The organism is Brevundimonas sp. BAL450, from assembly GCF_015767455.1.
Lineage (GTDB): Bacteria > Pseudomonadota > Alphaproteobacteria > Caulobacterales > Caulobacteraceae > Brevundimonas > Brevundimonas abyssalis.
On record NZ_JADWOW010000048.1, the window covers coordinates 54852 to 110370 of the forward strand.

Sequence of the window (55519 nt, forward strand, 5' to 3'; positions counted from 1 at the left end):
TGCGGCGGCAAGGTTGTCTCGTCGCTGGAGGGCGGCTACGACCTGAACGGACTGGGCCTGTCGGCCGTCGCCCATCTGCGGGCGCTAGGGGAGGGATAGACGCGCGAAACCTTTGATGCCAAAGGCGTCCGTGTCCGGCCATGACGATCCAGAATCTCCCCGCTGAGTCGATTCCCGTCCGCCCCCCGGCGGCGCCCGCCGCCGTGCGCGCACCGGGCGCCATCACGCTTGCTCGCCACGGCCGACCGGCCCTGTCCCGCAAGGTGCTGCTGACGTCCCAGGGCTACCGCGACTGGTGGGCGACCTATGAGGTGGGCGGCCTTTGCAAGAAGCAGACGCCGCCGCCGGGCCTTTTGCAAACCGCCGCCCGCGCCGACGCCATCTTCGTCTCGACGCGGCCCCGCGCCATCGAGACGGCGGGCCATGTGGCGGGCGAGCGCGAACTGTCCATAGACCCGGTTTTCATCGAAGCCCCCCTGCCCCCGCCCGCCTTTCCAGCCTGGGTGAAGCTGTCGCCCCGCTGGTGGGGCGTGGTCTCGCGCATCTGGTGGTGGGCCTTCGACCTGCATGACGAGGGCGAGGAAAGCCGCGACCTGGCCCGCGCCCGGGCGGTGAAGGCCGCCAACATCCTGATCACCCGCGCCGAACAGGGCGAGGAGGTGCTGGTCCTGGCCCACGGCTTCTTCAACGCCATGATCGGCCATCGGCTCAAGTCGCTGGGCTGGCGCTGCACCCTGGATCAGGGGTTCAAATACTGGTCCAGCCGCCGCTTCGAGAAGCGCTGACGACGAGCCTCTGTCGCCGAGGTTTCACATGACGCGGCGTTGATGTTCTGCTTATGTTCGAGCGTGACCGTAAAGGGAGACCGCAGATGGCTCAGAATCTGATGTTCTACACCAACCCCATGTCGCGGGGCCGCATCGTCCGCTGGATGCTGGAGGAGACGGGCGCCGACTACGCCGAGACGGTGCTCGATTACGGCACGACCATGAAGGGCGCCGACTATCTGGCGATCAATCCCATGGGCAAGGTGCCGGCCATTCGCCACGGCGATCAGGTGATCACCGAGTGCGCGGCCATCTGCGCCTATCTGGCCGACGCCTTTCCCGAGGCGGGCCTGGCGCCCGCGCTGGACAGGCGCGGGGCCTATTACCGCTGGATGTTCTTCGCCGCCGGTCCGCTGGAGGCCGCGGTCACCAATCAGGCGCTGCAGGTGCAGGTGCCGGCCGACAAGCAGGGCTTCGTGGGCTACGGCTCCATGGCGGCGGTGCTTGACGCCCTGTCGGGGGCGGTGAAGGCCGGACCCTACATCGCCGGCGACCGGTTCAGCGCGGCGGACGTCTATGTGGGGGCCCAGGTCGGCTGGGGTCTGCAGTTCGGCACCATCGAGAAACGTCCCGAGTTCGCCGACTACGCCCACCGGGTGATGGACCGCGACGCATGGCGCCGCGCCACCGAGAAGGACGACGCCCTGACACCGCCGCCGGCCGCCTGACCATTTTTTGGATTCAGGCCGTTCCGGCATGGGGCGGATATGGTCTAGGGTCGCCCGACTCTCCGGATGCGCGAAAACACCATGGCCGACGACCCCAAGACCATTCCCGCCGATCTCAGCTTCGAGGACGCCCTGGCTCAACTTGAGCAGATCGTCTCCGAGCTCGAGTCGGGCCAGGCCCCGCTGGAGCGGTCCATCGCCATCTATGAGCGGGGAGCCGCGCTCAAGGCTCACTGCGAGGCCAGGCTGAAGGCCGCCCAGCTGCGGGTGGAGAAGATCGTGGTCGGCGCCGACGGCCAGGCCAGGGGCGTCGAGCCCGCCGAGTTCTCGTGATGAGCGGCCCGGCGGCCGATCAGATCACCTTCGACGACTTCATGAAGGTGGACGTTCGCGTCGGCCAGGTCCTCAAGGCCGAGCCCTTTCCCGAAGCGCGCAAGCCCGCCTATCGCCTGACCATCGATTTCGGCCCCGACATCGGGGTGAAGCGCTCCTCGGCCCAGATCACGAAACACTATGCTTTGGACGAGCTGCACGGCCGCAAGGTCGCCGCCGTCGTCAACTTCCCGCCCCGCCAGATCGGACCGATGATGTCCGAGGTGCTGACCCTGGGCTTTCCCGACGCCGACGGCGAGGTGGTGTTGGTGTGCGTGGACCGCGAGGTTCCGGTGGGGGGGCGTCTGTTTTGAACCAATCCGATCCCTACCCCGCCGCCAATTCGCCGGAACAGGCCATGGCCGACCGCGTGGCGGAGGTGGCCGATCTGGTCACAGTGGCGCTGGACGAACTGCTGCCGCGCGCTGACGGCCCCGAGGCGCGCCTCACCGAGGCCATGCGCTACGCGGCCCTGGGGCCCGGCAAGCGGCTGCGGCCGTTCTTCGCCCTGGAGGCGGCCCGGCTGTTCGACATCGAGGAGCGGCCGGTGCTGCGCGCGGCATGCGCGCTGGAGTGCGTGCACGCCTATTCCCTGATCCACGATGACCTGCCGTGCATGGATGACGACGACATGCGCCGGGGCCGGCCTACCCTGCACCGGGCCTATGATGAGGCCACAGCCGTGCTGGCCGGGGACGCGCTGCAGACCGCGGCGTTCGACATCATCCTCGACGAGGACACCCACGACGACCCCGGCGTGCGCTGCGAGCTGGCCATGCGCCTGTCCTTCGCGTCGGGTGCGCGGGGCATGGCGGGCGGCCAGATGATCGATCTGATGGGGGTGCGCGATGACCTGGGCGGGGTGGCGCGCATGCAGCGGCTCAAGACCGGGGCCCTGATCACCTACGCCTTCGAGATTCCCCTGATCATCGCCCATGCCCGCGAGGAGCACCGCAACGCCCTGCTCGCCTTCGCCCACGACCTGGGGCTGGCCTATCAGATCGTGGACGACCTGCTGGACGCCGAGGGGGACGAGGATCTGTTGGGCAAGGCGGCGGGCGGCAAGGACGCGGCCAGGGGCAAGACCAATTTCGTCACCCTGCTGGGCGTCGACGCCGCGCGCGAGCGGGTGTCCCACCTGGCCCAGCAGGCGCGGGACCACCTGGCGCCCTTCGGCCATGACGCCGAGATGCTGAAGGCCAGCGTCGACCACGTCCTGCACCGTCGAAGCTGAGCCGTAATCCCCAGAAATCCGGCCCGCATGGCTTGGGTCCGGCATCGCTTCACCTACATGAAGCGTTGAGACAGAACGATCGCCGACGAAAAGGAGTCACACCATGGCCTTCACCCTCCCCGACCTGCCCTACGCCTATGACGCGCTGGAGCCGGCGGTCGACAAGGAGACGATGACCTTCCACCACGACAAGCACCACAAGACCTATGTGGACAAGCTGAACGAGGCGGTGGACGCGGACTCCAGCCTGCAGGGCAAGTCGCTCGAAGCGCTGTTCGCCGGCATCTCCAAGGCCCCCAAGGCCGTGCGCAACAATGGCGGCGGCCACTGGAACCACAGCCTGTTCTGGGAGCTGATGGCCCCGCAGGGTGAGACCGGGGAGCCCTCGGCCGAACTGAAGGCCCAGATCGACAAGGACCTGGGCGGCATGGACAAGTTCCAGGAAGCCTTCAACGCCGCCGGCGCCGGCCAGTTCGGTTCGGGCTGGGCCTGGCTGATCTGGCAGGACGGCAAGCTGAAGGTCACCTCCACCCCCAACCAGGACAATCCCCTGATGGACGTGGCCGACGAGCGCGGCGCGGTCGTCCTGGGCGCCGACGTCTGGGAGCACGCCTACTACCTGAAGTACCAGAATCGCCGTCCCGATTACCTCAAGGCTTTCTGGACCGTGGTGAACTGGAACAAGGTCAACGACCTGTTCGCGGCCGCCAAGGGCTGATGACCAAAGCGCCCCGCCGGATCGGCGGGGCGTTTTTCATTTCGGGGACACGATCCATGACACCTTCCATCAAGCTGGCTTCGGCCGCGCTGACCCTCGCCGCCCTTCTGGGCGCCGCCGCCTGCAGCCAGCCGGGCGAAGCGCCCGCAGAGAGCGAGGCCGCCGCCGACGCCATTCCCGCCAGCACGGACGTGCATCCCTTCACTCTCGGAGCGCTGCAACTGGCGGCGCTGAGGGACGGGACCATCAGCCTGCCGGTGGACCAGAGCCCCTGGGGCGATCCCGCTGTTGTGGCCGCCGTTCTCGCCGAAGCCGGTGAAGAGGGCGACGCCGTGCACCTGTCGGTCCAGCCGCTGCTGGTGCGCCAGGGCGACCGGGTGGTGCTGATCGACACCGGCGCCGGCGGCCAGATGGGCACCCAGAACGGCCTGCCCGGCGCGCTCTCCGCCGCGGGCGTCGAGGCGGCCGAAGTGACCGACATCCTGATTTCCCACGCCCACGGCGACCACATCGGCGGCCTGCTGAACGCCGAGGGCGCCCTGGCCTTCCCCAACGCCCTGATCCGCATGAGCGCCCCGGAATGGCGCGCCATGCAGGCCGGCGCCGAAGCGCAGGGCCTCGCCGGGTTCGTGGCCGCCATCACCCCGCAGGTCCAGACGTTCGAACCCGGCGCCGCCATCACGCCGTTCCTCACCGCCGTGCCGCTGGACGGCCATACCCCGGGCCATTCCGGCTTCGCGATCACCTCGGGCGACGAGCGCCTGCTCTACATCGGCGACGCCCTGCACAGCGCGGTGATATCGGTGCGGCGTCCGGAGCTCGTGAACGCCTGGGACAACGACAGCGACACCGCCATCGCCACCCGGCGGAGCCTGCTTGAGCGCGGCGCCGGCGAGGGACAACGTTATTACGGCGTGCACTTCCCCTATCCGGGTCTGGGCCGCATCGAGCAACGGGACGGCGGTTTCGTCTGGACGCCCGAGCCCTGACACGACCGCCATCGCGCTGGTGAAACTGGTTTGCACATCTGGAATGGTAACGCTACCGTCTTCCTGAGAGTCCGAAGGACCGAGGGAGGATGCCGTGAAGTGGTGTGGTGCGCTGGCTATTTTGGCCGTCGCCGGCTTGATGCTGGCGCAGACCCCGTGTGCAGCCGCAGGTCAGGATACGGGCCTCGCAAGCGTCCGCGAAGTCACCGTTGATCTGAACGCCCCTGCCCGCCCCCGCGACCGCATGGCGCTGCACTCCGTCGGGGCGGACTATCCCGGCGTGACGGGACGGGACGACGCCCTGGGCCAGCTTTGGATCGTGCGCGACGAGCTCGGCTTCGACTACATCCGCTTCCACGCCATCTTCCACGACGACATGGGCGTCTATCGCGAGGTGGACGGTCGGCCGGTCTATGACTTCAGCCGCATCGACCGGCTGTACGACCAGTTTCTGGAGATGGGCATCCGGCCCTTCATCGAGCTGGGCTTCACGCCGCACGACATGCGGACCTCGGACCAGACCATCTTCTACTGGCAGGGCAACACCTCCCATCCCGATCCCGGGAAATGGGAAGGGCTCATCGACGCCTTCGTGCGCCACCTGATCGACCGTTACGGCGCCGAGGAGGTCAGGACCTGGTATTTCGAGTTCTGGAACGAGCCCAATCTGGACGGCTTCTGGGAGAATGCCGACCAGGCGGCCTATTTCGACCACTACGCCCGCACGGCCCGCACCATAAAGGCCATTGATCCGGCGCTGCGGGTCGGCGGGCCGTCCACGGCGGGGGCGGCCTGGGTTCCGGAATTCCTCGCCCACGCCGAGGCCAACGAGGTGCCGGTCGATTTCATCACCACCCACACCTACGGGGTGGAGGGCGGCTTCCTCGATGAGTTCGGCCAGGACGACAACATGCTGTCCCGGTCGCCGGACTCCGTCATCGGCGACATCCGCAACGTGAGGGCCCAGATCGAGGCGTCGCACCAGCCCGGCCTGCCGCTGTACTTCACGGAATGGAGCGCCAGCTACAATCCGCGCGACCCGGTCCACGACAGCCACATCAGCGCGTCCTTCATCCTGACCAAGACGCGTCAGGCCGAGGGCCTGGCCCAGAACATGAGCTACTGGGCCTTCTCCGACCTGTTCGAGGAGCCAGGACCGCAGACCCTGCCGTTCCAGGGCGGGTTCGGCCTGATGAACCCCCAGGGCGTGCGCAAGCCCGCCTGGTTCGCCTACAAATACCTCAACGCCCTGGGCGAGCAGGAACTTGAGGGCGGCGATGACCAGACCATCATCACCCGCGGCGCGACGGGCGTTCAGGTGCTGGCCTGGGCCTATGAGCCGCCCCGGGACCAGGACGTCAGCAACCGGCCCTATTTCCGCCAGGTGCGGCCTTCCCCGCCCGCCGCGCCGCTGGTGTTGAGGTTCGAGGGTCTGGCGCCCGGCGACCATGCCGCATCGGTCCGCCGGGTCGGCTTCCGCCACAACGACGCCTACACCGCCTGGCTGGAGATGGGCTCGCCCGAGATCCTGGACGAAAGCCGGCTGTCCGAACTGCACGCCGAAACCCGTGATGAGCCCGAACAGATGACGGTGCGCGCCGACGCGAGCGGCCGCGCCGTCCTGACCCTGCCCATGGCCGTGCATGACGTGATCCTGGTGGAACTGGAGACCGCACGATGACCCGCCGCACCCTGGCCACACTGGCCGTCGCCCTGACCGCGTTCGCCGGAGCGGCGTTCGCGCAGCCCCGAACGGTCTCCGGAACGGTCGATCTGAACAGCCCCGGCGCGGTGATCCAACCGGAGGTGTACGGCCACTTCATGGAGCAACTGGGCAGCGGCATCACCGGCGGGATCTGGGTGGGACCGGACTCCGACATTCCGAACACGCGCGGCTTCCGCAATGATGTGGTCGCGGCCCTGCGGGCGCTGGAGGTTCCGGTCGTGCGCTGGCCGGGCGGCTGCTACGCCGACATCTATGACTGGCGTAGCGGGATCGGACCGCGCGGCGAGCGACCCGTCACCCTGAACCGCTGGTGGGGCGGCACGGAGGAGGACAACGCCTTCGGAACCCACGAATTCTTCGACTTCGCCGAACTGATCGGGGCGAAGACCTATCTCAGCATCAATGTGGGCACGGGCACGCCGCAGCAGGCGGCGGACTGGATCGAATACGTCACCTCGGACAGCCAGTCCTCGCTGGCCCGCGAACGGCGCGCCAACGGACGGGAGCAGCCCTGGCGTCTGGATTACATCGGCGTCGGCAACGAGCCCTGGGGCTGCGGAGGCCGCATGCGCGCCGCCTACTACACGGATCTTCTGAGGCACTATGCGGGCTTCATCGCCCCCTTCGGACAGGAGTCCGTCATCATCGCGGCGGGCCCCAGCGGGGACGACTATGACTGGACCCGCACCCTGATGCGGGACGGCAGGACCAATTTCGACCAGCTGTCGGTGCACAACTACACCCTGCCCACGGGAGACTGGTCGGCCAAGGGCGCCGCGATCGGCTTTCCGGTCGAGGAATGGGTCTCCACCTTCGACAACGCCTACCGCATCGAGACCATCATCGCGGGGCATTCGGCGGTCATGGACGAGTACGATGCGGAAGGCGCGCTCGGCATCGCGGTGGACGAATGGGGCGCCTGGTACGACCCCACCCCCGGCTCGCCCGATGGACACCTGCAGCAGCAGAACAGCGTGCGCGACGCCCTGGTGGCCGCCGCCCATTTCAACATCTTCCATCGTCACGCCGGGCGGGTGCGCATGAGCAATATCGCCCAGATGGTGAATGTGCTGCAGGCGCTGATCCTGACCGACGGTCCGGACATGGTGCTGACGCCCACCTATCACGCCTTCATGCTCTACAAGCCGTTCCAGAACGCCGGCGTGCTGCCGCTGACGCTGGACGACGGCGACGCGGGCGACAGGCCCATGGTGGACGCGACGGCGGCGCGCGGCGCGGACGGACGCGTGCACCTGGCGCTGATCAATCTGGACCCCGCCGCCGGGGCGGCCATAGGGCTGGAGATGGAGGGCGCCGCCCGCATCGTGCAGGCCCTCATCCTGACCGCCGGGACCATGGACGCCCACAACACCGTCGCGGATCCCGACCGGGTCGCGCCTCGCCCGTTCGAGGGCGCGCGCCTTTCGAACGGGCGGCTGGCGCTCGATCTGCCCGCCCATTCGCTGGTGGTGATCACTCTGGAGTCCTCTGCGCCTTGACGTTTGAGCCCGGTGCGGTCATAAGCCCCGCCTTCACGCCCCGCCCGCAAGGCCGGGGTGTGTTCCATGACGGACGATGCGTGGACCGCCGTTGAGATCGCATTCCCATTCGGGGGGATGCCGGGCCGCATCAGCATAGAGAGTGACATATGTCCAAGCGCCACAGCGCCAAGTACAAGATCGACCGCGCCATGGGTGAAAACCTGTGGGGTCGCGCCAAGTCTCCGGTCAACAAGCGCTCCTACGGTCCCGGCCAGCACGGCCAGCGCCGCAAGAACAAGGTTTCTGACTTCGGCATCCAGCTGAAGGCCAAGCAGAAGCTGAAGGGCTACTACGGCAACATCACCGAGAAGCAGTTCGCCAAGACCTATGACGAGGCCGCCCGCCGCAAGGGCAACACCTCGGAAAACCTGATCGGCCTGCTGGAGTCGCGTCTGGACGCCATCGTCTACCGCGCCAAGTTCGTGCCCACCGTCTGGGCCGCCCGTCAGTTCGTCAGCCACGGCCACGTGACCGTCAACGGCAAGAAGGTCGACATCGCCTCCTACCGCGTGAAGGCCGGCGATGTGGTCGAGGTCAAGGAAAAGTCCCGCTCCATGGCGCTGGTGCTGGAAGCCCAGCAGTCGTCCGAGCGCGACGTGCCGGACTATCTGGAGCTGGGCGACCGCGGCTTCTCGGCCCGCTACGTGCGGATCCCCGAGCTGGCCGACGTGCCCTACGCCGTGAAGATGGAGCCGAACCTGGTGGTCGAGTTCTACTCGTCCTAAGGCTTTATCGGCCGCTTTCGAGCGCCCGGTTGTGAACAACAAGGCCCCGGAGCAATCCGGGGCCTTTCGCATTTGGCCCAATCAGGCGATTATGGGCCATGTCTACGGGGGAGAGCGTCTTGCTCCGCACCATCGCAGCCACCCTGACCCTCTGCGTCCTCATGGGCGGTTGCGCGATGCTGGACCGGATCCTGCCCGATCGCGCCGACGCGGCCGCGCACCGTGAGATCGTGGTGAACACCGAAGACATGCCCGGCGTGCTGGAGCCGATCCACGCCGCGGCGATCATCGCGGACCATGCCGTTTTCCGCGTCACTTCGGGCGGCTGCACCGAACGGGACGACATTCAGCCGATCATCACCCTGGTCGACGACGAGGCGGTGGTGACCTTGCGGCGGATGCACAATGACTATTGCCAGGCCTATGCGGAAGACGGCCTCGAGCTGATCTGGACCTTCGAGGAGCTGGGGCTGCAGCCCGGTCAGCGGGTGCGGGTCAACAACCCCTATCTGGACACGCTCTAGGCGGTCAGGGCCCGGGGCAGCTTGAAGGTGACGGTCTCGCGGGCTCCGTCATCCTCGCGAAGGGTCACATCGAAGTTGGCGGAAAGCGCCGAGATCAGGCCCTGGATCAATTCCTCGGGCGCCGAGGCTCCGGCCGTCACGCCCACGGTTTCGACACCCTCGAGCCAGGCCCAGTCGATGCGCGAGGCGTCGTCCACCAGCCTGGCGTCACGGGCGCCGGCGCGCAACGCCACCTCCACCAGCCGCACCGAGTTGGAGGAATTGGCCGACCCCACCACCAGAACCAGATCCGACCCCTCGGCCAGACGCTTGACCGCCTCCTGCCGGTTGGTGGTGGCGTAGCAGATGTCTTCCTTGTGCGGATCCGGCAGGCCGGAAAAGCGCTCCTTCAGGGTGCGCACGATCTCGGCCGTGTCATCCAGCGACAGGGTGGTCTGGGTCACATAGGCGAGGGGCGCGTCACCCGGCGGAGAGAAGACCCGCGCATCCTCGACGGTCTCCACCAGGGTGATGGCGCCCGGGGGCAGCTGTCCCATGGTGCCGACCACCTCGGGGTGGCCCTCATGACCGATCAGGATGATGTGGCGGCCGGCCGCGTAATGCCGCTCGGCTTCCACATGCACCTTGGAGACCAGCGGACAGGTGGCGTCCAGGAAGAACATCTGTCGGGAGCGCGCCGCCTCGGGCACCGCCTTGGGCACGCCGTGGGCTGAAAAGACCACGGGCCGGTCGTCCGGACACTCATCCAGATCCTTGACGAACACGGCGCCCAGGTCGCGCAGGCGCTCAACCACATGGCGGTTGTGAACGATCTCGTGCCGCACATAGACGGGGGCGCCGTATTTCTCGAGGGCCCGCTCCACGATCTGGATGGCGCGGTCAACGCCCGCGCAGAAACCCCGCGGCGTGGCCAGGCGCACGGTCAGGGAGCGGCGATGGGGAAGGGTCACGGCGGCGGCGGTCATGCAGCCTAACTAGGCGCTCACGGCGTCGGACGCCAGCGGGGGGTGCGCGCGTTGCGGCGCCTCGCTTTAGCCGCTATCAGCGATGAGCCTTAGCCTCAGTTCGCGCCACGACCGGCGCGGGGCTTCACCTGCTCGCCGGGATTTCTTCATGCGCCGTATCGCCCTGCCCCTCCTCGCCACGACCGCCCTGGCCGTCACCCCCGTCGTCGGCGAAGCCCAGACCCGTCCGGGACAGACCCGTCCGGGCGAGACCAGCGGTCAGGAAGAAACCCGCCCGCAGAATGACGCCTGGAACATGCCTCGGCTGCGCCTGAACGAGCAGGTCAACGCGGGGCCCTGCCCCTTCGTGAAAATCCTCTATGACGCCGCGCGCTATGTGGAGATGCCGTTCGACCAGCCCAGCACCGCCAATGTGGGCTACACCGGCGAGATCCAGGGCGTGACGGCGAACTGCTCGTATCGCGGCGACGACCCCATCACCGTCAATATGAACATCCTGTTCGAACTGGGACGAGGTCCGCAGGCGACCAACGACAGCCGGACCTATCGGTACTGGATCGCGGTGACGGACCGAAACACCGCAGTGCTGGCCAAGGAATATTTCGACCTGCCGGTGAATTTCCGGGGGCAGTCGGAGACCAGCGTCGAGGAAGAGATTCGCGGCATCGTGATTCCCCGCGCTGAAGAGACCACCAGCGGGTCGAACTTCGAGATCCTCGTCGGTTTTGAAGTGACGCCTGAAATGGCCGAATTCAACCGCACGGGCAGCCGCTTCCGCATCAACGCCGGCACGGCCCAAACGCAACAATGACCGACCTCAAGTCTGTTCTGGGCGAAGCGGTCGGGGCCGCCTTCGCCGCCGAAGGCGTGGACGCGGCGCTGGCGCGCGTGACGGCCTCGGACCGGCCCGACCTGGCCGACTTCCAGTCCAACGGCGCCCTGGCCGCCGCCAAGGCGCTCAAAGCCAACCCGCGTGAGCTGGCGAGCCGCGTGGCCGAACGGCTGGCCGCCGACCCCCGGCTAGAGTCCGTCGAGGTGGCCGGGCCGGGCTTCATCAATCTGAAGGTGGCGGGCGCCACCCTGGCCGAGCGGGCCGAGGCGGTGGCGGGCGACAGCGATCGGGCCGGAGCCAGCGGCGTGGAGGCGGCCCGCAAGGTCATCATCGACTACGCCGGGCCCAACGTGGCCAAGCCCATGCACGTGGGGCACCTGCGCTCGTCCATCATCGGCGAGAGCCTGAAGCGGCTGTTCCGCTTCCGGGGCGACACCGTGTGGGGCGACGCCCATTTCGGCGACTGGGGCTTCCAGATGGGCCTGCTCATCGTGGCCTGCGCCGACGAAGGCCAGAAACTTCCGGGGGCCGACGCCTTCATGGCCGACGGCGACGGCCCCTTCCCCGCCGAAAGCCCGGTGTCGCTGGCGGATTTGGAGCGCCTGTATCCGCTGGCCGCCGCCAAGGCCAAGGAGGACGAGGCGTTCCGCGACCGCGCCCGGAAAGCGACCGCCGAACTGCAGTCCGGCCGTGCCGGATACCGCGCTCTGTGGGCCCACTTTGTCACCGTCAGCCGCTCGGCGCTGGAGCGCGAGTTCTCGGCCCTGGGCGTGGATTTCGACCTGTGGAAGGGCGAGTCCGACGCCGACGCCTTCGTGCCCGGCATGGTGGCGGACCTCGAAAAGCAGGGCCTGCTGATCGCGGATCAGGGCGCGCGCATCGTTCGGGTGGCGAAGGAGGGCGACAAGCGCGACCTGCCGCCGCTGCTGGTCGTGTCGTCCGAAGGCTCGGCCATGTACGGCACCACCGACCTGGCGACCATCGTGGGACGGCGCGAGGACCCCGGCTTCGACCTGATCCTCTATGTGGTGGACCAGCGTCAGGCCGACCATTTCGAGCAGGTGTTCCGGGCGGCCTATCTGGCCGGATACGCCGACGAGGGCGCGCTGGAGCATCTGGGCTTCGGCACCATGAACGGGCCGGACGGCAAGCCGTTCAAGACCCGGGCGGGCGGGGTGCTGAAGCTGCACGACCTGATCACCATGGCCACCGACAAGGCGCGCGAGCGCCTGAAGGAGGCCGAACTGGGCGCTGATCTGCCCGAGGCCGAGTTCGAGGACATCGCCCGCAAGGTGGCCGTCGCGGCGTTGAAATTCGCCGACCTGTCCAACAACCGCACCACCAGCTACGTCTTCGACCTCGACCGCTTCATGAGCTTCGAGGGCAAGACAGGGCCGTACCTGCTGTATCAGGCGGTGCGCATCAAATCCCTGCTGCGCAAGGCCGCCGACCAAGGCGCCAGCGCAGGGGCCATCGCGGTAGCCGAGCCGGCCGAGCGGGATCTGGTCCTGACGCTGGACGCCTTCGACCAGGCCGCCGCCGACGCCTACGACAAGCGCAGCCCGCACCTGATCGCCGAGCACGCCTATCGTCTGGCGCAGTCGTTCTCGAAATTCTACGCCGCCTGCCCCGTGCTGGCCGCGCCGGACGAGACGACCCGCGCCTCGCGCCTGGCCCTGGCGGCGGCCGCCCTGCGACAGCTGGAGATCGCGCTGGACCTGCTGGGCATTGCGACGCCGGAGCGGATGTAGGCACAATCCCCGCGACGTCATCAGAGGATCGATCATGTCGCTGACGCCCTTCATCGCCGGCCTGCCCAAGGCCGAACTGCACCTGCACATCGAGGGAAGTCTGGAGCCGGAGCAGATGTTCGAATTCGCCCGGCGCAACCGGGTGGCGCTGCCGTTCGCCTCGGTGGAGGAGATCAAGGCGGCCTACGATTTCTCGAACCTGCAGGACTTCCTCGACATCTACTACGCCGGGGCCGACGTCCTGCGGACCGAGGATGACTTCCGCGAGATGGCGCTGGCCTATTTCCGGCGCGCGGCGGCCGACAGCGTGCGGCACGCGGAGATCTTCTTCGACCCCCAGACCCACACCGACCGCGGCATCCCCTTCCAGGTCGTCGCCGACGGGCTGCTGGCGGGCATGGATGAGGCGGAGCGGGAGCTGGGCGTCACCTCGAAGCTGATCCTGTGCTTCTTGCGCCATCTGGACGAGAACGCGGCCTTCGCCACCCTGAAAGCGGCCGAGCCCTGGCTGGACCGGATCGAGGGCGTGGGGCTCGATTCGTCCGAGGTGGGCCATCCACCGTCCAAGTTCGAGCGGGTGTTCACCGCCGCCGGGGCGCTGGGCCTCAAGCGCGTCGCCCACGCGGGCGAGGAAGGCCCGCCGGAATACGTCTGGGAAGCGCTGGACCTGCTCAAGATCGATCGCATGGACCACGGCAACCGGTCGCTGGAGGACCCGACCCTGATCCGTCGCTTGGCGGCCGAAGGCATGACCCTGACGGTCTGCCCCCTGTCGAACCACAAGCTGTGCGTCATCGACGACCTGACCAAGCACCCCGTGCCCGAGATGCTGAAACAGGGTCTGCACGTGACCCTGAACTCGGACGATCCGGCCTATTTCGGCGGCTATGTGAACAGGAACTATGAGGCCATGGCCGAGCATGCGGGCGTCACCCGCGAGCAGTTGGTGCAGATCGCGAAGAACAGCTTCGAGGGCTCGTTCCTGCCCGATGAGGACAAGGCCCGCCACATCGCCGAGGTGGACGCCTACGCGGCGAAGGCGGCCTGATGCTGCTGCCCTTCTTCACCGCCCTGCGCGAGGCGCGGGTGCCCGTGTCCCTGAAGGAATGGCTGCATCTGATGCAGGCCATGGACGCGGGCGTGGCCGACGGGAAGGTGGAGGACTTCTACCACCTGTCGCGGGCGGTGCTGGTGAAGGACGAGAAGCACTACGACCGCTTCGACCAGGTGTTCGGCAAGGTGTTCAAGGGCGTGGAGACCGTCGGCGCGGGCGAAGCGATCACCGCCGATGTCCCGGCGGACTGGCTCAAGCTGCTGAACGAGAAATACCTGACCGACGAGGAGAAGGCGCAGATCGAGGCTCTCGGCGGCTTCGACAAGCTGATGGAGACGCTGAAGCAGCGGCTTGAGGAGCAGACCGAAAGGCATGAGGGCGGCAACCGCTGGATCGGCACGGGCGGGACCAGCCCCTTCGGCCACGGCGGCTACAATCCCGAAGGCGTGCGCATCGGCGGCGAGGGCCGCCAGGGGCGGGCGGTGAAGGTCTGGGAGAAACGCGAGTACAAAAACCTGGACGACACGGTCGAGCTGGGCACCCGCAACATCAAGGTCGCCCTGCGCCGCCTGCGCCGCTTCGCCCGCGAGGGCGCGCCGGACGAGCTGGACATGGACGCCACCATCGATGGCACGGCGCGCCAGGGGTGGCTGGACATCCACATGCGGCCCGAGCGGCGCAACACCATCAAGGTGCTGCTGTTCCTGGACGTGGGCGGCTCGATGGATGCGCACGTGAAGCTGTGCGAGGAGCTGTTCTCGGCCGCGAAGACCGAGTTCCGGAACCTGGAGTTCTTCTACTTCCACAACTGCCTTTACGAAGGTGTCTGGAAGGACAACCGGCGGCGGCAGTCGGAACAGACGGCCACCTGGGACCTGCTGAACAAGTATCCGGGCGACTGGCGCGCGGTGTTCGTGGGCGACGCCACCATGAGCCCCTATGAGGTCACCGTCCCCGGCGGGTCGGTGGAGCACTGGAATGAGGAAGCCGGCGCGGTCTGGCTGAAGCGGGCGCGAGAGCAGTGGGAGAAGTCGGTCTGGCTGAACCCCGTGCCCGAGCGGTTCTGGGGCTATACGCCGTCGGTCGGCCTGATCCGCGAGGTCATGGAGGAGCGCATGTTCCCGCTGACCCTGGATGGGCTGGAGCGGGCCATGCGGACCTTGGCGCGCTGACGTCAGGGGCTGTCAGTCGCCCGACGGCGGATTTCGGGACAGTCTGCCGGAAATCCCGGAGGCGGCCATGTGGATATCGGGGGCTTTGATGATCGCGGCGGCGCTGGCGGGCCAGGAGCCGCCCGGCCGGCCGGAGGTCGGCGCGCGATACGGCCATCTGCGTGCGGCGGTGGAGGCGGAAAGGGAGCGGCGGTCCGCGGCCGCAGACGAGATTGATGACCGGGGTTTTGACCTGGATGCGGAGCGCCCCCGGCTTTCCCTCGCCCAGCGTTTCGAGATCGCCTGCGCCGAAGACGCCCGGGGTCCGGATGAATCCGAGGCCGCATGCCGGGAGCGGGTCACCGAAGCCGTCATTCAGGAATCGCTGGCCCGGGGCGGCGCCATGAACCGCACCACCGACTGGACGGAAGCGGAGGAACGCGAGTGGGTTCAGGCGCCCGCCACGAACCCGGCCGACCGCCTGCGAAACTGCCGGCAGTCCTCCCAGCGCAGCCAGGACGGGGACACCGCCTCCTGGTCCATCCGCTGCGGCGAGCAGGACGGCCCTGCGCCGAGGCTCTGAACCGCCTTCTCAATGGCGACTGAAATTGAAAAGGCCCGCCTTTCGGCGGGCCCATCCACGTTCCTGGAGAACACTCAGTCCTTCAGGCTGTCCTTCATGCCGCCGACGGCGTTCTGAACCTTGCCCTCGGCATGCTTGGCCTTGCCCTCGGCTTCCAGCTTCTGGTCGCCGGTCATTTTGCCGACGCCCTCTTTCATCTTGCCTTCAGCCTGCTTGGCGGAGCCTTCAACACGATCATGATCAGCCATGGTGTATCCCTTCGGTTGACGCCAGCCGTTTGCGGCGGCGCTTCAATAAGGAAACAGGCGGGCCATCCGATTGTTCCGTCACGCTTTTGGGATCAGCGCCGACGCAACCATATGGCGACGGCCCAGGCGTGGGCGTCGTGGCGGAGCTCGGCCAGCGCCCGGTGCGGGTCCAGCCAATGCAATTCGTGATCATCCTCGACCTTCGCGTCGGGATCCTCCCGCTCAACCTCGGCGGTCCAGAAGCCGGCCAGATTGTTCACGGCCCGGCCATCCGATTTCAGGAAATACTGACCCGCCTCGCCCAGACGATCACCCGCCCGCACGGTCAGGCCGGTCTCCTCCACGAACTCGCGGACCAGGGCGTCTTCTTCGGTTTCATCCCCGTCGATGGCGCCGCCGGGCAGGTCGTAATAGCTCCCCTCCCCGCGATCGACGCGCACGCAGGCGATCAAGCCGTCGCGAAGGACGAGGCCGAAGGCCGTCGGACGGTCTTCATAGTTATGGCCGGGTTCCGGCTGGCCGAATTGCAGGTTCATCGCGCGCCTTACAGGTCAAAGACCATACGCGCCCGCACGCCGGTGTGTTCCGGATCGATCTCGAGCTGAGACTTCAGGCCATGGGCCATGGCCGAGATGATCTTGCCGCCGAGGCCCGTGCCTTTGGGCTTGCCGTCGCCCATGCCGGGGCCGTCGTCCTCCACCGTCAGCACGGCGCGCGTCTCATCCTGGCGTTCCAGCAGGACGCGGATGTCGCCGCCATTTCCGGGCAGGTAGGCGTATTTGACCGCGTTGGTGACCAGTTCCGTCACCACCACGCCAAGCGACACGGCCTGGTCCGTGTCCACCCGCAGGGGCTCGGCTTTCAGGGTGATGCATGGCGCGCCCTCTTCCGGGCACAGGGACTGGACCAGTTCGTCCACCAGCCCTTCCAGGTATTCATCCAGCGCCACGCTGGCCATGTCGGCCGAGGTGTAGAGCCGCCGGTGGACCTGGGCCACCGCCTCGATGCGCACCTGGGCGTCCTGCAGGGCCAGACGCCCCGCGTCGTTCTTCATCTGGCGCAGTTGCAGGGAGATGAAGCTGGAGACCAGTTGCAGGCTGTTGCCGACGCGGTGATTGACCTCACGAAGCATGGCCTCGGCCCGGTCGCGGGCCAGACGAACCTCTTCCTGGGCCTCCTCGTTGGCCCGGCTGAGGCGGCGGCGCTCGAGAGCGTCCTCAAGGGCGGCGCGCAGCAGCGCGGTGAAGTCCTCGGACACGTCCTTGATGACGTAATCGGCCGCGCCGGTGCGCAGGGCCGCCACGGCGATGCGTCCGTCCTGGGCCCCGGTCACATAGACAACAGGCGGCGCAGCGGGCACCGCCAGGATGTCCGGGAGAACGTCCAGCCCGTCGCGCGTGGGCATGTAGTGATCCAGGGCGATGACGTCGAAGGCGCCTTCGCGCAGTTGCTCCAGCCCCGCGTCCCCGTCGAGCGCGCAGGTGACGACATAGCCGTGTCGGGTCAATTCCTTCTCGACCAGCCGGGACAGCCCCCGGTCGTCGTCGATATAGAGCAGCCGAACTCCGTTCCCGGCCGCGCTCATCAGATGTCCGGCGCCTGCATCACCGACAGGAACAGGCCCAGTTGGCGGATCGCTCCGGCAAAGGCTTCATAGTCCACCGGCTTGGTGATGTAGACATTGCAGCCCAGGTCGTAGCAACGCTGGATCTCGACCTTGTCGTCGGTGGTGGTCAGAACCACCACAGGCGCGCGCTTCAGGCGTTCGTCCGCCTTGATCTTCGCCAGAATGTCCGTGCCCTGCATATCGGGCAGGTTGAGGTCCAGCAGCACCAGCATGGGGCCATTGGCCTTCACCTCTTCGCTGAACAGATAATCGAGGGCTGAAGACCCGTCGTCGAAATGCTTGATCTCGTTAGAGATGTTGGCGCGGCGGATGTTCTTTTCGATCAACTTGGCGTGGCCATGGTCGTCCTCGACCATGACGATGGTTACGGCTGTACTCATACTGTGTCTCCCGCCCCTGCGATCAGACGTTTCGGAAATTTCAAACGGAATGTCGAGCCTTTTCCAAGCTCTGACTCAATGTCGATGGTTCCGCCCAGGCGCCGCGCGCTGTTGCGCACAAAGGCCAGCCCCAGCCCTTCGCCCGTCCGGTCCTGACGGCCGGATCGACGGAACAGTTCGAAGATGCGTTCGTGGTCCCGGTCAGAGATGCCCCGCCCGTTGTCCACGATCTCGTATTCGACCCATCCGCCCAGCAGGTCCCGCCCGCGGATCTCAATGCGGCCCGGGCGTCCGGTGTCCAGATACTTGACCGCGTTGTCGATCAGGTTGCCGAAGATCTGCTCCATGGACAGGCGGTCGCTCTCCACCACTGGCAGGTCGTGGACGACGATTTCGGCGTCCGCCTCCTCGGTCTGGTGGCGCACGCTGTCGGCGATCTGCCGGGCCATGGCGGTCATGTCCAAGGGCTCGGAGACAAGCCCGCGGCGTCCTTCCCGGGACAGTTTGAGGATGGCGTTGATCAGGCGGTCCATTTTGGCGGTGGAGGCGCGGATGAAGCCGATGGCCTCGGGCACATCCTCGGTCACGGCCTGAACCGCGTCCTGCTCGATGGGATCGGGATCATCCGAGCGTGTGCGCTCCATGTGGGCGGACAGGGCCTTGCCCGCCTGCTCCAGCTCGGAGGTGTAGCCCATGACGTTGACGAGCGGCGCGCGCAGGTCGTGGCTGACGATATAGGCGAAGCGCTGGATCTCCTCGTTGGCGCGGGTCAGATCAGCGGTGCGGTCGGCCACCGTGGCCTCCAGCCCCCTGTTGAGCGCATCCAGGCTGTCGCGGGCGGACTGGACCTCGGCCACATAGCGGCGGATCAACATCAGGCTGATGATGGCCAGGGCGATGATGAGGACGGCCGACACGCCGTTCACGCCGATCGCCGCCCAGGTGGCGTTGCGGGCGGCGCGGACGCGTTGGGCGACACGCGCTTCCTCGATCGCATCAAGAGCGGCCACCTGCTCCCGCATCTCGTCCATGAGGGCCTTGCCCTCGCCGCCACGCAGAATCTGAACCGCCTCGCCGATCCGGCCCTGCCTGGCCAGGACGATGGTCTGCTGCATGACCTCGAGCCTCTGGCGCTTGAGCTCCCGCAGGGTGTCGATGCGAAGGGTCTCGTCGGGCGTCTCGGCCAGCCGGGACAGGCGATCTCCGGCCGCGGGGAGCTGGTGCTGCGCCGCGTCGTGAATGGCCAGATAGTCGGCGCGCCCCGTCAGCAGAAAGCCGCGTTGCCCCGTTTCGGCGTCCACCATCAGCAGCATGAATTCCCGGGCGGCCAGTTGCATCTGCTGGCTGCGCTCCGACGCCTCGGTATGGTCGGAGATGCGCTGCACCATCACGAAGGTGGCGATGTTGATGACCAGCAGCAGCAGGATCGCCAGGCTCAGCAGGCCCACGATGGTCCGGCTGATGGTCGGGGTCCTCAGGAACAGCCGAAGGCCCTGAATTGTCGAACGGAAATCTGGCGCCATGGGACGCATGGTTTAGCGGCCCCGCGCTCCCTGTCCACCCCGCCTCGGAACCAGAGGGTGACGCGCGTCCTTTCCTTGGTTAACGTGGCAAAGCTTTGGGGGAGCGTGTGCAATGGTCTGGTGGTGGTGGATTCTTCCCGGCGCGGCTGCCTTGGCCGGCGCGCTGTTGTTGCTTTCGGGGCTGGGGGCCCTGTTTCGGGGCCGGTTCCTGGGGGCGTTCAGCGGCGTGCTTTTCGGCGGCGGGATCCTCGCCGCCGGGGTCGCCGCCATCCTTCTGGGCCTCAATGTCCAGAGCTACGCACGCCTGACCCACGAACGACCGGTCGCCACCATTACACTCAGCCAGATCGAGACGCAGTTCTTCGAAGCGACCCTGACCCAGCCTGAAACGGATGCGACCCCGGCCTCGACGGCGGTCTATCCGGTTCACGGCGACGAATGGCGCATCGAGGCCCATGTCCTGCGCTGGAAGCCCTGGGCCAACATTCTGGGCCTGGACGCGCAATACCGGCTGGACCGTCTGTCTGGCCGCTATCAGGACACCCAGCAGGAACTGACGGCCGTGCGCAGCGTGCACGACCTGCGCGGCGGCGACGTGGCGTCCGAGCGGCGCTGGACCCTGGATGTCTGGGACGTGTCGCGGCGTTACCGGGACTATGTGGACGCCGTGGACACGCTGTATGGCTCAGCCGCCTACATGCCCATGGCCGACGGGGCCCAGTACGAGGTCTGGATCACCCAGTCGGGCCTGATCGCCCGCCCCGTCAATGAACAGGCGCGCGAGGCATCGGCCGGCGGCTGGGTTCAGACGGACTGACGCTCAAGCCTCCGGCGCGCGCGACGCGCCACGCGTCCCACGATCAGGGCGAGGACGACGAGGAACACCGGGACCAGCACCGGCGCCAGCAGGGCCAGCAGGGCTGTGAAGAAAGCCAGCACGTCCTCGAACAACGACAGCACCGGATTGCCCAGACCGCCCGTGGTGGCGGTCGACGCCAACCTCAGGCCGCCCTGCGCCGCGTTGAAGGCCAGGGCCGTCGGCGCCCCGACGATGATTCCCGCCACCGCCGCCAGCAGCGGATCCACGCCGACGAACAGCGACCCGGCGGCCAGCGCCGCCGCGAGGGGCCGCACAATGAGTCCGACGCCGCTGAGCGCGTTGTCCACGACCGGAACCTTGTCGGCCGTGAACTCCGCCACCGCCGCCACCCCCAGCGCCGCCACGGCGGCGTCGGAATGCAACCACTGCATCTGCTCGTTCAGCTGGATTCCGAACCAACCGAACCGCGCCGCAAGCGCCAGCATCAGCAACGGCAGGAAAGTGCGCAGGCCCGTCGACGCGGCGAGGCCCAGCCCCAGCAAGGCGGGCACGATCCAGACGGCGAAAGGCTCCCCCCATCCCTGGACGGCCGTCGTCATGCCGCCCAGCGCGTCTATCACCTGTTCGATCATGCCCCATCCTCCCTGCGCTCAGCAGAGCGCCGGGAGCGGGTCGGGGTCAAGGCTCAGAGATCGCTGACCACGTCCGCCGCGTCCGGATGGCGGCGGAACCAGGCGACGGCGTAGGCGCAGCGCGGGATCAGCTTGAGGTCATGGGTGCGGGCGTGATCGGCCAGGCGCGTCATGAAGTCTCCCGCCGCCCCGGAGCCGCGCAATTCCGGCTCGGCCTCCACGTGCAAAATGACCCGCCGGTCACCCTGTCTGGCGTAGTCGGCCCAGACGCGGCGCAGTTCGCCCTCGGCGTCCGTGAACCCCTGCTCGAAGCGGTTCTCGGCGGGCACATCTCGAAAATCAGTCATGGGCGGCTCCTCGGTCAGGCTATAGTGGATCAATCGTGGCGGGGCGATGACGTTCCCCACCACATCTGACGATCATGTGTGGAGGGGCCGGTCATGGGCATGAAGGTGAAGCTGGGCGTCGTTGTGGGCGTCGCCGTTCTGGGGCTGTCGGCCTGCGGACGCGAGGATCCTGCCGTATCCGAACCCGCGGGCGGCGAGCCCGCCGATGCGCCCGAAACAGCCGAAGCCGCGCCCCAGGCGCAGCCGGTTCTGCGGGACGGACTCTGGGTTGTGGCCAGCGAGACCGACGGCATGCGGTCGGCCATGCGCATGTGCGTGGACGCCGAGGTGCAGGCGCGCATGGGCGTGCTGGGCAGCCAGATGTCGGGCGGCGCCTGCGAGGAATCCACGGTGACGCCGCGGCCCGGCGGGGGCTGGACCGTCCGATCGGTCTGCGACATGGGATCGGGCGGGCGCGTGGTCAGCGAGGGCGTCACCACCGGCGACCTGAACAGCGCCTATCGCACCGAGATGACCTCCACCACCACGGGCGCGGCCGTGCCGCACATGAACCGCACCGTGGCCCAGGTGGTCGAGGGTGAGCACCAGGGCGCCTGTCCAGAGGGCATGGCGCCGGGAGACCTTGAGGCCCCCGGCGGCATTCGCTTCAACATGCTGGAGATGGCCGAGATGGCCGGCCGCGCCGGGGCTCCGTAGCCTTAAGGCGTGCGGCCCTGGACCACGCCGATCAGGCCCAGGACGCTCTTCACCGTGAACCAGATGAACAGCACCAGCATCGCGATGCCCGCAGCGATCAGGAACGGTATCCCGATCAGGATCACCGACAGCACCGCCGACACGAACATCACGATGCCCAGCAGGATGAACCAGACGATGACCGACCAGAACAGGCGGATCTGATCGTCAAAATGGGCGCGGACCCAGCCCGTGGCGTTGCCGCGCATGGCGTAGGCCACCACGACCCCGACCACCGCCAGCAGATTGGCGCTGGGAATGGCCAGCAGATACAGCAGCCACACGACGCCTGCGGCGGCGCGGCCTTCCTCGGGATCGGATGAGCCGTAGCGGGGCTCGGGGGCGGCGTCGGCCATCAGATGTCTCCTAGAAAAACCATGTCCGGGGATTGGATATGGGCTGGGCGTTCTTCAGGCGCCAGATGCCCGCCGCGCCGCGCGCGATGGTCCACACCGCCAGCAGGAACAGGACGAAGATGCCCAGGTTCACCACGATCAGGATCAGCCCCACCAGCGCGGCGATGGCGGCGGTCCACAGGGTGCGCTGCTGATAGACATAGTGGCTGAGCAGGAACGGTGAGGCGTTCACCGTGCGCCCCGTCACCGCCAGCAGGCCCAGGACGGCGGAAAAGCCCAGGGTCGGCACCGCGAAAAGGATCAGGGCGTAGATGGTCAGGGCCCAGGTGAGCCGGTCCTTCGGCTCCTCGTCCAGCGCCCGGCGACGCTCGGCGCGCGAGACGAACACCGGCGCGGGCTCAGGTTCAGGCTCGGGTGTCGGCGGTTCGGGTTCGCGCACGGCGTCCTCCATCCGGGGCTCCGGCTCCGGCTCCGGCGCGGGATGGGCGACGGGCTCGGGAGCGGGCTCGGGCTCCACCGGGCGCCCGGCCACGGATTGGGGCGAGCAGAAGCCGACCTGATCGTCGAAATCGTCCTCAGGGGTCCTGGGCTCGCCCGGTTCGGCCATGTCGCTCCTCGATGCGCCTTTGCGCGCTTGTCCAGACAATGGCGGCGTCGGCCGCCCATGACAACCGGCTTGAGCCGGTTCGGCCGGGCCTAACGCCGCCAGACCACTTCGCATCCCGGGGCGATGGTCCCGGCCAGGGCGCCGGGCTTTTCAACCCGCACCCGCGCGGCCAGAACCCGGGGATTGTCCAGGCAGGCCAGCGCCAGCCGGTCCGCGAAGGTCTCGACCAGACCCACATGGCCCGACGCGACGATCGCGCGCGCGGCCTCGGCCACGGTTTCGTAGTTCACCGTATCCGACAGACCGTCCACGTCGCCGGCGCCCAGTTCGAGCGACACATCGATCATCAGGGTCTGCAGGCGGCCCTGCTCGTGGTCGTGGACGCCGATGCCGGCCTGAACCTCGAGCCCGCGCACGAACACGGTCAGGGCCTCGCGCCGCGGTTCGGGCGCCTGGAAGGGCAAAGGGCTGGGGGCCAGGGACAAGTCGGCTACTCCACGATGTCGGGGGTCAGCCAGGCCAGGTGCTGGCCGCCGTCCACGGCGATCATCTGGCCCGTGACCAGGGACGCGTCAACGAGATAGAGCACCGCCCGCGCCACCTCGGCCGGGTCGCCGGCGCGCTGAAGCAAGGTGTTCTCCGCCTCCGCCGCGAATTCCCCGGGCGTCTGGTGGATGGACGGCAGGGTCGGGCCGGGACCGACGCCGTTGACGCGAATGCGCGGGGCCAGGGCCTGGGCCAGGGTGCGGGTCGCCCACCACAGGCCGGCGCGCGACAGGCTGTAGGAGAAGAAGCGCGGGTCCGGCTTTCGCACCCGCTGGTCCAGCAGGTTGACGATGCACGCCCCGTCCGGCGCCTGGGCGGCGAATTCCTCCGCCAGCACGATGGGCGCGCGCAGATTGGTCTCGATGTGCCGGTCCCAGCTGTCGCGGCTCAGCCCGCCCACCCGGTCGTCCTCGAACACCGAGGCGTTGTTGACCAGCACGGTCAGGGGCCCGAGCGCGGCGGCGGCGTCGGGGATCAGGCGGCGCGCGGCGGCCTCGTCGGTCAGATCGGCCTGAAGCGCGACCGCGCGACGGCCCAGCGATTCGATCTCGCGCACCGTGTCGGCGGCGTCCGCCTCGGAGTTGTTGTGGTGGACCGCGACGTCGAACCCGGCCCGCGCCAGCTCAAGCGCGATGGCCCGGCCGATGCGGCGTGCAGCGCCGGTGACCAGCGCCGCGCCGCGTGGGGCGCCCGTGTCAGTCAATCCGGCCGAACTCGAACCAGTTGAAGGCGGCGAGGACGATGGCGAGACCCAGAATGGCGGCGACGACGACCATGGAAAAGCTCCTGAAAACTTGCGCACCGCATATAGGGCGGCGGGCGATGGTTCAAGCGCCGCCGATGGCCTGTGAGGCGACCATGACCACCTGGCGCCGTCACATCAAGCCTTCACCCGGCCGCCCAGCGCCTCACATTCAGACTGATGTCGAAGGTCGTTCCAGCGCCGCCAGCCGGCGCCGACGGTTTTCATGGACGGATATCGCGTGGGCGATGAAGGTGGAGATCCTACTCGCCGGCGGCGGGCGGAATTCCCAGACGCCGGGCGGCGACCAGGCCGATCAGCGCCGCCGCCGAAGCGATCAGGGCGGCGGTCGCCCAAGGATGCTCCTGAACTTCCTCCCTGGTGCGTTGCGCCAAGCCGGCGCCGGTCTCACGAGCCTGCTCGGCCAGATGGTGCGCCGCCCGGCTGAGGGCGGCCGAGGCGTTTTGCAGGGCTTCCTGCGCTTCTTCACCGGTCTTGTCGGTCGCGTCTCTGAGATTGTCGGCAACCTCAGCGACCAGGTCCTGGATGGTCTTGTTCAGCTTCTGGATAGAGGTCTTCGGCATGTCAGCCTCCTGTTCGGGGCCGCATCCATGCTCCTGCGGCCCCCGCCCCGCCGTGATCTGGATCAATGTCCGCGCCACGCCGACATGGCATCCTTTGCCCGGTCCCGCCATCGGACCGCATCGCGGTCGCCTGAACGGACGCGGGGCGAGCCGGCCTTGAGGATCAGCCCATGAGCTACAAGCACATTGTCGCCCTGGCCGTAGGGGAGCCCTTCGACCGCCAAACGCTGGCGTTCTCCGCCTGGCTGGCGCTGGAGCATGGAGCCAGGGTCACGGTGGTTCCCGCCTATCCGGATGCCGCCGCGAGTGTGGCGGCCTTCGGGATCTCCGCCGGGGGCGCCTATCCGCAAGAAGTCTTTGAAGCGCTGTCAGAAGCCATGAAAACGACCCAGGCCGAGATCGAACAGGTCTGCCGGGACGTGTGCGAGGAGACCGGTCTCACCTTCGGGCCCGGCGGCGGGGAGCCACGTCTGGTCCTGGCCGACTATGACCGGCCGCCCACCTTCGCTGTGGCCCGCCATCTGGCCCTGGCTGATCTGGTGGTGGTGGCGCAAGGGCTGCTGACAGGGTCGGACCGCCATCTCATCGGGCAGATCCTGTTCGCCGAGCGCGCTCCGCTGCTGATCGCGCGCGGCGATCCCGAGAGCCTGTCCGGCGTCGCGGCCATCGCCTGGGATGGGAGTGCTCACGCAGGACGGGCCGTGCGTCAGGCCCTGCCCCTGATCGGCGCGTCGAAGGCGCTGCTTATTCTTCAGGCGCCGGAGGGCCGGCGGCTGGACACAGATGCAAACCCGGAAACGCTGAACGCCTATCTGCGCGCCCATGATCTAGGCGAGGGCCGATGCGTCTCTGCCGAAGGATCGCCAGAAGGCGAAGCGCTGATCAGGACGGCCAGGGCCAATGACGTGGACCTGCTGATCGCCGGCGCCTTCGGGCGGCCGCAGCTGGCCGAGTATCTGTTCGGCGGGGCGACCCGCAGCTTCATGAAGGCGAAGGACGGCCCGTCGCTGCTGTTGATGCATTGACCGCGCCCGCCCCTTCCCCGTCGAAGGGATCGAGCGGCCCCGCTCTCCAGTTCTTCGGCGCGGCCGAGTGTGTCACCGGTTCCTGTACGCGAGTCACCTGCGGACCGACCCAGGTGCTGGTGGACTGCGGCATGTTCCAGGGTCCCAAGACGCTCAAGGCCCTCAACTACGAACCGTTTCCCTTCGATCCGGCGAAGATTGACGCCGTCGTTCTGACCCACGCCCACATCGACCATTCCGGACTGCTGCCCAAACTGGTCCGCGGAGGCTTCCGCGGACCGATTTTCGCCACGGCCGCGACGCGGGACCTTTGCGCCGTGATGCTCGCCGACGCGGCGGAGCTGCAGGCCATGGACGTGGACAATCTCAACCGGCGCAACGAGCGCCGCGGCCTGCCCCTGGTCACGCCGATCTATGGCCCCGCCGATGTGGCTCCGACCATGCGGCTGTTCCAGACGGTGAAGATGCGCCAGACCGTGGTCGCAGCGCCGGGTGTCGAGGCCGGCTTCTGGCCGGCGGGCCACCTGCTCGGCGCGGCTTCCGTGGAGCTCAGTCTCAAATCCGGAGGCTCGCCGGTCAGGGTCCTGTTCTCAGGAGACGTGGGCGCACTGGGCCAGTACCTGCTGCCGACGCCAGACGGTCCATCCGGCGCGCAGCATGTGGTGCTGGAGTCCACCTATGGGGATCGAGAACGACCTGTGCTGGAGCCAGGACGGCGGCGCGATATCCTCACCGAGGAGCTGCGGCGGGCCCGCGCGGCGGGCGGTCCGCTCCTGCTGCCCGTCTTCGCCATCGGCAGATCGCAGGAACTGCTCCTGGATCTCCTCACGATCATGGACGCTCATCCCGATCTGGCGGGTGAGATATTCCTCGACTCCCCGTTGGCCATCGAGGCCACCGATGTTTTCCTGAAGCGCGGGTGGAACTCCGACAGCCAGTCCAACCCTTATCTGCCGCTACAGCACGCCGAACGGATCCATGAGCTTCTGCGTCCCAATGAGAGCGACACCCTGGACCGGCTGCGTGGATGGCATGTCATCCTCGCCGGCAGCGGGATGTGCGACGGCGGCCGGGTCCGGCGTCACCTGAAACGCCTTCTCTGGCGCAAGGAGACCACGGTCCTGATGACCGGATATCAGGCTGTCGGCACCCTGGGCCGAGTGCTTGTAGAGGGTCAGAACCTGGTTCGAATTCAGGGGCAGGATGTTCGGGTGCGGGCGAATATTCGCTCCATCGACACCTACTCGGGTCACGCGGACGCGACCGGTCTGGTCCAGTGGCTTCTGGACAGGACGCCCACGGGCGCGATTTTCCTCAACCATGGCGAGCCCGATGGTCTTGCAGGTCTGGCGCGTCGGCTCGAGGCGGCGTCCATACCGCCGGACCGCATCATCACGCCCATCCTTGACCAGACCTATGATCTCGGCGCCCGCGAGATTCAGGCCGAGGCTGCGTCCCGACCCCGTTTGCCGCCGGGGGCCGCCGGTCGTCAGGACTGGCACAACAGGCGTGCAGGCTTCCTGGGTCTTCTCAACGAGGTGCTGCAGGAGATCAGCGACGACGAGGTGCGCGCGCGGCTGCTGTCCGAGTTGACCCGTCAGGTCAAGGCGGCGCGTCGCCAGGGCGCCGTCGAGGGAGCCGAAGCGACGACCGACACCTCGGTCTGACGGGGAATCCTGGCCTCTGACCAGAGGTGAACTGGAACAGCAGCGAGAGAATATCGCACTATCCCGCCCCATGCCGTGAACGGCCGCCCGAACAGCCACGTTGAGCCCTGACCCGCCATCAAAACCGTCCGCTCTTGCGCGAGGGGCTGCCGAGGCGGCATTCCTCACGCCACGAAGCTGAGCAATCGGTTCAGCAGCGCGTTTGAAGGCAGACACGGATCCATGAACTGGCGAGTTCACATCGAGCCCTTCACCCGGCCGCTGTTCTTCGCCGTCTCGCGGCTGACGCGCGGGATGACGCTGGGCGTGCGGGTGGTGGCGCGGGATCAGGCGGGGCGGATCATGCTGGTGCGGCACACCTATCTGGAGGGCTGGTGGCTGCCGGGCGGCGGGGTGGACCGGGGCGAGACGGTGCAGGACGCGGCGGTGCGCGAACTGCGCGAGGAGACCGGGCTGATCGCGTCAGGACCGCCGCGCCTGCTGTCGGTGCATTCCAACCACCGGTTCTTTCCCAATGACCATGTGCTGGTGTTCGCGGTGGACGCCTTCGCGGTCGGCGCGCGGACCTCCCATGGGGAGATCTCGAACGCCGAGTGGTTCGCGCCCGACGCCCTGCCCGAGGGCGTGACGGCGGCGACGCAGCGGCGGCTGGATGAAATCTTCACGGGCGCCCCGTCCGATCCGTTGTGGTAGAAGCCCGGCCATGAACCCCACCGTCATCGCCATCCTGGCCGTCATCGTCGGCGGCGCCCTGACCGCCCTGCAGGGCCCCACCAACGCCCGGCTGTCCGCCGCCGTCGCCTCGCCCGTCAACGCGGCCCTGATCTCGTTCGCCATCGGGACCGTGGCCCTGCTGGCGCTGGCGGCGGTTCTTCAGACGAAGCCGGACATGGCCGCCACCCGGGCCCTGCCCCCGGCGGCCTGGCTCGGCGGGCTGTATGGCGCGGTGTTCGTGGTCGCCTCGGCCTATGCGGTGCCGCGGCTGGGCGTGGCGACCACCATCGTCCTGATGGTGGCGGGGCAGATGATGCTGAGCCTGATCCTGGACCATTTCGGCTTCATGGGCGTGCCCAAGCAGCCCATCACCCTGAGCCGTCTGGCGGGGGTGGCCATGCTGATCGGCGGCGTTCTGCTGGTCCGCAGGGGCTGAGCCGCTTCGCCGGGAGGCGCGGGGCGCCTATATTGGCCCCGTGACCGAATCCCCGCCCATCGAAACGCCCCCGGAACCCTCGCTGGCCGCCGCCGAGCTGATCCGCGACGAGGCGCGGCGCGCGCCGGACAAGCCGGGCGTCTATCGCATGTATGGCGAGGACGGGACCTGCCTGTACGTGGGCAAGGCGCGGTCCCTGAAGAAGCGCGTTATGCAGTACGCCCAGGGGCGGTTCCACACCCAGCGCATCGCCCTGATGGTGTCCCTGACCCGGTCCATGGAGATGGTGGTCACGGCCTCGGAGACCGAGGCCCTGTTGCTGGAATCCAACTTCATCAAGAAGCTGAAGCCGCGCTTCAATGTGGTGCTGCGCGACGACAAGTCGTTCGCCGAGCTGATGATCCGCCGCGACCACCGCGCGCCCCAGGTCCGCAAGCACCGGGGCGCCCACACCGTGCCTGGCGACTATTTCGGCCCCTTCGCCTCCACCTGGGCGGTGAACCGCACGCTGAACACCCTGCAGAAGGCGTTCCTTCTCAGGTCCTGCTCCGACAGCGTCTACGAAAGCCGCATCCGCCCCTGCATGCTGCACCAGATCAAGCGATGCTCGGCGCCGTGCACCGGCCTGATCAGCCTGGAGGACTATGGCGAACTGGTCAGCGCGGCCGAACAGTTCCTGCGCGGCAAGTCGCGGGCGGTGATCGGCCGGCTGTCGAGCGAGATGCAGGCGGCCTCGGACGATCTGGACTTCGAGCGCGCGGCGCGGGTGCGGGACCGCATCCGGGCGCTGTCGGCCATCACCATGGAGCAGTCGATCAACGCCGAGACCGTGGAGGAGGCCGACGTCTTCGCCCTGTTCTCCGACGGCGGTCAGGCGTGCATCCAGGCCTTCTTCTTCCGCGCGGGCCAGAACTGGGGCGGGCGGGCCTATTTCCCCCGCATCGACCGCAGCGACAGCGACCCGGAGATCCTCGGCGCCTTCCTGGGGCAGTTCTATGAAGACAAGCCGGTCCCGCGCCTGATCCTGACCAATGTCTCGCCGCACGAGATCGAGCTGCTGGCCGAGGCCTTCTCCATGAAGGCGGAGCGCCGGGTGGAGATCGCCATTCCGCGCCGGGGCGAGAAGGCCGACCTGGTCCGCCACGCCCTGACCAACGCCCGCGAGGCGCTGGGCCGCAAGCTGGCCGAGAACTCGGCCCAGACCAAGATCCTCGATGACGTCTGCGAGGCGTTCGGGCTGGATGCGCGGCCCGAGCGGATCGAGGTCTATGACAACGCCCACATCCAGGGCTCGAACCCGGTGGGCGGCATGATCGTGACCGGGCCCGAGGGCTTCCGGAAGAACCAGTACCGCAAGTTCAATATCCGCGACGAGGAGCTGAGCCCCGGCGACGACTACGGCATGATGCGCGAGGTGATGCGCCGCCGCTTCGGCAGGCTGGTCAAGGAAGAGGAGGCCGGCGAGCCGGTGGAGCGGCCCGACCTGCTGCTGATCGACGGCGGGGCCGGGCAACTGGCCGAGGTGATGGCGGTGCTGGCCGATCTGGGCGTCGACGACATCCCCGTGGTGGGGGTGGCCAAGGGACCGGACCGGGACGCGGGCATGGAGAAGTTCTTCATGCCGGGCAAGGCGCCCTTCATGCTGCCGCTGAAGTCTCCTGCCCTCTATTATCTACAAAGGCTGCGCGACGAGGCCCACCGCTTCGCCAACGGGGCCCACGCCAAGCGCCGGTCCATGGACATCAAGCGCAACCCGCTGGACGAGATCGAGGGCGTGGGGCCGGGGCGCAAGAAGGCGCTGCTGCACGCCTTCGGCTCGGCGCGGGGCGTGTCGCGGGCCTCGGTGACCGATCTGGAGAAGGTGGAGGGCATCAGCCGCGCCCTGGCGGAGCGTATTCACGCCAACTTCCGAAAGGCCTAGAAGAGGCGGCATGACTGACGAATCCGATCCCCTCCTTTCCGGGTACGCCCGCTTTCGCCAGGACGGCTGGACCCAAGCGCGCGCCGAGTATGAAGCCCTGGCGGCCAAGGGCCAGAAACCCCACACCCTGGTGGTCGCTTGTTCCGACAGCCGCGCGGACCCCGCTCTCATCTTCGACGCCGCGCCCGGTCAGCTTTTCGTGGTCCGGAATGTGGCCAACATCGTCCCGCCCTATCAGCCGGACGGCGGCCTGCACGGGGTGTCGGCCGCCCTCGAGTTCGGCGTGCGGGTGCTCGGCGTGGAGCGCATCGTGGTCATGGGCCACGCCCTGTGCGGCGGGGTCAACGCCATGATCAACGGCGCCCCGGACAGCTGCAACGACTTCGTGCGCCCCTGGGTCGCCCAGGCCGAGCCGGTCGTTCGCCGCGCCACAGAGGGGCTGGATGACGATGACAAGCAGGTCGCCGGCGAACACGCCGTGGTGCGCCTGTCGATCGACAACCTGCGGACCTTCCCGTGGATTGCCGAGCGTGAAGCGATGGGCGATCTTGAACTCGTGGGCCTGCATTTCGGCATCGCCAACGGCGTCCTGTGGCGCATGCAGGCGGACGGCGTGTTCAAGAGTCTGGATGCGGACGCTTGAGCGAGCGCCTCCCCCTTTCCGCCTTCGTCATCTGCCTCAATGAGGCCGAAACCATCGAGGCGTGCGTCCGGTCCCTGGACCAGTGCGCCGAGATCGTCATCGTGGATTCCGGGTCCACCGACGCCACGCCAGAGGTGGTGGCGCGACTGACGGAGGAAGGCTTCCCCATCCGCTTCATGCATCAGGACTGGCTGGGTTTCGCCCGTCAGAAGCAGTTCGCCCTCGAACAGGCGACGCAGCCCTGGCTGCTCAGCATCGACGCGGACGAACGTCTGGATGAGGATCTGCGCACCGCCCTGCCCGACCTTGTGGCCGCGCCGGATGATGTGGTGGGCTGGCGCCTGCCGCGGCGGCCCTGGCTGATCGGTTACGGCTATACGCCCAGGGGCGTCGGAGACAGCGCCAATCTGCGGCTGTTCCGAAAGGGCAAGGCGGTGTTCGACATCAGGAAGACCGTGCACGAGGGCCTGATCCCGGACGGCGCCGTGCGCGTGGCCCGGCGAGGCGCCCTGCTGCATTATCGCCCGCTGACCGTCGGCGAGGTGGTGGTCAAGGAAGAGCGTTACGCCACCCTCAAGGCCGGCATGCGCGCGGCGGGAAAGAAGCGCTTCACGCCCTGGCGCATGCTGCTCAACCCGCCAGTCTATTTCCTTCGGGTCCTGTACGGGCGCAAGCTGTACCGGGCGGGCTGGGCAGGCGTCATCTTCGCCATGCAGGCGGCTATCTATTCCTTCCTCACCGAAGCCAAGACCTGGGAGGATGAGGCGATGAAACGGCATCCTTCCGCGGATCACGACCCGGACGCCGTTCCGCGCGTCCAGGAACCCTGACCATGCTCCAGAGAACCCCCATGACCTCGCCGCTGCGCAACATCCCGAACATCCTGACCGGCGCCCGGCTGGCGGCGGGGGTGATCATGTTCCTGATCCTGGCGGGAGCGACGGCGACGCCGATCCTGTCCGCCTATCTGAGCCCGGACGACCAGTTCGCCCTGTATCGCGCCGCCTTCTTCATCTTCGTCATCGCCGCCTCCACCGACTGGGTGGACGGGTTCCTGGCGCGGCGCTGGAAGGTGGAGAGCCGCTGGGGCGCCATTCTGGACCCCATCGCCGACAAGATCCTGGTGACCGGCGCCATCCTGGGGCTGCTGACCTCGGGCTCGCTGACCCAGATCGCCATCCCCTGCGGCCTGATCCTGTTCCGCGAGTTCGCGGTCTCGGCGCTGCGCGAGACCCTGGCGGGCGAGGTCAAGCTGCCGGTGACGACCTTGGCCAAGTGGAAGACGACGCTGCAGCTGTTCTCGCTGGGCCTGCAGTTGCTGGCCCTGAACTGGGGCGTGTTCGGCTGGGATCTGCAGCTGCTGCCCAACTTCCAGACCTTCGCCGATGTGATGCTCTGGATCGCCGCCATCGTCACCGTCTGGACCGGCTGGCAGTATTTCACCAAGGCCCGCGAGCAGATGGCCTGATCGCCATCCGGCCTTGGCGCATCAGCCTTCAGGCGAGCCGACCGAACCCCCTTCTCGTGGAAGGGGCTGACGGGGCCTGCATGGTGAGCATCATCGTCTGAAGGACGCCCGGAACCCGACCAATTCCGGTCCGGACGACGTGGATCAGGGCGGGTCGGGGCCGGTGGTCGGCGTCTGAGCCGGACGCCGGGGAATTGCACGGTGCAATTGGTGCAATTGGTGCAATCCGGGCGCGGCGGCACGAACAGCCTTTTCAGGCCGCACCGCCCCCGGGGCCGGGTCGGATTCGGCTGTGGCGGCCGGAGCGGGGCCGGGGTCGGGGTCGGGCGTCTGGTCTGGTTCGGCCATGGCCGCCAGCCGGGCGTGGACAGACAACCAGCGCATGGCCTCGCCCGCGCGCCCGGTGCGGATGGCGCGCGCGGCCAGACGCCAGGCCCGGGCGATCATCCAGCCCAGGTCCGGCGCGGCCTCATGGTCTGTCGCCACGATCTCGCTCATGGCCGACGACCGTAAGGGCACGCTGCGTCAATCGGGGACGTGCGATCGGCAAAGAAAAGGGCGGCGCCTTTCGACGCCGCCCTGATCGTTTTGAGGCAGGCTTGTCAGCCTTCGGTCTTCTCGCCTTCCAGCTCCAGCGCCAGATCGGCCGGCAGCGGCTCGACGGCGTCCTCGCGCTGCTTGGTGAGGACGGCGTCGCGCTCGTTGGCGATCTTCTGCAGCGACCGGAGATAGGCGCCCGTGCCCGCCGGAATCAGGCGGCCCACGATCACGTTCTCCTTCAGGCCTTCCAGGGTATCGACCTTGCCGTTGACCGAGGCGTCGGTCAGCACGCGGGTCGTCTCCTGGAAGGAGGCGGCCGAGATGAAGCTCTTGGTCTGCAGCGAGGCCTTGGTGATGCCCAGCAGAACCGGCTGGGTGGTCGCCGGGCGGGCCTTGCGCTTCACGGTCTTGGCCTGCTCGATGTCGAACTCGGGACGGTCCATGTGATCGCCCTTGATCAGGCCGGTTTCGCCCGGATCGAGGATTTCGACCTTCTGCAGCATCTGGCGAACGATCACCTCGATGTGCTTGTCGTTGATCGGCACGCCCTGCAGTCGGTAGACCTCCTGCACTTCGTTGACCAGATACTCGGCCAGCGCCTCGACCCCCTGGATGCGCAGCAGATCGTGCGGATCCGGGTTGCCATCGATGATGTAGTCGCCCTTCTGGATCAGATCGCCGTCGTGGACGGAGATGTGCTTGCCCTTGGGGATCAGGAACTCGACCGCATCGGCCTGGTTGCCGTCAGCGTCCGGCTCAGGCGTGATCTTGATGCGGCGCTTGTTCTTGTAGTCGCGACCGAACTCGACGCGGCCGTCCATCTCGGCGATGACCGCGCAGTCCTTGGGACGACGGGCCTCGAACAGCTCGGCCACCCGCGGCAGACCGCCGGTGATGTCTCGGGTCTTGGCGCCTTCGGTCGGGATACGGGCGATGATCTCGCCCGGCTTGACCTCGTCACCGTTGTTGACCGAGAGGATCGCGCCCACGGGCAGCAGGTAGCGGGCGTCGGAGCCCGAGGCCAGCTTGGCGTAGGACTCGCCCTTGATCACGCCCAGGGCCGGACGCAGGTCCGAGCCGCGGGGGCTGGCGCGCCAGTCGGAGACGACGCGCTGGGTGATGCCGGTGGCCTCGTCCGTCTCTTCCTTGACCGACAGGCCGTCGGCCAGATCCTCGAAGCGGACCGAACCACCCACCTCGGTGATGATCGGGGTGGTGTAGGGATCCCACTCGGCCATGCGCTCGCCGCGCTTGATCTCGACACCGTCCTTGACCCGCAGGCGGGCGCCGTAGGGCACCTTGTGGCTCTCGCGATCCTTGCCGTCGACCACCACGGTGATGACGACGTTGCGGCTCATGGCCACCAGATCCCCGTGGGCCGCCTTGACGGTCGGGCCGACGATCTTGATGGAGCCGGCGTTGGTCGCTTCCACGAACGAGGTTTCGGCCACCTGGGCGGTGCCGCCGATGTGGAAGGTCCGCATCGTCAGCTGGGTGCCCGGCTCGCCGATGGACTGGGCCGCGATGACCCCGACCGCCTCGCCGATGTTGACGTTGGTGCCGCGCGCCAGGTCACGGCCGTAGCACATGCCGCAGATTCCGGCCTCGGCCTCACACGTGAGGGCCGAGCGCACCTTGACCGACTGGACGCCGGCGGCCTCGATCTCTTCGATGACCTCCTCGACCAGATAGGTGTCGGCGGGGAACAGGACGTTGTCCGTGCCCGGCTCCTTGATGTCCTCGGCCGCGTAACGGCCCAGCACGCGCTGCCCCAGCGAAACCAGGACGTCGCCGCCCTCGACCACCGCGCGCAGGGTGATGCCGCGCGTGGAGCCGCAGTCTTCCTCGGTGACGATGGAGTCCTGCGCCACGTCCACCAGACGACGGGTCAGATAACCCGAGTTGGCGGTCTTCAGGGCGGTGTCAGCCAGACCCTTACGGGCGCCGTGGGTGGAGTTGAAGTACTCCAGCACGGTCAGGCCTTCCTTGAAGTTCGAGACGATCGGGGTCTCGATGATCTCGCCGGAGGGCTTGGCCATCAGGCCGCGCATGCCGCCCAGCTGTTTCATCTGGGCCTGGGAGCCACGAGCCCCGGAGTTGGCCATCATGTATACCGAGTTGATCTCGGCGGTGCGGCCGTCGCCCAGCTGCACCGGCTGGGCGATCTCGCCCATCATCTCGTCGGCGATGCGATCGGTGGCCTTGGCCCAGGCGTCAACGACCTTGTTGTACTTCTCGCCCTTGGTGATCAGGCCGTCGGCGTACTGTTGCTCGTACTCCTCGACCTGGGCGCGGGTGGCGTCGACGATCTCGGTCTTCCTGGCCGGGATCACGATGTCGTCCTTGCCGAACGAGATGCCCGCCTTGGCCGCCTCACGGAAGCCCAGCTGCATCATGCGGTCGGCGAAGATCACCGTCGCCTTCTGACCGCAGTGGCGATAGACCACGTCGATCAGATTGCCGATTTCCTTCTTGGTGAGGTTCTTCTCCAGAAGGCGGTAGCCGACGTTGGGGTTGCGCGGCAGCAGGGCCCCCAGCTTCATGCGGCCGGGGGTGGTGTCGATGACCTTGGTCACCTCCTTGCCCTCGGCGTCGTGCTCGGTCCAGCGGGCCTTGATCTTGCTGTGCAGGGTCACCACGCCAGCGTCGAGCGCGGCGTCGATCTCGCCGATGTTGGCGAACAGCTTGTTCTCACCCGGCTCGCCGTCCTTGACCAGCGACAGGTAGTACAGGCCCAGGACGATGTCCTGCGACGGCACGATGATCGGCTTGCCGTTGGCGGGGCTGAGGATGTTGTTGGTGGACATCATCAGCACGCGCGCTTCCAGCTGGGCCTCGAGGCTCAGCGGGACGTGCACGGCCATCTGGTCGCCGTCGAAGTCGGCGTTGAAGGCGGCGCAGACCAGCGGGTGAAGCTGGATGGCCTTGCCCTCGATCAGCTTGGGCTCGAACGCCTGGATGCCCAGACGGTGAAGCGTCGGGGCGCGGTTCAGCAGAACCGGGTGTTCGCGGATCACCTCGTCGAGGATGTCCCAGACCTGGGGCTGCTCACGCTCGACCATGCGCTTGGACTGCTTGACGGTGCCCGACAGGCCCTTGGCGTCCAGACGCGCGTAGATGAACGGCTTGAACAGCTCCAGCGCCATCTTCTTGGGCAGGCCGCACTCGTGCAGCTTGAGCTCGGGACCCACCACGATGACCGAACGGCCCGAGTAGTCCACGCGCTTGCCCAGCAGGTTCTGACGGAAGCGGCCCTGCTTGCCCTTCAGCATGTCGGCCAGCGACTTCAGGGGCCGCTTGTTGGCGCCGGTGATGACCCGGCCGCGGCGGCCGTTGTCGAACAGGGCGTCGACGGATTCCTGCAGCATCCGCTTTTCGTTGCGGATGATGATGTCCGGCGCGCGAAGCTCCATCAGGCGCTTCAGGCGGTTGTTCCGGTTGATGACCCGGCGATACAGGTCGTTCAGGTCGGAGGTGGCGAAGCGGCCGCCGTCCAGCGGCACCAGCGGGCGCAGTTCCGGCGGGATGACCGGCACGATGGTCAGGATCATCCACTCCGGCTTGTTGCCGGACTCGATGAAGGCTTCCATGATCTTGAGGCGCTTGGAGGCCTTCTTGGCCTTCAGCTCCGAGGGGCTGTCGGCCAGTTCGGCGCGATGCTTCTCGGCCTCGGCGTGCAGGTCGATGCCCATAAGCAGGCCGCGCACGGCCTCGGCGCCGATCTCGGCGGTGAAGCCGTCATCGCCGTACTCTTCCTGGAACTGGTAGTACTCGTCCTCGGTCAGAAGCTGGTTCTGCTTGAGGGGCGTGAGGCCCGGCTCGGTGACGATGTAGTTCTCGAAATAGAGAACCCGCTCCACGTCCTTCAGGGCCATGTCCAGCATCAGCGAGATGCGGCTGGGCAGGGACTTCAGGAACCAGATGTGGGCGACCGGGGCGGCCAGTTCGATGTGGCCCATGCGCTCGCGACGGACGCGGGCCAGGGTGACCTCCACGCCGCACTTCTCGCAGATGATGCCCTTGTACTTCATGCGCTTGTACTTGCCGCACAGGCACTCGTAGTCCTTGGTCGGACCGAAGATGCGGGCGCAGAACAGGCCGTCACGCTCGGGCTTGAACGTGCGGTAGTTGATCGTCTCCGGCTTCTTGATCTCGCCGAACGACCAGGACTTGATCTTCTCCGGCGAGGCCAGGGCGATCTTGATCTGGTCGAAGGTCGGGGTGACCGGGACCGGGTTGAAGATGTTCAGGACTTCCTGGTTCATCTTGATTCCTTCTGCGGGGCTACCCGCCAAAATTCATTGAGGGAGAAGAGCGAGAGACCGTCCCTCCCCGCTTGCGTGAGGAGGGATCATCGGTCGATCAGCCGTTCTCCAGCTCCACGTTCAGACCCAGCGAGCGCATTTCCTTGACGAGCACGTTGAAGCTCTCGGGAATGCCCGCCTCGAAGCTGTCGTCGCCGCGGACGATGGCTTCGTAGACCTTGGTGCGGCCGGCCACGTCGTCGGACTTCACCGTCAGCATCTCCTGCAGGGTGTAGGCGGCGCCGTAAGCCTCCAGCGCCCACACCTCCATCTCGCCGAAACGCTGGCCGCCGAACTGGGCCTTGCCGCCCAGCGGTTGCTGGGTGACCAGGCTGTAGGGGCCGATGGAGCGGGCGTGGATCTTGTCGTCCACCAGGTGGTGCAGCTTCAGCATGTAGATGTAGCCGACCGTGACCGGACGCTTGAAGCGCTCCCCGGTCTGGCCGTCGTACAGCCAGGACTGGCCGGACTTGTTCAGGCCGGCCTCTTCCAGCAGGCGCTCGATGTCCGAGATGTGCGCGCCGTCGAACACCGGGGTGGCGAACGGAACGCCCTTGGACAGGTTGCGGGCCAGTTCGATCAGCTCGTCCTCGTCCTGCGGCAGGGGGGTGTCCGCGCCGTAGATCTCGGTGAGGCGTTCGATCAGGGCCTTCTTCTGCCCCCCGTTCTGGGTCCAGTCCTCGAGCAGACCCTTGATCTGGCGGCCCAGACCGGCCGAAGCCCAGCCCAGGTGCGTTTCAAAGATCTGGCCGATGTTCATGCGCGAGGGCACGCCCAGCGGGTTCAGCACGACGTCGACCGGCGTGCCGTCCTCGAGGAAGGGCATGTCCTCCATGGGCAGGATCTTGGAGATCACGCCCTTGTTGCCGTGGCGGCCGGCCATCTTGTCGCCGGGCTGCAGCTTGCGCTTCACAGCCACGAAGACCTTGACCATCTTCATGACGCCCGGGGGCAGTTCGTCGCCGCGCTGCAGCTTCTCGACCTTGTCCTCGAAGCGACGGTCGAGGGCCTTGCGGGCGTCCTCGAACGACTTCTTCATGGCCTCGAGCTCGCCCTGGGCCTTTTCGTCGTCCATGGCGATCTGCCACCACAGGCCGCGCGACAGTTCGTCCAGCTTGGCCTCGGTGATCTCGCCGCGGCCCAGGCCCTTGGGACCGGACACGGCGGTCTTGCCGAGCACCAGCTCCTTGAGGCGCGAATAGACGTTGCGCTCGAGGATCTTGAGCTCGTCGTCGCGGTCCTTGCCCAGGCGTTCGATTTCCGAACGCTCGATGGCCATGGCGCGCTCGTCCTTGTCGACGCCGTGACGGTTGAAGACTCGGACGTCGATGATGATGCCGCTGGCGCCGGGCGGCAGGCGCAGGGAGGTGTCGCGCACGTCCGAGGCCTTTTCGCCGAAGATGGCGCGCAGCAGCTTCTCTTCCGGGGTCATCGGGCTCTCGCCCTTGGGCGTGACCTTGCCGACCAGGATGTCGCCGGCGTGCACTTCGGCGCCGATGGCGACGATGCCGGCCTCGTCCAGATTGCGGAGGGCTTCTTCACCGACGTTGGGGATGTCGCGGGTGATTTCCTCGGGCCCGAGCTTGGTGTCGCGGGCCATGACCTCGAACTCCTCCAGGTGGATGGAGGTGAAGACGTCGTCGCGCACGATGCGCTCGGAGATCAGGATCGAGTCCTCGAAGTTGTAGCCGTTCCAGGGCATGAACGCGACGAGCGCGTTGCGGCCCAGGGCCAGTTCGCCCAGGTCCGTGGACGGGCCGTCGGCGATGACGTCGCCGCTCTTGACCGCATCGCCCACGCGCACGATCGGGCGCTGGTTGATGCAGGTGGACTGGTTGGAGCGCTGGAACTTGGACAGGCGGTAGATGTCCACGCCCGAGCGGGCGGCTTCCAGGTCCGAGGTGGCGCGCACCACGATGCGGGTGCCGTCGATCTGCTCGACCACGCCGTCGCGGCGAGCCACGACCACGGCGCCGGAGTCGCGGGCCACCACGTCTTCCATGCCGGTGCCCACGAGCGGGGCGTCAGCTTGCACCAGCGGCACGGCCTGACGCTGCATGTTGGCGCCCATCAGGGCCCGGTTGGCGTCATCGTTTTCCAGGAACGGGATCAGGGCCGCGGCGACCGAAACGACCTGTTTCGGCGACACGTCCATCATGTCGACCGCTTCCTTGGGCAGAAGCTGGGATTCACCGTTGATCCGGCCCGGGACCAGATCCTCGACGATTTCGCCGTCCTTCAGCTCGATGTTGGCCTGGGCGATGGTGTATTTCGCCTCTTCCATCGCCGAGATGTAGACCACGTCGTCGGTGGTCTTGCCGTCCTTGATGCGGCGGTACGGGCTCTCGATGAAGCCGTACTTGTTGACCCGCGCGTGGGTGGCCAGCGAGTTAATCAGGCCGATGTTCGGGCCTTCCGGCGTTTCGATCGGGCAGATGCGGCCGTAGTGGGTCGGGTGCACGTCGCGGACTTCGAAGCCGGCGCGCTCGCGGGTCAGACCGCCCGGGCCGAGCGCCGACAGGCGGCGCTTGTGGGTGATTTCCGACAGCGGGTTGGTCTGGTCCATGAACTGGGACAGCTGCGACGACCCGAAGAACTCGCGCACGGCCGCGGCGGCCGGCTTGGCGTTGATCAGGTCGTGCGGCATGACCGTGTCGATATCGACCGAGGACATGCGCTCCTTGATGGCGCGCTCCATGCGCAGCAGGCCGACGCGGTACTGGTTCTCCAGCAGCTCGCCCACCGAACGGACCCGGCGGTTGCCGAGGTTGTCGATGTCGTCGATCTCGCCGCGGCCGTCCTTCAGGCCCACCAGGATCTGCAGGACCTTGAGCACGTCGTCCTTGCGCAGGACGCGGATGTCGTCGGCGACTTCCGGCGTCTCCAGGCGCATGTTCATCTTCACGCGGCCGACCGAGGACAGGTCGTAGCGCTCGGAATCGAAGAACAGGCTGTTGAACATGGCGTCGGCCGCTTCCGGCGTCGGCGGCTCGCCCGGGCGCATGACGCGGTAGACGTCGAACAGGGCGTCCTCGCGGGCGTCGTTCTTGTCCACCCGCAGGGTGTTGCGCATGTAGGCGCCGACCGTGACGTGGTCGATGTCCAGCACGTCGATGGTGGAGAAGCCGCTCTCCTCGAGCAGCTCGATGGCGGCCTGGTCCAGCTCGTCGCCGGCCTCGGCGTAGATCTCGCCGGTTTCCATGTTGACCGCGTCGGCGGCCAGGTAGCGCCCCAGCAGGGCGTCGGGCGCCAGCAGCAGGGACTTCAGGCCGCCGTCGGCCAGCTTCTTGGCCTGACGGGCGCTGACCTTGGTTCCGGCCGGGGCGGCGACTTCGCCGGTGTCGGCGTCGACCAGATCGAATTCGGGCTTAACCCCGCGCCAGCGCTCGGGCTTGTAGGGGGTGACCCAGCCTTCGCCGCGCTTCTCGTAGGGGACGGTTTCGTAGAAGGTCCGCAGGATCTCCTCGCCGTCCATGCCCAAGGCCATCAGGAAGGTGGTGGCGGGCAGCTTGCGGCGACGGTCGATACGCACATAGACGAGGTCCTTGGCGTCGAACTCGAAGTCCAGCCAGGAGCCGCGATAGGGGATCACGCGGGCGGCGAACAGCAGCTTGCCCGAGGCGTGCGTCTTGCCCTTGTCGTGGTCGAAGAAGACGCCCGGCGACCGGTGCATCTGGGAGACGATCACCCGCTCGGTGCCGTTGACGACGAAGGTGCCCTTGCCGGTCATGAGCGGGATGTCGCCCATGTAGACGTCCTGCTCCTTGATGTCCTTGACCGAGCGCGCGCCGGTCTCCTCGTCGGTCTCGAACACGATCAGGCGCAGCTTGACCTTCAGCGGCGCGGCGTAGGTCATGTCGCGCTGGATGCATTCCTCGACGTCGTACTTGGGCTCCTCGAACTCGTAGGAGACATATTCCAGCACGGCGCGTTCGTTGAAGTCCTTGATCGGGAAGACCGACTTGAAGACCGCCTCGATACCCTCGTCCTTGCGCTGGCCGGGACGGACCTCGCGCTGCAGGAACTGCTCGTAGGACGCGCGCTGAACCTCGATCAGGTTCGGCATCTGCACCGCCTCGGGGATGCGCCCGAAGGACTTGCGGATGCGCTTTTTGCCGGTGAAGGTCTGGGCGGAGGCGATCTGGCCGTTGATGGTCAGGCCGGCGGTGGACTTTGCCATTCGTTTTCCCAATCGCGCGGGCGTGGACCCGCGTCACAATGCAGCGGCCACGGCGACGCCTTTACGGCGACCCGTGACCCGGTTTCTCGGCGTTCACCCTCGGCCCGGACACGAAGTCTTGGGACCAGAACGCCTGAAATTTCAGTGGCTCCCTTGGGGAGGAGCACGCCTTCGCGGTGGTCGGAGGGCGACGGACCACGCCTCGGCGCTTTCGCGCAGCTTCTGTTCGGAATCAGCGGAGCGGGCACATATACTCGCTTTTCGGACGAAATAAAGGCCCTCGCGTCCAGATATCCGCAGATGCCGGAATCGGCTAGCGTCATGCCATGAACCGCACCCTGATCCCCCTCGCCGCCCTCACCCTCGCCCTCGCCGCCTGCGCTACGGTGCCTCAGCCCGCGCCGGTCGATCCGGGCCCGCCCTCGCAGGAACGCTGGGAGGCGGGTCAGGCGGCCTATCTGGCGTGGAGCGGGGCGCGGCGGGGCTGGGGCACGACGGAAAGCGGCCTGCAATATCGGCGTGAGGGGCGCCCCAACGCCGACGGCGCCATGCCCGGGCCGACGGATACGGTGCGGGTGCACTATGAGGGGACCTTCATCGACGGGCGGGTGTTCGACAGCTCCTACGAGCGGGGCGAGCCGATCGAATTTCCGCTGAACCGCGTCATTTCCGGCTGGACCGAGGGTCTTCAGCTGATGCGGGTCGGGGAGACGTTCAACTTCGTCATTCCCGCCGGCCTCGCCTATGGCGGGCGCGGCGCGGGCGGCGGCGAGATCCCGCCGAATTCGGCCCTGCTGTTCAAGGTCGAGTTGCTGGACGTCACGCCGGCCGGATAGGGGCAGGCGGGGCCGGCGTCGCGGCGCCCTCGGCGATCAGCCAGTCCTGAAAGGCGTCCATGGCCGGGTCGGCGCGGTGGGGCGGACGCAGGAAGACGTAGGACGCGGGCCGCGAGATGAAGCCGAACGGCGCGGCCAGGCGGCCGGACTCGATGTCCGGCGCCACGAAGCTCCACGGAATGACGGCGGCGCCCAGCCCAGCCGCGGCGGCCTCGATCAGGGAATGGTTGTGGCCGAACTCGCGCTCGGCCGTCGGCGGCGGCAGGTCCAGCCCGTTGGCCGCCGTCCAGGTCCGCCAACCCTCGCGGTAGGTGGTGGCGTACAGGCGGGGCAGACGGAACAGGTCGGCGACGGTCAGGTCCGCCCCGGCCAGGTCGGCCGCGACCACGGGCCCGTGGTTGTTGGCCAGGAAGGCAGCCCTGGGCTCAAACGCCGGATCATCGTGGTCGACGATGCGGATGGCGCCGTCACAGGATTGGCGGCGGAAATCCACGGGCCCGAAGGACTCCGAGACCCGCACTCTCAAATCCGGATGCTGCTCCACGAAGCGGGACAGGCGCGGAATCAGCCATTTCATGGCGAAGGTGCCCAGGCAGGCGATCTCGATCTCGCGGCGGGCGCCCGGCCCGGCCCGCGCGGCGGAGACCGCCTGGCTTATGCCGTCGAAGGGCGCCGTGAGGCCGTCGGCCAGGATACGGCCCGCGGGCGTCAGCTGGAGGCGGTTGCGGGGGCCCTCCACCAGAACCACGCCCAGTTGATCCTGAAGCTGTTTCACCTGCCGGCTGACGGCGCCGTGGGTGACGCACAGTTCGTCGGCGGCGGCCGTCATGGAGCCGTGACGGGCGAAGGCCTCGAAGGCGCGCAGGGCGTTGAGGGGCGGAAGCGGGCGGCGCATGTGAAGAAACCTCACAAGAAGGCTCCGCTTAAATCGATTGGCCGCCGGGGGCAATCGACGCTTCATCCTGATCGATGAACCGGAAAGACAGACCACCCCTGCCCCCGCCCCGCCGGATCACGGCCGGATACGTCCTCGCCGTCGCCGCCGTCTGGGCGGCGGTGCTTTATGCGCTGATGGGCGGCGGATAGAAAAAGGGCGGCGGACCCGAAGCCCGCCGCCCTCAATTCAAACCAGATCAGAAGGGACCGATCAGTCCTCGGAATCGTCGACGGCCGAGTAGACCGGACCGGAGTCCAGACCCTTGGCGTCCACGTCGCGGTCGACGAACTCGATCACGGCCATGGCGGCGTTGTCGCCGTGGCGGAAGCCCGCCTTCATGATGCGGATGTAACCGCCCGGACGCTCGGCGTAACGACCGCCGATGGTGTCGAACAGCTTGCCGACCTGGGTCACGTCGCGGACCTGGCTGATGGCCTGACGGCGCGCGGCCAGATCACCCTTCTTGGCCAGGGTCACGAGCTTCTCCACGTAGGGACGAAGCTCCTTGGCCTTGGGCAAGGTCGTCGTGATCTGCTCGTGCTTGATCAGCGACGCAGCCATGTTGGCCAGCATGGCCTGGCGGTGGCTGGCCGTGCGGCCGAGCTTACGATGAGCGGCGCCGTGGCGCATTGGGGTCTCTCCTCAGTCAGACCGGGCGTCAACGCCGCCCCGGCCCTTTAGCAACCTAGATCTGGTCTTCGAACTTCTTGGCGAGTTCCTCGATGTTCTCCGGCGGCCAGTTCGGCACATCCATGCCGAGCGACAGGCTCATCGAAGCGAGGACTTCCTTGATTTCATTCAACGACTTGCGGCCGAAGTTCGGGGTGCGAAGCATTTCGCCCTCGGTCTTCTGGATCAGGTCGCCGATGTAGACGATGTTGTCGTTCTTCAGGCAGTTGGCCGAACGGACCGACAGCTCCAGCTCGTCCACCTTCTTCAGCAGGGCCGGGTTGAACGGCAGATCGGGCTTGCCGTCCGACGCCTCAACCGCCGCCTTGGGCTCGTCGAAGGTGATGAAGATCTGCAGCTGGTCCTGAAGGATGCGGGCGGCGTAGGCCACGGCGTCCACCGGCGACACCGCGCCGTTGGTCTCCACTTCCATGATCAGCTTGTCGTAGTCCAGCGACTGGCCCTGGCGGGTCGGCTCGACCCGGTAGGCGACGCGCTTGACCGGCGAATAGAGCGCATCCACCGAGATCAGGCCGATGGGGGCGTCTTCCGGACGGTTGAACTCGGCGGCCACGTAGCCCTTGCCGTTCTGAACCGTCAGCTCCATGCGGACCGAGGCGCCGTCGTCCAGGGTGCAGAGCACGTGGTCGGGGTTCAGCACCTCGATGTCTGCCGAGGTCTCGATCTGGGCAGCGGTCACGGCACCGGGGCCGGTGGCCTTCAGCGTCATGCGCTTGGGGCCTTCGGCGTGCAGGCGCAGGGCCAGCTGCTTGATGTTCAGGACGATGTCCACGACGTCCTCGCGGACGCCTTCCAGCGACGAGAACTCGTGCACCACGCCGTCGATCTGGATGGCGGTCACGGCCGCGCCTTGCAGCGACGACAGCAGCACGCGGCGAAGCGCGTTGCCCAGCGTCACGCCGAAGCCGCGCTCGAGCGGTTCCGCCACCAGCCGCGCCTTGCGCTGCGGATCGCCGCCCGCGTCAATCTGCGGCTTTTCGGGACGGATCAGCTCTTGCCAGTTTCTTTCGATCATCGATGTCCCTCGAACGGGTTTCGCCGGGCCCGCGTCCAGCGTTCTGGACGCCAGGACCGGCGTAGGAATGGGGTCGGCGGCAGGCTTAGACGCGGCGGCGCTTGGGCGGGCGGCATCCGTTGTGCGGCATCGGGGTGACGTCGCGGATGGTGGTGATGGTCATGCCCGCGGCCTGCAGGGCGCGCAGGGCCGACTCACGCCCGGAGCCGGGGCCCGAGACGTTGACTTCCAGGGTCTTGACGCCGTGCTCGCCGGCCTTCTTGGCCGCGTCCTCGGCGGCCATCTGGGCGGCGTACGGGGTCGACTTGCGCGAACCCTTGAAGCCCATGTGGCCGGCCGACGACCAGGAAATCGCATTTCCCTGCGCGTCGGTGATGGTCACCATGGTGTTGTTGAAGCTGGCGTTCACGTGGGCGACGCCGGAGGTGATGTTCTTGCGCTCGCGGCGTTTGACGCGACCCGGTTCCTTGGCCATCAGTCAGTTCTTCCCGATTACTTCTTCTTGCCGGCGATCGGCTTGGCCGGACCCTTGCGGGTGCGGGCGTTGGTGTGGGTGCGCTGACCGCGGACCGGCAGGCCCTTGCGGTGACGCAGGCCGCGGTAGCAGGCCAGGTCCATCAGGCGCTTGATGTTCATGGACGTCTCGCGGCGCAGGTCGCCCTCGACCATGAAGTCGCTGTCGATCGCTTCACGAATCTGGAGCACCTCGGCGTCGGTCAGCTCGTTGACCCGACGCGCGGGTTCGATGCCGACCTTGGCGGTGATGTCCCTGGCCGACTTCGGGCCAATGCCATGAATGTACTGAAGCGCGATCTCAACGCGCTTGTTCGTCGGAATGTTGACGCCTGCGATACGGGCCACGTTGTCGATCTCTCCAATACGCGTCGCAGACGCGAAGAACGCTCCGGTCGACAGACCAGGAGCGCGCTGCGCGTCTTTCGCGGAAGACGGGCCTTATACAGGGGATTCAGATTGCGTCAATGGGTTGGCGCGCTCAGCGGCGCGGCCGACCGAAGTCGACGCCGACGACGACGCGCCGGCCCTCCACGGGACGACCACCCTGCGTGGGAGGACGAAAGCGGAAATAACGGGAGACGACAAGTCCCGCCTCGCCGAAGCCCCGACCGGGGGGGGATTCGCTGACCACGCGACACTGGTCCAGATACTGGTCCAGACGGATGACGCAGGACAGGCTGACCCGTCCATAAACGCTGCGCGCGCCGGGCGGATGGGCGGCCTGGATCTGGCCCAGGGTGGGGCCGCGGACGATCTGCGCCGGACCGCTGCCCGAGCCGGGGCCGTCGCCCGCGCCGGTTCCCGTGCCTGTGCCGGTCCCCTGCCCGCCCTGGCCCATGCCGGGCTCGGGGCTTTCCGTGGGGGCGGCGCCGACATTGAGCGCGGGCTCGGGCGCCTGCTCGATGGGGGCGATGATCTCGGGCGGCTCGGGCGGCGGGTTCGGCGGCGTGTGGACCACCGAGGGCGCGGCGGGCGCCCCGCCCCCCGCCTCGGGCGACGGGTCCGGCGGCGGGGGCTCGGGCTCCGGCTCGGGCGGCGGAACCAGAAAGACCTCGATGGGAGGGAGCGGCGGGTCGGGCGGCAGGGGCTGGGACCGGGTGAGAACGGCCAGCAGGGCGACGTGGGCCAGGCCGACGCCCAGCACAGCGCCCAGCTTGCGCGCCCGCTTCCGATCCAGCCGCCAGTCGATGCCCGTCACGCCGCCTCCGTCATCTTACACGGAGCCTAACGCTAAAGCTTCGACTTGGATCAGCCCCTACTCCACCGCCTCGGTCTTCTCGCCCGCCTTGCGCTTGGCGGGGCCCGTATCGGCCGTGGTGATGTCGAAGGCGATCTTGCCGTCCTTCAGCGTCACCTTCACATGGCCGCCGCGCATCAGACGTCCGAACAGGATGTCGTCGGCCAAGGGCTTCTTGATCGAGTCCTGGATGACGCGGGCCAGGGGCCGCGCGCCGTACAGCTCGTCGAAGCCGTTCTGGGCCAGCCAGTCGGTGGCCTCGTCGGTCAGTTCGATGGTGATGTTGCGGTCCGCCAGCTGGGCTTCCAGCTGCAGCACGAACTTGGTCACCACCTGACGGATGACGTCCTGACCCAGGGGCTTGAAGGCCACGATGGCGTCCAGGCGGTTGCGGAACTCGGGCGTGAACAGGCGCTGGATGGCCTTGTCGTCCTCGCCCTCCACCTTGCCGCGGCCGAAGCCGATGGCGGCGCGGGCGTTGTCGGCGGCCCCCGCGTTGGTGGTCATGATCAGCACCACGTTGCGGAAGTCGACCTTCTTGCCCACCGCGTCCGTCAGCATGCCGTGGTCCATGACCTGGAGCAGGATGTTGTAGACGTCGGGGTGCGCCTTCTCGATCTCGTCCAGCAGGACCACCGCGTGGGGATGCTGATCCACCGCGTCGGTCAGCAGGCCGCCCTGGTCGTGGCCCACATAGCCCGGAGGCGCGCCGATCAGGCGACTGACGGTGTGGCGCTCCATGTACTCGGACATGTCGAAGCGCAGCATCTCGATGCCCAGGGTGCCCGCCAGCTGCTTGGCCGCCTCGGTCTTGCCGACCCCGGTGGGGCCGCTGAACAGATAGCTGCCGATGGGCTTGTCAGGATCGCGCAGGCCGGCGCGGGCCAGCTTCATGGCCGTGGCCAGTTGCTCGATGGCCTGATCCTGACCGAACACCGCGCGCTGCAGGTCCAGATGCAGGTTCTTGAGCGCCTCGGTGTCGGACTTGGAGACCGACTTGGCAGGGATGCGGGCCATCTTGGAGACGACGGCCTCGATCTCCTTCTGGCCGATGGTCTTCTTGCGCCTGGATTCCGGCAGCAGCATCTGGCTGGCGCCGGCCTCGTCGATCACGTCGATGGCTTTGTCCGGCAGCTTGCGGTCGGTCATGTAGCGGGCCGACAGCTCCACCGCCGAGCGGATCGCCGCATCGGTGTAGCGCAGCTTGTGGAAGGTCTCGTAGTAGCTCTTGAGGCCCTTCAGGATCTTGATGGTGTCGTCCACCGTCGGCTCGTTCACATCGATCTTCTGGAACCGGCGCACGAGGGCGCGATCCTTCTCAAAGTGCTGGCGGTATTCCTTGTAGGTGGTCGAGCCCATGCAGCGCAGGCTGCCCGAGGCGAGCGCCGGCTTCAGCAGGTTCGAGGCGTCCATGGCTCCGCCCGAGGTGGCGCCGGCGCCGATGACCGTGTGGATCTCGTCGATGAACAGGATGGAGTCCGGGTGGTTCTCCAGCTCCTTGACCACCTGCTTCAGACGCTCCTCGAAGTCGCCGCGATAGCGGGTGCCGGCCAGCAGCGCGCCCATGTCGAGCGAGAAGATGGTGGCGTTCTTGAGGACGTCGGGCACCTCGTTATTGACGATCTTGCGCGCCAGGCCTTCGGCGATGGCGGTCTTGCCCACGCCGGGGTCGCCAACCAGCAGCGGGTTGTTCTTGGTGCGGCGGCACAGGATCTGGATCGAGCGCTCCACCTCGGCCTGACGGCCGATGAGGGGGTCGATCTTTCCGTCCTTCGACTTCTCGTTGAGGTTGACGCAATAGGCGTCCAGGGCCTCGCCGCCCTGCTTGACCACGGAGGCTTCCTCGCCTTCCTCCGCCGACGGTCCGTTGCGGCCGGCCTTGGGCTCGGACGCGCCCGCCTTCTTGGCGATGCCATGGGCGATGTAGTTGACCGCGTCATAGCGGGTCATGTCCTGCTCCTGCAGGAAATAGGCGGCGTGGCTCTCGCGCTCGGAGAAGATGGCCACCAGCACATTGGCGCCGGTGACTTCCTCGCGGCCCGACGATTGGACATGGATGACCGCGCGCTGGATCACGCGCTGAAAGCCGGCCGTGGGCTTGGCGTCCTCGCCCATGGAGGTGGCCAGAGCCGCCAGGTCGGTGTCGACGTAGAGGGCGAGCGCGGTCTTCAGATTGACCAGGTCGACGTTGCAGGCGGCCATGACGGCGCCCGCTTCGGGGTCGTCGACGAGCGCCAGCAGAAGGTGCTCCAGCGTGGCGTATTCGTGCCGGCGCTCATTGGCGTAGGCGACCGCCCGGTGCAGGGTTTCTTCGAGGTGGCGCGAAAATGAGGGCAACAGGGGTTCCTCTCAGTCCTTTTCCATTGTGCATTGCAGCGGGTGCTGGTGTCGGCGGGCGGTCTCCACCACCTGGGCGACCTTGGTTTCGGCCACTTCGTAGGTGAACACCCCGCAAACGCCCACGCCATGCTGATGCACATGCAGCATGATGCGGGTGGCGTCCTCGCGCGACTTGGCGAAGAACCGCTCCAGCACGTAGATGACGAACTCCATCGGCGTGTAGTCGTCGTTCAGGATCAGAACGCGATACAGCGACGGCTTCTGCAGCTTGGGCCGGGTTTCGGTGACGACGGCTGTGCCGAAGCCGCCCCCGCCTGTCTGTCCCTGATCCGTTTTCCTCGACGGCATGCTGTTCCGCTGTCTCTACGCTTCAATCCCGGAGCAGGGACTCGGTCCTGCTCACCATGGATTAGATATGGAAAGTCGGGGGTTTTAAAAGGGGCGGTCGATCACGCTTGCGCGCAATCCCCGGACTTGAGCGGTTTTCGCCCACGAAAAAGGGCCCGGAGCTGCGCTCCGGGCCCTTTCGATCTCGACAGACAGTGCGGTTTAGCGCGCGGCCTGGAAGGTCTCGACGGTCGCGGTGACGCGCTCGTTGATCGGCTTGAAGGCGTCCTTGACCGAAGCGGTGTACAGTTCGGTGGTCTTGTTGAAAGCGCCCAGCCAGGCTTCGACCGAGGTCTTGGCGAAGGCGGTTTGCAGTTCAACCAGTTCCTGAACCGAACGGGCCTGGGTCAGGGATTGGGCGGCGGCGACGCCGTCTTCCCAGGACTTCTTCGAATAGGCCAGGGTCTGCTGGCCGATTGCCTCGGCGCCCTTCTGGGCGGCGGTGGCGCTTTCGACCATGGCTTCCAGGTTCTTCTTCCCGTGAGCGTTGAGTTCGCTCATGCCCGCGACGCTCTTTTCGACGCTGTCACGGAAAACCTTGGCGCCGGCGGCCTGGGTCTTCTCGGCCTTGGCGCTGGCTTGATCGATGGTCTTCTTCACGGTCTCGGCGGTGTCAGCCATGGTCATGCTCCTGAACGGTCTGGGCGGTGCATCCCGCCCCATGATTTTTCTCGCCTGGGGAGAATCCCGGGCGACGTGTGGCTTATGACGCACGTGCGAGAAAGGGTCAAGGATGTTTTGTGCACCGCACAATGAAACTTTCTTGACGGTTTTCCCCAGAGGCGTTCAAAATTGCGTTTGTCGGTTGTTTACCACGCCGAAACCTCAATGAAGCATGATAGCGGTTTGGTGCGTGGCGATATCGGGGGCGTCGGGTCGCGCGTGAGTAAAGAGGCTATCGGGTCAATGACGGCATTCACACGACAAGCCGGCCGACGCCACGTCGGCCTTGTGCAAGCGCTTCTGTTCGCCTTCGTCCTGGTCGCGGCCGGGCTCACGCCCACGCCCGGCGCCGAGCCCCTGGTGGCCCAGTCGGGCGAAAACACCCGATACGCCGCCATCGTGGTGGACGCGGAGTCCGGCGAGGTGCTGTTCGCGCGACGGGCCGACAATCCGCGCTATCCTGCCTCCATCACCAAGGTCATGACGCTGTACATGACGTTCGAGGCCCTGGCCGAGGGCCGTATCGCGATGGACGACATGATCACCGTGTCGCCGCGCGCCGCCTCGCAGCCGCCCTCGAAACTGGGCCTGGCCGCCGGTCAGCGCATTTCCGTGGATGACGCCATCCGTTCGCTGGCGGTGCGCTCGGCCAATGACATCGCCGTGGCCATCGCCGAGCATGTGGGCGGGTCCGAGGCCCGCTTCGCCGCCATGTCGACCCTGCGGGCGCAGGAGCTGGGCATGACGCAGACCCGCTTCGTGAACCCCCACGGCCTGCCCGACAGCCGACAGATTTCGTCCGCCCGCGACCTGGCGATCCTGAGCCGCGCGGTGATGCGTGACTACCCGCAGTACTATCACTATTTCGGCCAGCACCACTGGGTCTACAACGGCCGGCAGTATGGCAACACCAACGGGCTGCTGCACTCGGGCAACGGCTATGACGGCATCAAGACGGGCTTCACCAACGCCTCGGGCTACAATCTGGCGGCGTCGGCCGTGCGCGATGGACGCCGCATCATCACCGTGGTGCTGGGCGGACGCTCCAGCCGCACCCGCAACGACCATGTGGCCGAACTGATGAACACCGGTTTCGAGGTGGAGCGCCGCCGCGCGGCGGGCGAGTCCATCCAGGTCGCCCAGGCCTTCTTTGAATCCCGCGGCTACGGCGTCGGCAGCGCGGCGTCCGGGCCGGTCCAGTACGCCTCGGTCGAGACCTTCGGCAGCGACAGCCAGCCGGAAACGAGCACGGCGGTGGCCTTCACCTCCGCCCCGGCCGACACGTCGCGGGTGACGTCGAGCAGCCCCAGCTTCACCGCCGCGCTCAACGGCGCGCCGTCGCAACAGGCGGCCCTGCGTCCGGCGCGCGAGGCTGAACCAGCGCGAGCGGCCGGGACCTGGGCCGTGCAGGTGGGCGCTTTCCGCGACCGCAACGTGGCCGACAACTGGCTGACCGAGGTCAACCGCCGCTTCCGCACCCAGTTCACCGGCGCCGAGCGGGCCGTCCAGACCGCCGGGGAATGGTATCGCAGCCGCTTCACCGGCCTGACCGAGGACAGCGCCCGCGCCGCCTGCGCGGCCCTGGCCGAGCGCCGCGTCACCTGCATGGTGGTCCGGCCGGACTGATCAGCCCTTCAGCAGCCGATCCCGGGCCGCGTTCAGGCGCGCGGCCAGCCCCTGGGTGCCGCCCTGATCAGGGTGGGCGCGGGCCATAAGGCGTTTCCAGGCGGCGTTGATCTGCTCCGTGGTCGCGTCAGCCGTGACGCCGAGGGTGTCCCGGGCTTCCTTCGCACTCATGCCCGACTCCACCGAACGAACGACCGCCCGGATGCGCGACGAGAGGGCGAAGTACAGTCCGACAGCGATCAGGGTTCCTCCGATCAGCCAGGATCCGCGCGCGAGCGCCAGCGCGCCCCCGCCCAGGCAGGCCGCCGCGATGATGGTGGCCGACACCCGCCAATGTCCCCTGCCCGGCCCTTCGGTCAGGCGGCCCAGACGGACCAGGGCCCACAGGGCGACGCCGCCGACGATCAGCCAGATCAGGCCCATGAGATCATCGGGTCAGGCCGCGTCATCGAGACGGGCGCCCTCGGCCAGGCCCAGCGACAGCATCAGGCTGCGGAGCTCCTGACGGGCCGAGACGTGGGCCAGGGCCATCTCCACCGGCTGCACCTGTTCGGACAGGTCGGCGACCGTGAGACCGAAGGGAAACAGCTCGCGGTAGATGACCCGGTCGCGCAGGCCCGGGCCCATGCGGAAGCCGACCCGCTTGGCCAGCTTGGCCATGCGCTCCTCAAGACGGCGGCGGTTGCGGGCCTCGAACACGGCCAGGCGGTTGGTGACCACCACCCAGTCGATGGTCCCGGTCTGGCCCTTTGCCGCGTTGGCGATGGCGCGCTGCTTGCGGGCCTCCCACACGGTCTCGGAATAGATGGAGGGCTTGAGCAGATCGAGGGTCACCGGGTCCACGTGGCCCAGCAGGTCGAAGTCCACGAAGCTGTCGTTCATGGGGGTGACGATCAGGTCGGCGCGGCCATGGGCGGCGCGGGACAGGACGGTGTCGCCGCCCGGGGTGTCCATGACGATGTACTCGGCCGACTGCGCGGCCTGGAAGGCCTCCTCGAAGCGGGCCATCTGCTCGTCCTCGCCCGCGCGGGCCAGGGCGGCGCCGTCGCCGAGATCGGCCATGAGGGGCTCGGGCAGGGTCTGGTTGTTGGCGGCCAGCCAGGCGCGACGACTGGCGAAGAACCGCGCCATCGACTTCTGCCGCAGGTCCAGATCGATGACCGCCACCCGACGCCCCGCCTCCAGCAGGGCGGCGACGATATGGATGGCCAGGGTGGACTTGCCCGCCCCGCCCTTTTCGTTGCCGACGACGATGACCTTCGCCTCAGACATGTTCACTCACAGCCCCTTGAGCCGCGAATCCAGTCGCGGCGGAATAAGGGGAGAGTCGGGGCTGGGAAGCCGAAGGTCAACGAAGCGGAGAGTCGCGCCTGTGGAGCGCTCAGGCGCGTCCGGCGGCGGCGCACCAGGGATCGCTGACCTGGGCCGCGCGGCAGATCTCGGCGGCGGTCGCGGCCGGGGCGCCGACCTTGAGACGGACCAGTTCGCGGCCGTTGACGGTCACCGGTTCGAACCGGGGGGAGAGGCCGTCGAGGGCGGCGCGGGCGGCGCCGGTGCTGAAGCGGGTCCAGGCCTCGCGGGCCGAGGCCTCGCTGGAGAAGGCGCCCAGCTGGATCACCGCGCCCGGACGGGCCGGGACGGAAACGGCAGGACGGAGATGTTCGGAAACGGCGCGGCTGACCTGATCGCTCGCCGCCTGGACGAGGACGGGCGCGGCGGCTTCGGCCACGGCGGGCGCTGCAGCCTCCACGACGCCGCGCAGGCCGCCGTCGCGGGCGTCCCACAGGGCGTGGGGGTCCAGCACCTCGACCCGCAGGGCCGGGCGCAGGCCGGACTGATCCGCACTGCGGGGCGCGGCCGGGGCGTCACGCGAGGGTTGGGCGGACAGCTCGATACTGGCCACGCGCTGGGCCAGGTTCTCGAAACGGTTGGGATCGCTTTCGACCATGCCGCAGGCGCCCAGCGACAGGATCGCTGCGCCCATAAGCCCTTTACGGAGGAGGTCAGTCGGCGTCATAAGCGCGACCCTAGCGGACGGCCCTCAAGACGCCGTTGAAAGACACGCTTAATCGGAGAGGTTAACGCGTAAACCATGACCGCCGTCTCCGAACTCATACTGACACGCACCGTGGCCGACCTACGCGCGCAGGTGGTTGCCCTGAGGAACGCGGGAAGGCGCATCGGGTTCGTTCCAACCATGGGCGCCCTGCATGAAGGGCATCTGGCGCTGGTGGCCGAGGCACGGCGGCGCAGCGACGCGGTAATCGCCAGCGTGTTCGTCAATCCCACCCAGTTCGCCGCCCACGAGGATCTGGGGACCTATCCCCGGCAGGAGGCGCGCGACGCCGAGCTGCTGGCGGGGGCCGGGTGTTCGATCCTGTTCGCCCCGGACGCCGCCGAGATGTACCCGCAGGGCTTCGCCACCTCGGTGCAGGTGGGCGGACCCAGCGAAGGACTCGAGACCGACTTCCGCCCCCACTTCTTCGGCGGGGTCGCCGTGGTGGTGGCCAAGCTGCTGAATCAGGTGCAGGCCGACGTGGCCGTGTTCGGGGAGAAGGATTATCAGCAGCTGATGGTGGTCCGGCGAATGGCGCGCGATCTGGACATCCCCACCGAGATCGTCGGCGCGCCCACGGTGCGGGACGACCACGGCCTGGCCCTGTCCTCGCGCAATGCGTACCTGTCGGCCGATGAGTTGGCGGTGGCGCGGCGACTGAACGGGATCCTGCGTGAAGCGGGGGAGCGGGCGAAAGCGGGCGAGCCGGCGGCGGTTGTGGAGGCCGCGGCGGCCGAGGCGCTGATCGAGGCGGGCTTCGCCAAGGTGGACTATGTGGCGATCCGGCGCGCGGAGGACCTGTCGGCGTTCAGCGGGGCCGTGGACGCCCCGGCCCGCATCCTGGCGGCGGCGTGGCTGGGGAAGACCCGGCTGATCGACAACCTGGCCGCTTGAGGGATCTCCTTTCCCGATCGGATGTCTTGTCATCCCGGCCGAAGCGAAGCGAAGAGCCGGGACGAAGGGCGTTCAGCGATCTCACCGCCCGGACAGCCGGAGGCTGAGCCGGGCGAAGGGTGGCGGCGGGCCCCTTGGCCCGGATCGGCGCGATGCGCCGCCCGGGCCTTTGCGGAGGTTTCTCCCGTCACTTCCCGGATAGCGCCTGCGGCGCTTCCGGGATGACAAGAGGGGCCACACGCAGGTTGAGCGCCGCCCTGCGATGGGCGCCTGACGGTTACCCCGCCGACATGCTCTGGGGCGTCTGCTTGTCGCGCATGGTGACCAGCTCCTCGGCGGCGGAGGGGTGGACGGCGCAGGTGGCGTCCCACTGGGCCTTGGTCAGGCCGGCCTTCACGGCGATGCCCGCCAGCTGAATCATCTCCGGCGCATCGGGGCCGACGATGTGGCAACCCACCACCCGGTCGTCGGCGGCGCGGACCACCAGCTTCATCAGGGTGCGCTCGTCGTCGCCGTAGAAGGCGGTCTTCATGGGCCGGAAGCGGGTCAGGTAGACGTCGATCTCGCCGCAGGCCTTGCGGGCCTCGGACTCGGTCAGGCCCACGACGCCCACGGGC

Annotated in this window: 59 protein-coding genes (2 of these 59 only partly in view); 30 read left to right on the forward strand and 29 right to left on the reverse strand. The window is 67.6% G+C overall.

Features of this window, described 5'->3' with window-relative positions; all coding sequences use genetic code 11:
* From IWC96_RS07625 to IWC96_RS07680, 12 genes are all read left to right on the forward strand, one after another.
* On the forward strand, nt 1-99 hold the 3' portion of the coding sequence (locus tag IWC96_RS07625; RefSeq protein ID WP_021696328.1) for a histone deacetylase family protein. Its footprint begins 819 nt before the window's first position; the window shows 99 of its 918 coding nt (coding positions 820-918); its start codon lies off the left edge, out of view; it ends in the stop codon at nt 97-99.
* Nucleotides 100-140: 41 nt separating this feature from the next.
* Nucleotides 141-785 carry a histidine phosphatase family protein gene (locus tag IWC96_RS07630; protein ID WP_045318701.1) on the forward strand — a complete coding sequence of 215 codons (645 nt, stop codon included), beginning with the start codon at nt 141-143 and terminating at the stop codon, nt 783-785.
* Nucleotides 786-871: 86 nt separating this feature from the next.
* Nucleotides 872-1495 (forward strand): glutathione S-transferase family protein, encoded by a 624-nt coding sequence (locus IWC96_RS07635; RefSeq protein ID WP_021696326.1) that lies wholly within the window; start codon nt 872-874, stop codon nt 1493-1495.
* 66 nt (nt 1496-1561) lie between these two features.
* Complete coding sequence (locus IWC96_RS07640; protein WP_021696325.1) at nt 1562-1828, forward strand: exodeoxyribonuclease VII small subunit; 267 nt, start codon at nt 1562-1564, stop codon at nt 1826-1828.
* Nucleotides 1828-2181 carry a tRNA-binding protein gene (locus IWC96_RS07645; protein ID WP_045318700.1) on the forward strand — a complete coding sequence of 118 codons (354 nt, stop codon included), beginning with the start codon at nt 1828-1830 and terminating at the stop codon, nt 2179-2181. The genes IWC96_RS07640 and IWC96_RS07645 overlap by 1 nt, the downstream gene beginning before the upstream one ends.
* A 44-nt stretch (nt 2182-2225) precedes the next feature.
* A complete protein-coding gene (locus tag IWC96_RS07650) occupies nt 2226-3101 on the forward strand; it encodes a polyprenyl synthetase family protein (protein WP_045318715.1) in 876 nt (291 codons plus the stop codon).
* A 103-nt stretch (nt 3102-3204) separates the two neighbouring features.
* Nucleotides 3205-3819 (forward strand): superoxide dismutase, encoded by a 615-nt coding sequence (locus IWC96_RS07655; protein WP_021696322.1) that lies wholly within the window; start codon nt 3205-3207, stop codon nt 3817-3819.
* Between the two features lie 56 nt (nt 3820-3875).
* Nucleotides 3876-4808, forward strand: coding sequence for an MBL fold metallo-hydrolase (locus tag IWC96_RS07660; RefSeq protein WP_021696321.1), 933 nt, complete (start codon nt 3876-3878; stop codon nt 4806-4808).
* Nucleotides 4809-4947: 139 nt separating this feature from the next.
* Nucleotides 4948-6489, forward strand: a complete 1542-nt coding sequence (locus IWC96_RS07665) for a beta-xylosidase (protein WP_045318699.1) — start codon at nt 4948-4950, stop codon at nt 6487-6489.
* The gene (locus IWC96_RS07670; protein WP_021696319.1) at nt 6486-8033 is read left to right on the forward strand and encodes an alpha-N-arabinofuranosidase; all 1548 of its coding nucleotides are present in this window, start codon (nt 6486-6488) and stop codon (nt 8031-8033) included. The genes IWC96_RS07665 and IWC96_RS07670 overlap by 4 nt, the downstream gene beginning before the upstream one ends.
* Before the next feature lie 149 nt (nt 8034-8182).
* Nucleotides 8183-8800 carry a 30S ribosomal protein S4 gene (gene rpsD, locus IWC96_RS07675; protein WP_021696318.1) on the forward strand — a complete coding sequence of 206 codons (618 nt, stop codon included), beginning with the start codon at nt 8183-8185 and terminating at the stop codon, nt 8798-8800.
* 119 nt (nt 8801-8919) lie between these two features.
* A complete protein-coding gene (locus IWC96_RS07680; protein ID WP_052516708.1) occupies nt 8920-9324 on the forward strand; it encodes a hypothetical protein in 405 nt (134 codons plus the stop codon).
* Here the strand turns inward: IWC96_RS07680 and ispH are convergent.
* A complete protein-coding gene (ispH, locus tag IWC96_RS07685; RefSeq protein WP_021696316.1) occupies nt 9321-10289 on the reverse strand; it encodes a 4-hydroxy-3-methylbut-2-enyl diphosphate reductase in 969 nt (322 codons plus the stop codon). The genes IWC96_RS07680 and ispH overlap by 4 nt on opposite strands.
* Nucleotides 10290-10437: 148 nt before the next feature.
* On the opposite strand from ispH, the gene IWC96_RS07690 reads away from it, so the two are divergent.
* The 5 genes from IWC96_RS07690 (at nt 10438) to IWC96_RS07710 (ending at nt 15660) form a co-directional block, all read left to right on the forward strand.
* Nucleotides 10438-11100 carry a hypothetical protein gene (locus IWC96_RS07690; RefSeq protein ID WP_021696315.1) on the forward strand — a complete coding sequence of 221 codons (663 nt, stop codon included), beginning with the start codon at nt 10438-10440 and terminating at the stop codon, nt 11098-11100.
* Nucleotides 11097-12872, forward strand: a complete 1776-nt coding sequence (gene argS, locus IWC96_RS07695) for an arginine--tRNA ligase (RefSeq protein WP_021696314.1) — start codon at nt 11097-11099, stop codon at nt 12870-12872. The genes IWC96_RS07690 and argS overlap by 4 nt, the downstream gene beginning before the upstream one ends.
* Nucleotides 12873-12906: 34 nt before the next feature.
* Nucleotides 12907-13920 (forward strand): adenosine deaminase, encoded by a 1014-nt coding sequence (locus IWC96_RS07700; protein ID WP_196838674.1) that lies wholly within the window; start codon nt 12907-12909, stop codon nt 13918-13920.
* Nucleotides 13920-15098, forward strand: a complete 1179-nt coding sequence (locus tag IWC96_RS07705; RefSeq protein WP_021696312.1) for a VWA domain-containing protein — start codon at nt 13920-13922, stop codon at nt 15096-15098. Before IWC96_RS07700 ends, IWC96_RS07705 begins: the two co-directional genes overlap by 1 nt.
* A gap of 67 nt (nt 15099-15165) precedes the next feature.
* On the forward strand, nt 15166-15660 hold the full coding sequence (locus IWC96_RS07710) for a hypothetical protein (protein WP_148291409.1): 495 nt from the start codon (nt 15166-15168) through the stop codon (nt 15658-15660).
* A gap of 74 nt (nt 15661-15734) precedes the next feature.
* Here IWC96_RS07710 and IWC96_RS07715 read toward each other — a convergent pair whose 3' ends face one another.
* The 5 genes from IWC96_RS07715 to IWC96_RS07735 all read right to left on the reverse strand — a co-directional run bounded on the left by IWC96_RS07715 (nt 15735) and on the right by IWC96_RS07735 (nt 19438).
* Nucleotides 15735-15908 carry a CsbD family protein gene (locus IWC96_RS07715; protein WP_021696310.1) on the reverse strand — a complete coding sequence of 58 codons (174 nt, stop codon included), beginning with the start codon at nt 15906-15908 and terminating at the stop codon, nt 15735-15737.
* Between the two features lie 92 nt (nt 15909-16000).
* Entirely contained in the window at nt 16001-16444 is a 444-nt protein-coding gene (locus tag IWC96_RS07720; RefSeq protein ID WP_021696309.1) for an NUDIX domain-containing protein, read from the reverse strand.
* An 8-nt stretch (nt 16445-16452) separates the two neighbouring features.
* On the reverse strand, nt 16453-17493 hold the full coding sequence (locus IWC96_RS07725; RefSeq protein ID WP_021696308.1) for a sensor histidine kinase: 1041 nt from the start codon (nt 17491-17493) through the stop codon (nt 16453-16455).
* Nucleotides 17493-17915, reverse strand: a complete 423-nt coding sequence (locus IWC96_RS07730) for a response regulator (RefSeq protein WP_021696307.1) — start codon at nt 17913-17915, stop codon at nt 17493-17495. Before IWC96_RS07730 ends, IWC96_RS07725 begins: the two co-directional genes overlap by 1 nt.
* Nucleotides 17912-19438 carry a CHASE3 domain-containing protein gene (locus IWC96_RS07735; protein ID WP_148291408.1) on the reverse strand — a complete coding sequence of 509 codons (1527 nt, stop codon included), beginning with the start codon at nt 19436-19438 and terminating at the stop codon, nt 17912-17914. The genes IWC96_RS07730 and IWC96_RS07735 overlap by 4 nt, the downstream gene beginning before the upstream one ends.
* A gap of 151 nt (nt 19439-19589) precedes the next feature.
* Here IWC96_RS07735 and IWC96_RS07740 point away from each other — a divergent pair, with 151 nt between their 5' ends.
* A complete protein-coding gene (locus tag IWC96_RS07740; protein WP_231378958.1) occupies nt 19590-20255 on the forward strand; it encodes a hypothetical protein in 666 nt (221 codons plus the stop codon).
* Here the strand turns inward: IWC96_RS07740 and IWC96_RS07745 are convergent.
* Nucleotides 20243-20890 (reverse strand): DUF4126 domain-containing protein, encoded by a 648-nt coding sequence (locus tag IWC96_RS07745; protein ID WP_021696304.1) that lies wholly within the window; start codon nt 20888-20890, stop codon nt 20243-20245. The genes IWC96_RS07740 and IWC96_RS07745 overlap by 13 nt on opposite strands.
* 53 nt (nt 20891-20943) lie before the next feature.
* Nucleotides 20944-21237 carry a GNAT family N-acetyltransferase gene (locus IWC96_RS07750; protein WP_021696303.1) on the reverse strand — a complete coding sequence of 98 codons (294 nt, stop codon included), beginning with the start codon at nt 21235-21237 and terminating at the stop codon, nt 20944-20946.
* A gap of 93 nt (nt 21238-21330) precedes the next feature.
* Here IWC96_RS07750 and IWC96_RS07755 point away from each other — a divergent pair, with 93 nt between their 5' ends.
* The gene (locus IWC96_RS07755) at nt 21331-21933 is read left to right on the forward strand and encodes a DUF3617 family protein (protein ID WP_196838675.1); all 603 of its coding nucleotides are present in this window, start codon (nt 21331-21333) and stop codon (nt 21931-21933) included.
* Between the two features lie 2 nt (nt 21934-21935).
* Here the strand turns inward: IWC96_RS07755 and IWC96_RS07760 are convergent, their stop codons facing one another.
* The 5 genes from IWC96_RS07760 to IWC96_RS07780 all read right to left on the reverse strand — a co-directional run bounded on the left by IWC96_RS07760 (nt 21936) and on the right by IWC96_RS07780 (nt 24807).
* Nucleotides 21936-22328 carry a hypothetical protein gene (locus IWC96_RS07760; protein ID WP_021696301.1) on the reverse strand — a complete coding sequence of 131 codons (393 nt, stop codon included), beginning with the start codon at nt 22326-22328 and terminating at the stop codon, nt 21936-21938.
* A gap of 10 nt (nt 22329-22338) precedes the next feature.
* Entirely contained in the window at nt 22339-22935 is a 597-nt protein-coding gene (locus IWC96_RS07765; RefSeq protein ID WP_021696300.1) for a fibronectin type III domain protein, read from the reverse strand.
* An 89-nt stretch (nt 22936-23024) separates the two neighbouring features.
* A complete protein-coding gene (gene folB, locus IWC96_RS07770) occupies nt 23025-23420 on the reverse strand; it encodes a dihydroneopterin aldolase (protein WP_370541118.1) in 396 nt (131 codons plus the stop codon).
* Between the two features lie 5 nt (nt 23421-23425).
* Complete coding sequence (locus IWC96_RS07775) at nt 23426-24184, reverse strand: SDR family oxidoreductase (protein WP_021696298.1); 759 nt, start codon at nt 24182-24184, stop codon at nt 23426-23428.
* A 302-nt stretch (nt 24185-24486) separates the two neighbouring features.
* Nucleotides 24487-24807 (reverse strand): DUF883 family protein, encoded by a 321-nt coding sequence (locus tag IWC96_RS07780; RefSeq protein WP_021696296.1) that lies wholly within the window; start codon nt 24805-24807, stop codon nt 24487-24489.
* 170 nt (nt 24808-24977) lie between these two features.
* On the opposite strand from IWC96_RS07780, the gene IWC96_RS07785 reads away from it, so the two are divergent.
* The 8 genes from IWC96_RS07785 (at nt 24978) to pgsA (ending at nt 32681) form a co-directional block, all read left to right on the forward strand.
* Complete coding sequence (locus IWC96_RS07785) at nt 24978-25832, forward strand: universal stress protein (RefSeq protein WP_052516707.1); 855 nt, start codon at nt 24978-24980, stop codon at nt 25830-25832.
* Nucleotides 25833-25963: 131 nt separating this feature from the next.
* Nucleotides 25964-27499: an MBL fold metallo-hydrolase gene (locus tag IWC96_RS07790; RefSeq protein WP_231378959.1), complete on the forward strand. Its 1536-nt coding sequence runs from the start codon at nt 25964-25966 to the stop codon at nt 27497-27499.
* 222 nt (nt 27500-27721) lie between these two features.
* The gene (locus IWC96_RS07795) at nt 27722-28192 is read left to right on the forward strand and encodes an NUDIX domain-containing protein (RefSeq protein ID WP_196838676.1); all 471 of its coding nucleotides are present in this window, start codon (nt 27722-27724) and stop codon (nt 28190-28192) included.
* Between the two features lie 10 nt (nt 28193-28202).
* Nucleotides 28203-28649, forward strand: a complete 447-nt coding sequence (locus IWC96_RS07800; RefSeq protein WP_196838677.1) for a DMT family transporter — start codon at nt 28203-28205, stop codon at nt 28647-28649.
* A 40-nt stretch (nt 28650-28689) separates the two neighbouring features.
* A complete protein-coding gene (gene uvrC, locus IWC96_RS07805; protein ID WP_021697940.1) occupies nt 28690-30570 on the forward strand; it encodes an excinuclease ABC subunit UvrC in 1881 nt (626 codons plus the stop codon).
* Between the two features lie 10 nt (nt 30571-30580).
* Complete coding sequence (locus IWC96_RS07810) at nt 30581-31213, forward strand: carbonic anhydrase (protein WP_021697941.1); 633 nt, start codon at nt 30581-30583, stop codon at nt 31211-31213.
* A complete protein-coding gene (locus IWC96_RS07815) occupies nt 31210-32043 on the forward strand; it encodes a glycosyltransferase family 2 protein (protein ID WP_021697942.1) in 834 nt (277 codons plus the stop codon). Before IWC96_RS07810 ends, IWC96_RS07815 begins: the two co-directional genes overlap by 4 nt.
* A gap of 2 nt (nt 32044-32045) precedes the next feature.
* On the forward strand, nt 32046-32681 hold the full coding sequence (pgsA, locus tag IWC96_RS07820) for a CDP-diacylglycerol--glycerol-3-phosphate 3-phosphatidyltransferase (RefSeq protein WP_231378960.1): 636 nt from the start codon (nt 32046-32048) through the stop codon (nt 32679-32681).
* Between the two features lie 144 nt (nt 32682-32825).
* Here pgsA and IWC96_RS07825 read toward each other — a convergent pair whose 3' ends face one another.
* The 3 genes from IWC96_RS07825 to rpoB all read right to left on the reverse strand — a co-directional run bounded on the left by IWC96_RS07825 (nt 32826) and on the right by rpoB (nt 41705).
* The gene (locus IWC96_RS07825; protein WP_021697944.1) at nt 32826-33179 is read right to left on the reverse strand and encodes a hypothetical protein; all 354 of its coding nucleotides are present in this window, start codon (nt 33177-33179) and stop codon (nt 32826-32828) included.
* A gap of 104 nt (nt 33180-33283) precedes the next feature.
* Nucleotides 33284-37486, reverse strand: a complete 4203-nt coding sequence (gene rpoC / locus IWC96_RS07830; protein WP_196838678.1) for a DNA-directed RNA polymerase subunit beta' — start codon at nt 37484-37486, stop codon at nt 33284-33286.
* Between the two features lie 97 nt (nt 37487-37583).
* Nucleotides 37584-41705 (reverse strand): DNA-directed RNA polymerase subunit beta, encoded by a 4122-nt coding sequence (rpoB, locus tag IWC96_RS07835; RefSeq protein WP_021697946.1) that lies wholly within the window; start codon nt 41703-41705, stop codon nt 37584-37586.
* Nucleotides 41706-42031: 326 nt separating this feature from the next.
* Here rpoB and IWC96_RS07840 point away from each other — a divergent pair, with 326 nt between their 5' ends.
* Nucleotides 42032-42541, forward strand: a complete 510-nt coding sequence (locus tag IWC96_RS07840; RefSeq protein ID WP_196838679.1) for an FKBP-type peptidyl-prolyl cis-trans isomerase — start codon at nt 42032-42034, stop codon at nt 42539-42541.
* On the opposite strand, the gene IWC96_RS07845 is transcribed toward IWC96_RS07840, so the two are convergent.
* The 9 genes from IWC96_RS07845 to IWC96_RS07885 all read right to left on the reverse strand — a co-directional run bounded on the left by IWC96_RS07845 (nt 42525) and on the right by IWC96_RS07885 (nt 50284).
* Nucleotides 42525-43436 carry a LysR substrate-binding domain-containing protein gene (locus IWC96_RS07845; protein WP_021697949.1) on the reverse strand — a complete coding sequence of 304 codons (912 nt, stop codon included), beginning with the start codon at nt 43434-43436 and terminating at the stop codon, nt 42525-42527. The genes IWC96_RS07840 and IWC96_RS07845 overlap by 17 nt on opposite strands.
* Nucleotides 43437-43688: 252 nt before the next feature.
* Nucleotides 43689-44108: a 50S ribosomal protein L17 gene (gene rplQ / locus IWC96_RS07850; RefSeq protein WP_021697951.1), complete on the reverse strand. Its 420-nt coding sequence runs from the start codon at nt 44106-44108 to the stop codon at nt 43689-43691.
* A 55-nt stretch (nt 44109-44163) separates the two neighbouring features.
* Nucleotides 44164-45183 carry a DNA-directed RNA polymerase subunit alpha gene (locus tag IWC96_RS07855; RefSeq protein WP_021697952.1) on the reverse strand — a complete coding sequence of 340 codons (1020 nt, stop codon included), beginning with the start codon at nt 45181-45183 and terminating at the stop codon, nt 44164-44166.
* 85 nt (nt 45184-45268) lie between these two features.
* Nucleotides 45269-45658 (reverse strand): 30S ribosomal protein S11, encoded by a 390-nt coding sequence (gene rpsK / locus IWC96_RS07860; RefSeq protein WP_021697953.1) that lies wholly within the window; start codon nt 45656-45658, stop codon nt 45269-45271.
* A 17-nt stretch (nt 45659-45675) separates the two neighbouring features.
* Nucleotides 45676-46044, reverse strand: a complete 369-nt coding sequence (gene rpsM / locus IWC96_RS07865; RefSeq protein WP_196838680.1) for a 30S ribosomal protein S13 — start codon at nt 46042-46044, stop codon at nt 45676-45678.
* 133 nt (nt 46045-46177) lie between these two features.
* Nucleotides 46178-46897 (reverse strand): energy transducer TonB, encoded by a 720-nt coding sequence (locus tag IWC96_RS07870; RefSeq protein WP_196838681.1) that lies wholly within the window; start codon nt 46895-46897, stop codon nt 46178-46180.
* Between the two features lie 57 nt (nt 46898-46954).
* Nucleotides 46955-49273: an ATP-dependent Clp protease ATP-binding subunit ClpA gene (gene clpA / locus IWC96_RS07875; RefSeq protein ID WP_196838682.1), complete on the reverse strand. Its 2319-nt coding sequence runs from the start codon at nt 49271-49273 to the stop codon at nt 46955-46957.
* A gap of 12 nt (nt 49274-49285) precedes the next feature.
* Nucleotides 49286-49624: an ATP-dependent Clp protease adapter ClpS gene (clpS, locus tag IWC96_RS07880; RefSeq protein ID WP_021697957.1), complete on the reverse strand. Its 339-nt coding sequence runs from the start codon at nt 49622-49624 to the stop codon at nt 49286-49288.
* A gap of 201 nt (nt 49625-49825) precedes the next feature.
* Entirely contained in the window at nt 49826-50284 is a 459-nt protein-coding gene (locus tag IWC96_RS07885; protein WP_021697958.1) for a phasin family protein, read from the reverse strand.
* Between the two features lie 330 nt (nt 50285-50614).
* On the opposite strand from IWC96_RS07885, the gene IWC96_RS07890 reads away from it, so the two are divergent.
* Entirely contained in the window at nt 50615-51952 is a 1338-nt protein-coding gene (locus IWC96_RS07890; RefSeq protein WP_021697959.1) for a serine hydrolase, read from the forward strand.
* On the opposite strand, the gene IWC96_RS07895 is transcribed toward IWC96_RS07890, so the two are convergent.
* The 3 genes from IWC96_RS07895 to IWC96_RS07905 all read right to left on the reverse strand — a co-directional run bounded on the left by IWC96_RS07895 (nt 51953) and on the right by IWC96_RS07905 (nt 53936).
* On the reverse strand, nt 51953-52375 hold the full coding sequence (locus IWC96_RS07895) for a molecular chaperone DnaJ (protein WP_021697960.1): 423 nt from the start codon (nt 52373-52375) through the stop codon (nt 51953-51955).
* Between the two features lie 12 nt (nt 52376-52387).
* Nucleotides 52388-53224 (reverse strand): division plane positioning ATPase MipZ, encoded by an 837-nt coding sequence (locus IWC96_RS07900; RefSeq protein ID WP_196838693.1) that lies wholly within the window; start codon nt 53222-53224, stop codon nt 52388-52390.
* Between the two features lie 109 nt (nt 53225-53333).
* Nucleotides 53334-53936: an SPOR domain-containing protein gene (locus IWC96_RS07905; protein WP_196838683.1), complete on the reverse strand. Its 603-nt coding sequence runs from the start codon at nt 53934-53936 to the stop codon at nt 53334-53336.
* A 108-nt stretch (nt 53937-54044) separates the two neighbouring features.
* Here IWC96_RS07905 and panC point away from each other — a divergent pair, with 108 nt between their 5' ends.
* Entirely contained in the window at nt 54045-54902 is an 858-nt protein-coding gene (gene panC / locus IWC96_RS07910) for a pantoate--beta-alanine ligase (RefSeq protein WP_196838684.1), read from the forward strand.
* Between the two features lie 277 nt (nt 54903-55179).
* Here panC and gor read toward each other — a convergent pair whose 3' ends face one another.
* Nucleotides 55180-55519 carry the 3' portion of a glutathione-disulfide reductase gene (gene gor, locus IWC96_RS07915; RefSeq protein WP_021698363.1) on the reverse strand. Its footprint extends 1043 nt past the window's final position, so only the last 340 of its 1383 coding nucleotides appear in the window; its start codon lies off the right edge, out of view — the gene reads right to left on this strand; it ends in the stop codon at nt 55180-55182.

Coding starts and splice junctions, on each gene's coding strand:
- IWC96_RS07630 (WP_045318701.1), top strand. CDS start 141: ATGACGATCCAGAATCTCCCCGCTGAGTCGATTCCCGTCCGCCCCCCG.
- IWC96_RS07635 (WP_021696326.1), top strand. CDS start 872: ATGGCTCAGAATCTGATGTTCTACACCAACCCCATGTCGCGGGGCCGC.
- IWC96_RS07640 (WP_021696325.1), top strand. CDS start 1,562: ATGCGCGAAAACACCATGGCCGACGACCCCAAGACCATTCCCGCCGAT.
- IWC96_RS07645 (WP_045318700.1), top strand. CDS start 1,828: ATGAGCGGCCCGGCGGCCGATCAGATCACCTTCGACGACTTCATGAAG.
- IWC96_RS07650 (WP_045318715.1), top strand. CDS start 2,226: ATGGCCGACCGCGTGGCGGAGGTGGCCGATCTGGTCACAGTGGCGCTG.
- IWC96_RS07655 (WP_021696322.1), top strand. CDS start 3,205: ATGGCCTTCACCCTCCCCGACCTGCCCTACGCCTATGACGCGCTGGAG.
- IWC96_RS07660 (WP_021696321.1), top strand. CDS start 3,876: ATGACACCTTCCATCAAGCTGGCTTCGGCCGCGCTGACCCTCGCCGCC.
- IWC96_RS07665 (WP_045318699.1), top strand. CDS start 4,948: ATGCTGGCGCAGACCCCGTGTGCAGCCGCAGGTCAGGATACGGGCCTC.
- IWC96_RS07670 (WP_021696319.1), top strand. CDS start 6,486: ATGACCCGCCGCACCCTGGCCACACTGGCCGTCGCCCTGACCGCGTTC.
- rpsD (WP_021696318.1), top strand. CDS start 8,183: ATGTCCAAGCGCCACAGCGCCAAGTACAAGATCGACCGCGCCATGGGT.
- ispH (WP_021696316.1), bottom strand. CDS start 10,289: ATGACCGCCGCCGCCGTGACCCTTCCCCATCGCCGCTCCCTGACCGTG.
- IWC96_RS07690 (WP_021696315.1), top strand. CDS start 10,438: ATGCGCCGTATCGCCCTGCCCCTCCTCGCCACGACCGCCCTGGCCGTC.
- argS (WP_021696314.1), top strand. CDS start 11,097: ATGACCGACCTCAAGTCTGTTCTGGGCGAAGCGGTCGGGGCCGCCTTC.
- IWC96_RS07700 (WP_196838674.1), top strand. CDS start 12,907: ATGTCGCTGACGCCCTTCATCGCCGGCCTGCCCAAGGCCGAACTGCAC.
- IWC96_RS07705 (WP_021696312.1), top strand. CDS start 13,920: ATGCTGCTGCCCTTCTTCACCGCCCTGCGCGAGGCGCGGGTGCCCGTG.
- IWC96_RS07710 (WP_148291409.1), top strand. CDS start 15,166: ATGTGGATATCGGGGGCTTTGATGATCGCGGCGGCGCTGGCGGGCCAG.
- IWC96_RS07715 (WP_021696310.1), bottom strand. CDS start 15,908: ATGGCTGATCATGATCGTGTTGAAGGCTCCGCCAAGCAGGCTGAAGGC.
- IWC96_RS07720 (WP_021696309.1), bottom strand. CDS start 16,444: ATGAACCTGCAATTCGGCCAGCCGGAACCCGGCCATAACTATGAAGAC.
- IWC96_RS07725 (WP_021696308.1), bottom strand. CDS start 17,493: ATGAGCGCGGCCGGGAACGGAGTTCGGCTGCTCTATATCGACGACGAC.
- IWC96_RS07730 (WP_021696307.1), bottom strand. CDS start 17,915: ATGAGTACAGCCGTAACCATCGTCATGGTCGAGGACGACCATGGCCAC.
- IWC96_RS07735 (WP_148291408.1), bottom strand. CDS start 19,438: ATGGCGCCAGATTTCCGTTCGACAATTCAGGGCCTTCGGCTGTTCCTG.
- IWC96_RS07745 (WP_021696304.1), bottom strand. CDS start 20,890: ATGATCGAACAGGTGATAGACGCGCTGGGCGGCATGACGACGGCCGTC.
- IWC96_RS07750 (WP_021696303.1), bottom strand. CDS start 21,237: ATGACTGATTTTCGAGATGTGCCCGCCGAGAACCGCTTCGAGCAGGGG.
- IWC96_RS07755 (WP_196838675.1), top strand. CDS start 21,331: ATGGGCATGAAGGTGAAGCTGGGCGTCGTTGTGGGCGTCGCCGTTCTG.
- IWC96_RS07760 (WP_021696301.1), bottom strand. CDS start 22,328: ATGGCCGACGCCGCCCCCGAGCCCCGCTACGGCTCATCCGATCCCGAG.
- IWC96_RS07765 (WP_021696300.1), bottom strand. CDS start 22,935: ATGGCCGAACCGGGCGAGCCCAGGACCCCTGAGGACGATTTCGACGAT.
- IWC96_RS07780 (WP_021696296.1), bottom strand. CDS start 24,807: ATGCCGAAGACCTCTATCCAGAAGCTGAACAAGACCATCCAGGACCTG.
- IWC96_RS07785 (WP_052516707.1), top strand. CDS start 24,978: ATGAGCTACAAGCACATTGTCGCCCTGGCCGTAGGGGAGCCCTTCGAC.
- IWC96_RS07790 (WP_231378959.1), top strand. CDS start 25,964: ATGTTCCAGGGTCCCAAGACGCTCAAGGCCCTCAACTACGAACCGTTT.
- IWC96_RS07795 (WP_196838676.1), top strand. CDS start 27,722: ATGAACTGGCGAGTTCACATCGAGCCCTTCACCCGGCCGCTGTTCTTC.
- IWC96_RS07800 (WP_196838677.1), top strand. CDS start 28,203: ATGAACCCCACCGTCATCGCCATCCTGGCCGTCATCGTCGGCGGCGCC.
- IWC96_RS07810 (WP_021697941.1), top strand. CDS start 30,581: ATGACTGACGAATCCGATCCCCTCCTTTCCGGGTACGCCCGCTTTCGC.
- pgsA (WP_231378960.1), top strand. CDS start 32,046: ATGCTCCAGAGAACCCCCATGACCTCGCCGCTGCGCAACATCCCGAAC.
- IWC96_RS07825 (WP_021697944.1), bottom strand. CDS start 33,179: ATGAGCGAGATCGTGGCGACAGACCATGAGGCCGCGCCGGACCTGGGC.
- rpoC (WP_196838678.1), bottom strand. CDS start 37,486: ATGAACCAGGAAGTCCTGAACATCTTCAACCCGGTCCCGGTCACCCCG.
- rpoB (WP_021697946.1), bottom strand. CDS start 41,705: ATGGCAAAGTCCACCGCCGGCCTGACCATCAACGGCCAGATCGCCTCC.
- IWC96_RS07840 (WP_196838679.1), top strand. CDS start 42,032: ATGAACCGCACCCTGATCCCCCTCGCCGCCCTCACCCTCGCCCTCGCC.
- IWC96_RS07845 (WP_021697949.1), bottom strand. CDS start 43,436: ATGCGCCGCCCGCTTCCGCCCCTCAACGCCCTGCGCGCCTTCGAGGCC.
- rplQ (WP_021697951.1), bottom strand. CDS start 44,108: ATGCGCCACGGCGCCGCTCATCGTAAGCTCGGCCGCACGGCCAGCCAC.
- IWC96_RS07855 (WP_021697952.1), bottom strand. CDS start 45,183: ATGATCGAAAGAAACTGGCAAGAGCTGATCCGTCCCGAAAAGCCGCAG.
- rpsK (WP_021697953.1), bottom strand. CDS start 45,658: ATGGCCAAGGAACCGGGTCGCGTCAAACGCCGCGAGCGCAAGAACATC.
- clpS (WP_021697957.1), bottom strand. CDS start 49,624: ATGCCGTCGAGGAAAACGGATCAGGGACAGACAGGCGGGGGCGGCTTC.
- IWC96_RS07885 (WP_021697958.1), bottom strand. CDS start 50,284: ATGGCTGACACCGCCGAGACCGTGAAGAAGACCATCGATCAAGCCAGC.
- IWC96_RS07895 (WP_021697960.1), bottom strand. CDS start 52,375: ATGGGCCTGATCTGGCTGATCGTCGGCGGCGTCGCCCTGTGGGCCCTG.
- IWC96_RS07900 (WP_196838693.1), bottom strand. CDS start 53,224: ATGTCTGAGGCGAAGGTCATCGTCGTCGGCAACGAAAAGGGCGGGGCG.
- IWC96_RS07905 (WP_196838683.1), bottom strand. CDS start 53,936: ATGGGCGCAGCGATCCTGTCGCTGGGCGCCTGCGGCATGGTCGAAAGC.
- panC (WP_196838684.1), top strand. CDS start 54,045: ATGACCGCCGTCTCCGAACTCATACTGACACGCACCGTGGCCGACCTA.